Here is a 55,161-nt window from a genome sequence, read left to right on the forward strand (position 1 = left end):
AGCGCGATATCTTCAAGCTGTTGCTGTCCGGCTGCTCCAACAAGGAGATCGCGCGGCAGCTGGGCGTGCTGGAAGGCACCGTGAAGGTGCATGTGCGCGCCATGATGCAGAAGCTGGGCGCCCGCAACCGCACCCAGATCGCCATTCTGGCGGCCCGTACAGGCGTTCGCGCCGACTGATCACGCCTGCATGCCGCCGGTTGCGCCGGTATTGACATGGAAAAGGCCCGGCAGCCGTGCCGGGCCTTTTCCATTTGGGGCGGTTGTGGCCGTCAGGTCCCCGCAACCGTCATCCCGTCGATGCGCACGGTGGGCGCGTCGATGCCATAGCGCAGTTCCAGGTCACTGGCGGGCAGCATCCGGGGGAACATGTCCTTCAGATTGCCGGCAATGGTGATCTCGCTGACGGGATAGGCGATCTGCCCATTCTCGATCCAGAAGCCGGCAGCCCCGCGGGAATAATCGCCGGTGACGCCATTGACCCCCTGTCCCATCAGGGAAGTGACATAGAGACCCTGGCCGATATCGGCCATCAGTTCCTGCGCCGTCAGCGTGCCGGGGGCCAGGAAGACATTGGTCGGGCTGGGCATGGGCGGGCTGCCCGTGCCGCGCGCCGCATGGCCCGTCGGTGTCAGGCCCAGCTGGCGGCTGGACCTCAGATCCAGCAGCCAGGTGGTCAATACGCCATCATCGATCAGGTTGCGGCGCTGGTTCGGCAGCCCTTCCGCGTCGAACGGCTTCGACCGCAGGCCGCGGCGGATATGCGGGTCGTCCACGATTTGGATGCCGGACGCGAACACGGCCTGACCCAGGCGGTCCTTCAGAAAGCTGGTGCCGCGGGCAATGGCCGCCCCGGAGATGGCCCCCAGCAGGCTGCCGACCAGACCGCCGGAAACGCGCGGATCGAAGATCACGGGCACGGTCTGGCTTTTCACCTTGCGCGGGTTCAGCTTGGCCACCACCTTCTCGCCGGCGCTGCGGCCGATCTGTTCGGGGCTGCGCAGGTCGCTGCCATAGACGGTGGCGTGATAATCATAATCGCGTTCCATGCCCGTACCTTCCCCGGCGAGGACGGAGACGGACAGGGACCGGCGGGAGACGGCATAGCCGCCGGAGAAACCGTTGCTGGCCACCAAGGTGATGGCGCTGCGGCTCCAGCTGGCATCGGCACCGTCGGAATTGGTGACGCCAGCAACGGCGCGGGCTGCATCCTCCGTCGCGCGCGCGGCGTCGATCAGGTCATCCGCGGCGGGTTCGGCCGGGTCGCACAGGTCCAGATCGGCCCAGTTGTGGGTGATGGCGGCCGACTCCGCGATGCCACAGAACGGGTCTTCCGGTACGGCGCGCGCCATGGCGACGGCGCGCTCGGCCAGTTCGGCCAACATGCGTGGGCTGCGATCGGTGGAGGAGACGACGGCCATCCGCTTGCCGACAAAGACGCGCAGGCCCAGATCGCCCCCTTCGGACCGCTCCAGCCCTTCCGGCTTGCCCAGGCGGGTCGACAGCGACAGCGACGCCGCATCCACCAGCAGGGCGTCGGCCGCATCGGCGCCGGCACGCCGGGCGCGTTGGATCAGATCGTCCAGCAGATCGGCGGCGGCTTGGTCGAAAGGCGGCTTGCTCATTCCATGTCCCGGCTTCAGGGCCCGAACCGGGCCGACCCCTGACATCTAGCACCCGGCCATCGGTCGGGAAAAGGGCCAAAGCGCCCGGCGATGGTGGAGACCTGTGTTGTACGTGCAACAGGTACAAGGTCGTTACGGTTTGTCACCGTCGGCTTACAACTTAAATGTTTGGATGTTAAAGAGTTGCTTATATAGTCGCGCCATCGGGTATCGGGGCGATGCCCAGGGTCCATCCAGCCTGAGAGGAGGCCGAAAATGCGTAACGCAACGATTTCCAAGCACCGGGCCGCGGCGGTCCTGCAAGCCCTGGTCCTGGCCGGTCTGTTCCTGGTGGCGGCCCTGTCGGCCGGCGAGCAGGCGCATGCCGGTGGCGGTACCATGGCGCAGACCGTGGCGACCGCAGCTCCGAAGGGCTGATCCGCCATCAGGGCAGGGGCTGGAAAGGTGACGTATCGGTGTGGCTGGTGCTAGTCTGTCTCCAGACCATTCTACCGATTGTTGGGAACCGTTCCGCCCATGCCTTCCTTCGACATTGTTTCCAAGACCGATCTCGCCGAAGTGAACAACGCCGTGCAGGGTGTTGTTCGCGAGCTGCAGACGCGCTTCGACTTCAAAGGTTCCAAGTCCACGCTGGAACTGAAGGAGAAGGAAAACGAGATCCATATCCATACCGAAGACGCGACCAAGCTGGCGCAGCTTCAGGAAATGCTGAAGGCCTATTTTGTGCGCCGCAAGCTGGACCCCGGTTGCCTGGACTGGGGCAAGGAAGAGAATGCGGCCGGCGGTACCCTGCGCCAGACCATCAAGGTCAAGCAGGGGATCGAACAGGCGCTGTCCAAGCAGATCGTCAAGGCCCTGAAGGACAGCAAGATGAAGGTCCAGGCCGCCATCCAGGGCGATGAACTGCGTGTCAGCGGCAAGAAGCTGGACGATCTGCAGGCGGCGATCGCCCTGGTGAAGGGGCTGAAGATCGAACAGCCTTTGCAGTATAACAATTTCCGCGACTGATGCTCACGCCTTCCCGCCTGTCCGGTCCGGCACCTTGCCGCGCCGGCAGGCGTCGGAACAATGGCGCACCTCTTCCCATGCCCGCGCCTATTTGCGGCGCCAGACAAAAGGTCGGCCGCACTGGACACAGGTCTTTGTGGGCAGATCGGCCTTTTTCATCATCTTGGGCATGATCACAGGGTCCCCGGGGCGTACGGTCCGGTGATATGGCGCGGCCGCGTCAGACGGCCAGCCCCGCCCGTCGCCGACCCGCCAGGCCCGCCGCCAGCGTGCCCAGGCCCAATGCCGCCGCCAAGGTCAGGATGATCGGGCCGGCCACGGGCAGCAGCGACAAAAGTGCCGCCACCAGTGCGACCAGGGCGTAGCGGCGCAACAGTCCCGCCGCGTCGAACGGCACCGACGGGGGCCCCCGGCGCAGCCAGTCGGCCAGGACCAGCCCCGTGAAGGCCAGCCCCATGGGTGCTGCCAGCAGGTAAAGCCCCAGCAGCAACATGCCGACGGGAATGCCGACAAGGCTGATCATCAGCAGCAGGATGGCCGGCGGTGCCAGGATCAGCAAGGCCAGCCCGGCCGCCAGATGCAAGCCTGCCCGCCGGCCCATTTCCTGTCGGGCGCGCATCAGCTGGGCCGGCCACAGCCAGAGCACGGCCAGTCCCGGCAGGAACAGGGCCAAGGCGCGACCCAAGGTGCCGGGCACTGTCGGCCCCGCCGCTGTTTCGGCCCGGTGGTGGAAGCGCATGGTGCCGGACACCGAAACGCCGGCCGGCACTTCCATGGCGGTCGGGCCGGTGTGCCGGACATCCCCCAGGATGCGCGCACCGGGCAGCAGTTCCAGATTTTCGCTGTCCACTTCCAGATCACCGGCGATGGTGCCCGTCACCACCACATGGTCGCCCGACAGCTGGACGTCGCCGGCAACGTTGCCATCCAGCTGAATTTCCCCGCCGCTGATGACCAGATCACCTCCGACACGGGAGGTTCGGGCCAACCGCACCTCCGACCCGCTCAGCCGGGCGTCACCCGCCACCGTGCCCGCCAGATTGATGTCATAGCCAACCGCCAGCAGATCGCCGGCGACGGGTGCAGTCACATCCAGTTCCAGCGCGGCCAGGACCGCATCACCGGTCGCGGGGCCGTCAATGCGCATATTCAGGGCGGCGGCGATGATGTCGCCGTCGATGGCAGCCGACACGGTCAGGCCGTGGCCGGCGGCGATCAGGTCGTCGTCCAGCGGCTTGTCCACCCGGACATCGTTGCCCGACTGGAAGATCGCACCGGCCTGCGCTGGCGCCGACAGCGCCAGCAGAAGGGGAACGATCAGGAAATGCCGGGTCAACATCGTCAGGGAATCCTGTGAAACGGGCGACCCACCCATGCTCGCGCCATCCAGGCCGGGGGCCAAGGGCCACCGCCATGGCCGCGACACGGGGCCACCGTGATACATTTCGGTTACATATACGCATATGGGCTTGATCTGCCGCCGCTTCCACCGCACCTTGGCCGCCTATTGCAATGCAGCATGATGGTGGCTTCCATGGGATTGTTTGATCTGACCGGCAAGCGGGGGCTGATCATCGGCGTCGCCAACAGCGACAGCATCGCTTATGGCTGCGCCCAGGCCTTCCGGGAGCAGGGGGCCGATCTGGCCATCACCTATCTGAATGCCAAGGCTGAACCGTATGTGCGGCCGCTTGCCGAAGGACTGTCGGCGCCGCTGATCCTGCCCTGCGACGTTCGGGAGCCGGGGCAACTGGAGTCCGTGTTCGAGAAGGTCCAGGCCGAATGGGGCAAGCTGGACTTCCTGCTGCATTCCATCGCCTTCGCGCCGCGCGACGATCTGCATGCCCGCGTTGTGGACAGCACGCGTGACGGGTTCCTGATGGCCATGGACGTGTCGGTCCATTCCTTCATCCGCATGGCCAAGCTGGCCGAGCCGCTGATGACGGATGGCGGCTGCCTGATGAATGTCAGCTTCTATGGCTCCGAAAAGGTGGTCGAGCATTACAACGTGATGGGCCCGGTGAAGGCGGCGCTGGAGGCGGTGACCCGCTATCTGGCGGCCGAACTGGGGCCACAGGGCATCCGCGTCCATTCCCTGTCGCCGGGGCCGCTGAAGACGCGGGCTGCCAGCGGCATCGACCGCTTCGATGAATTGCTGGCGCGGGCCGCCGAGCGCGCACCCATCCGTCATCAGGTGACGATCCAGGATGTCGGCGCCTATGCCGCCTTCCTGGCGTCCGATGCGGCGAAGTCATTGACCGGCGGCGTCGAATATATCGACGGCGGCTATTCCATCGTCGGGTGATCCGGCCGAACCGACGCCAACGGGTCCAACGGCCACCGGTTCGGTGGCCGAAGGGCCACTGCGGCCGCATGCCGGGTCAGGCGCGCGTGCGGGGTGCCAATTTGCGCCAAGATATGGTATCAAGCCGCAGTTTCAGCCCATATATCTGAACGATACCATCGGTAAGGCGTCCCATGGCCGGTCATAGCCAATTCAAAAACATCATGCATCGCAAAGGCGCACAGGACGCCAAGCGGTCGAAGATCTTCAACAAGCTGGCGCGTGAAATCACGGTGGCCGCGAAGTCGGGCCTGCCCGACCCTGCCATGAATCCGCGCCTGCGTGCCGCCATCCAGGCCGCCCGCGCCCAGAACCTGCCCAAGGACCGCATCGACCGGGCCATCAAGCAGGGCATTCCCGGCGGCGCGGACGACACCAATTATGATGAAGTCCGCTACGAGGGTTACGGCCCCGGCGGCGTCGCCCTGATCGTCGAGGCGCTGACCGACAATCGCAACCGCACCGCGTCGGAAGTGCGCTCCGCTTTCACCAAGCATGGCGGGTCGCTGGGCGAGACGAACTCCGTCTCCTTCATGTTCAACCGCATCGGCCAGGTGACCTATCCGGCGGCCGTCGCGACCGCTGACGCCATGCTGGAAGCCGCCATCGAGGCGGGGGCGGAGGATGTGCAGTCCGACGAGCATGGTCACGCCATCATCACCGGCACCGATACGCTGGGCGAGGTGCGCGATGCGCTGGAAGCCAGGTTCGGCGCCCCGGAAAGTGCCAAGCTGACCTGGACGCCGCTGAATCTGGTGCCGGTGACGGCGGAGGATGCGGCCCAGACGCTGCTGAAGCTGCTGGACGTGCTGGAAGACAATGACGATGTCCAGACGGTCCTGGGCAATTTCGACATTCCGGCCGACCTGCTGGAAAAGCTGGGCTAAGCGGTGTAGCTGGGGCCGTGATGAATGGCCCCAGCAGGCCGGCGACTGCCGGCCCGGCACCCCATGGTGCCGTAAGCCAAGCCGCCGAATGGCGGCGCCCGGCGTTTGAGGGGGCGGTGTAGCGATGGCGGGTCCGGCACCTGTGCGCATCCTGGGGCTCGACCCCGGTCTTCGGCATCTGGGCTGGGGCGTCATCGATGCCGCCGGCAACCGGCTCAGCCATGTGGCCGATGGCACCATCCATACCGACAGCGGCGATGATCTGGCCCAGCGGCTGCTGGAACTGCATGAGGGCATCGCCGCGGTCATCGAACAATGGCAACCGGACGAGGCGGCGGTGGAAGAGACGCTGTCCAACGTCAACCCTGCCTCGACCCTGAAGCTGGGCATGGCGCGCGGCATCGCCCTGTTCAGCGCCGCCAAGGCCGGCCTGCCGGTGGAACAATATCTCCCCATGTTGGTGAAGAAATCGGTGGTCGGTACGGGCCATGCCGACAAGGTGCAGGTACAGCATATGGTCAAGATGCTGCTGCCGGGCTTTCAACGCTCCACCGCCGACGCGGCCGATGCCCTGGCCGTCGCCATCTGCCATGCCCATCACGCCCAGACGCGGCGCAAGGTGGACAACGCCATTCTGGGGATCCGGCGATAGAAGTTGCCGTTTTGTTCATGTGGTGTAGAATTCTTCCCCAGTAGGAAGAAAGGAGCCCGCCATGGCGCTCAACATCAAATCCCCGGAGGCGGAAAAGGATGTCCGCCGGCTGGCCGAACTGACGGGTGAGAGCCTGACGGAGGCCATGCACAAGGCTGTACGTGAGCGGCTGGAGCGGCTGTCGTCGGAAGAGGCGGCGCTGAAGGCGGCGCGTTGGGCCAGGGCCGACGAAATCATCCGCCGCATCCAGGCGATGCCCGTGCTGGACCCGCGCAGTCCCGATGAGATCATCGGCTTTAACGACCATGGCACGTTCGATTGAAATGCGGATCGTCCTGGATACTTCCGCCCTGGCTGCCTTCCTTTTCCGGGAGCCCGACGCCAACCATTATCTGGAGGCGATGCGTCGATCAGCCGGCATGGTGCTGTCGGCGCTGACCCTGTTCGAGGCACGAACCGTGTTGCAGGCCCGGAACCCCGCCGCCGTACGGGAATTGGACCAGTTGATGAATGTGCTGGGCATCGGCGTTTCGCCGTTTGACGAGCAGCAGGCGGAAACGGCCTTCAATGCCTATGGCCGCTTCGGCAAGGGGCAAGGTCATCCGGCCCAGTTGAACCTGTGCGACTGCGCGGCCTACGCGCTGGCCCGGACGTTGAACGCGCCCCTGCTGTTCAAGGGCCAGGATTTCATCCATACCGACATCATCGCGGCCCTGCCTTTGCTGGTGCCGGAAGCGGAGTTGCGCCAATGATCGCCAAATTGTCCGGGTTGCTGGACAGCACGGGCCTGGACTGGGCCATCATCGATGTCGGCGGCGTCGGCTATCTGATCTCCGCCTCCACCCGCACCCTGCGCCGGCTTGGCAGTCCTGGTGCCGCCGTCTCCGTCCATACCGACATGTGGGTGTCGGAGGACAAGATGGCCCTTTATGGCTTTGCCGATATCGGGGAGCGTGACTGGTTCCGCCTGCTGACCACGGTGCAGGGGGTGGGCGCGCGCGTGGCGCTGAACCTGCTGTCCGCCCTGTCGCCAGACCGGCTGACGGCCGCCATCGCCGCGCAGGACAAGACCAGCCTGTGCGAAGCCGATGGCGTGGGGCCCAAACTCGCCGCCCGAATTTTGAACGAATTGAAGGATAAGGTGGCGACGCTTGCCACCACGCCCGTGGCGGCAAGCCAAATCCAAAGCCCGGCGGCAGCGTCCGCCGGCGGCAATTCTGCGGTTGGTGATGCGGTGTCGGCCCTGGTCAATCTGGGATATAAGCGGATCGAGGCGTTCACGGCAGTGAACAAAGCCGCCCATGCCCTGGGTGAGGGGGCTGATGTGTCCGCCCTGATCCGGGCCGGGCTGAAGGAACTGAGCCAGTGAGCCGCGCGCCCAAGCCCAAGCCGGAGGCACCGACGCGACCCGAACGCATGGTCGAACAGGACCGGATCGGCGGTGACGCGTCGGCGGAAAATTCCATCCGCCCCCTGTCGCTGGCCGAATTCATCGGCCAGAAACAGGTGCGGGAGAATCTGGCCCTGTTCATCCAGGCCGCCAAGGGACGCGGCGAGGCGCTGGACCATGTGCTGCTGTTCGGGCCGCCGGGTCTGGGCAAGACGACACTGGCCCAGATCGTGGCCAAGGAGCTGAATGTCGGGTTTCGCGCCACCTCCGGCCCTGTCATTGCCCGGGCGGGCGATCTGGCGGCGCTGCTGACCAATTTGCAGCCCCATGACGTGCTGTTCATCGACGAAATCCACCGCCTGTCCCCGGCGGTGGAGGAAATCCTTTATCCCGCCATGGAGGATTTCCAGCTTGACCTGATTATCGGCGAAGGGCCGGCGGCGCGCAGCGTGCGCATCGACCTGCCGCCCTTCACCCTAGTGGGGGCCACGACGCGATCCGGTCTGATCACCCGCCCCTTGCGCGAACGGTTCGGCATTCCGCTGCGCATGCAGTTTTACGAACCGGAGGAATTGCAGCTCATCGTCAGCCGTGGGGCCCGCATCCTGGGCCTGGACCTGACGGACGAAGGGGCGCTGGAAGTGGCCCGCCGGTCGCGTGGCACGCCGCGCGTCGCCGGCCGCCTGCTGCGCCGGGTTCGCGACATCTGCGGCGTGCAGGGGCTGGATGTGGTGGATGCCACGGCCGCCGACCGGGCGCTGACCAGGCTGGAGGTTGACCGGCTGGGCTTCGACGCCATGGACCGCCGCTATCTCTCCTGCATCGCCGACCATTATGGCGGTGGGCCGGTGGGGGTGGAAACGTTGGGCGCGGCCCTGGGCGAACAGCGCGACGTGCTGGAAGAGACCATCGAGCCCTACCTGATCCAACAAGGATTGTTGCAGCGCACACCGCGCGGGCGCATGTTGACGGACACGGGCTATCGCTATCTGGGTCTGCCCGTGCCGGCCACGCCGGCGCGGCAACTGGACCTGCTGGGGGCGGCGGCGATAGCGGGGAAGGGAAGTGCGGTCGTGGCCGACCTGTTCGATGGGGATGCGGATGCCTGACAACACCATGCCGTCGGCGGGATGGTGGGAAGGGGACACCCACATATTCCCCTGCCGTGTCTATTACGAAGATACGGACGCCGGCGGCATCGTCTATCACGCCAATTACCTGCGGTTTGCCGAACGCGCGCGCAACGAGATGCTGCGTCTGGCGGGCTTTGCGCATGCCAGCATGGTGGCTGAAACCGGGGTCGCCTTCACCGTCCGCCGCTGCGGCATCGATTTTCGGCAACCCGCCCGTCTGGACGACGCGCTTGCAGTCGCGACGCGGATTGTCGATATCGGCGCCGCGACATTGGATATCGAACAGGATATACGCCGCAGCGCAGGGCTTCCCTGGGGCGGTGTGCCGGCTGTCACGGGGCCGCAGCCGCTGGTCAGCATCACGCTGCGACTGGCGGCCATCAACGCGCAAGGGCGCGCCGTGCGCGTACCGTCCGCCCTGCGGACGATCGTGGCAAATGGTTTCTCAAGGCAAGGTCAGGACTGAACCCGATGTTTCCCACCCTTCTGCAAGCGACCGCCCTGGGCGGTGCCGCCCCGGCGCATGAACTGACGGCGCTGGGCCTGTTCCTGCAGGCCGACTTCGTCGTGAAGCTGGTGATGCTGGGTCTGCTTGGCGCCTCGGTCTGGACCTGGGCCATCATCTTCAGCAAGGCGACGCGCCTGCGCCGGCTGAAGGCCGCCGCCGCCGGCTTCGAGGAGCAATTCTGGTCGGGCGGATCGCTGGACCAACTCTATGACCAGGTCGCCGCCGCCCCGGCCGATCCGTTTTCCGCCGTGTTCGCCGCCGGCATGCGCGAATGGCGCCATGCCAATGAACGCGGTCTGGCGACCACGGGCGCCATGCGCGCCAATCTGGCCCAGCGCATGGAACGCGTCATGTCGGTGACCGTGGGGCGTGAGATGGCGGAGACGGAACGCTATATGACCGTGCTGGCCTCGGTCGGTTCGGCCGGACCCTTCGTCGGGCTGTTCGGCACCGTGTGGGGCATCATGGGAGCGTTTACCAACATCGCCGCCCAGCAAAATACCTCGCTGGCGGTTGTGGCACCGGGTATCGCCGAAGCGCTGTTCGCCACGGCCATCGGTCTGGTCGCCGCCATTCCGGCCGTGCTGGCCTACAACTACTTCTCCTCGGAGATCGGCCGCTTCGGCGACCGGCTCGACTCATTTGTGACAGAATTCTCCGCGATCCTTCAGCGGCATCTTGAGGAGCGCGGCTGAAATGGGGGCAAGCCTTCCCGGCAAGCAGGGTGGACGCGGCCGGCGGCGGGGACGCCGCGCGGCCATGTCCGACATCAACGTGACGCCCTTTGTCGACGTCATGCTGGTGCTGCTGATCGTGTTCATGGTGGCCGCACCCCTGCTGACCGCCGGTATTCCCGTCAATCTGCCCAAGGGGGCCGCCCAGGCCCTGCAGTCGGAAGAGGACCCGCTGTGGGTCACCGTCACCGCTGACGGCCGCATCTCCTTCAAGGACAAGAAGGTCTTCGACAACGAGATGTTCACGCTGGCCGAATTGGGCCCGCGTCTGGCCGTGATCGCCGAACAGACGCCGGAGCGCAAGGTGCTGGTCCGCGGTGACCGCGAAGCGACATATGCCAGCATCGTCGACGTGCTGAGCGAGGCCCGCCGCGCCGGCCTGACGGAGGCCAAGCTGGTCATCGAATCCGACGGCCGCCGGTAAGGGGTGGGTACCACGCATCATGCGGACACCCCTGATCCTTTCCGGCATCCTGCATCTGGCGCTGATCATCCTGGCGCTGATCGGCCTTCCGCACCTGATCCGGGAGCGGGAGATCGTGCAGCTGCAGGAGGTCCCGGTCGATGTGGTGGAAATCGGGCCGATGACCATCGCCAAGCTGGCCGAGCCCAATCCCAAGCCGCAGCCCCCGCCGCCCAAGCCCACCCCGCCCAAGCCGCAGCCGCCCGAGCCGCCCAAGCAGGCGAAGGAAGAGCCGCCGCCCCCGCCGGAGGTGAAGTTGCCGGAACCGCCCAAGCAGGTGGCCGAGAAGCCGCCCGAGCCGAAGCCCGAGCCACCCAAGCCGGAACCCAAACCCGAACCGAAGCCGGAGCCGCCGAAGAAGGAGGAGCCGAAGCTTGAGCCCCTCAAGAAGGAGGAGCCCAAGCCGAAGCCGCCGGAGCCGAAGAAGGAAGAGCCCAAGCCGAAGCCGCCCGAGCCCAAGAAGGAGGAGCCGAAGAAGAGCTTCGACAGCGTCCTCAAGAATGTGGCCAAGCTGAAGCCGGATACGCCGCCCGCCAAGGACGCACCGAAGGATTCCACGCAACCTCCCTCGCCATCGCCGTCACCCGCGCCACTGGCCGCCCAGACGGGCGATCACCTGTCAATCAGCGAGGAGGACGCGCTGCGCCGCCAGATCCGCAATTGCTGGAACGTGCCGGTGGGGGCGAAAGGCGTGGAAAATATGCAGGCCGAGATCCGGGTCTTGTTCGATGCCAATCTGCGCGTCACAAATGTGCAGTATGTGTCGGGTACGGGTAATCCCAATACCGATCCGCATTTCCGGGCCTTCGTGGAATCCGCCTTACGGGCGCCGCTTTTGCCCGGCTGTAATACGTTGAACATCCCCCGCGAAAAATATGCGGACAAAGGGTCCATCCTGATGAAGTTCAGCCCGAAGGATATGTTCTGATGCAAGCCAACGCTCTTTTCTCCACGGGCGGCTGGCGGGTTGTCGGTCGCTTCGTCGCCATGGTGGCGGTGGTGCTGGCCGCCGGCTTTGCCGCACCGGCCCGCGCCGAGCTGGAGATCGACATCACGTCAGGCAATCCACAGCCGATTCCCATCGCGGTGACGAATTTCGCCGGCGATAATCCCAATGCCCAGCAGCTGGGCCAGAATATCGCCGGCGTCATTTCCGCCAACCTGGAACGGTCGGGTCTGTTCCGTCCGCTGGAACCCGCCAAGTTCGTGCAGACCCCCGACAGCCTGAAGGCCGGTGTGCGTTTTGCCGACTGGCGACTGATCCAGGCCCAGGGCCTGGTGACCGGTACCGTGACCCAGTCGCCCGACGGTCGCACCCGTATCGAATTCCGCCTTTTCGACGTGACGGCGGGCCAGCAGGTGACCGGTCTGGCCTATACGGTGCAGGCCGATGGCTGGCGGCGAGTCGCCCACATCATTTCCGACGCGATCTATAAGCGCGTGACGGGTGAGGAGGGCTATTTCGATACCCGCATCGTCTACATTGCCGAGTCCGGGCCTGCATTGCAGCGCGTTAAGCAGCTGGCGATCATGGACCAGGACGGGGAGAACCACCGGTTTCTGACCGATGGCCGCGTTCTGGTGCTGACCCCGCGTTTCTCGCCCAGCACCCAGGAAATTACATATCTGAGCTACTTCAACAACAAGCCTCGGGTTTACCTGTTCAATATCGATACGGGGCGCCAGGAAGTATTGGGTGACTTCCCGGGCATGACTTTCGCTCCCCGCTTCTCCCCCGACGGCAACAAGGTGATCATGTCGCTGGCCATGAATGGTAACAGCGATATCTATACTTTGGACCTGCGCACCCGTCGTCAGACGCAGTTGACCAACCATCCCGGCATCGATACCTCACCCAGTTTCGCGCCGGACGGAAGTAAAGTGGTGTTCGAAAGTGACCGTGGCGGCTCCCAGCAGCTGTATACGATGAATGCCGATGGCAGCGACGTTAAGCGGATTACTTTCGGGCAGGGCCGTTACGGCACGCCCGTCTGGTCTCCGCGCGGCGACCTTATCGCATTCACGCGTATTTACGGCGACAAGTTTTACATTGGTGTCATCCGACCGGATGGTACGGGGGAGCGCCTTTTGACAGAGGCGTACCATGTCGAAGGGCCTACCTGGGCACCAAATGGACGTGTCCTTATGTTCTTCAAGGAACGTCCTTCCGGACAGGGTGGGAAGCAGCGTCAGGCCAAGCTATACTCAATTGACTTGACAGGGTTCAATGAACGGCAGGTCTTGACGCCTACCGATGCTTCGGACCCCGCATGGTCACCCTTGATTCCGTGAGTGCGTCACACTAATTTCGCATCGCAAGAACAGCGCTCAAATCAGCCCGTCAGTAAGATCGTTTAAATGCGGCGGCTGCCGTGGTTCGCGCTGCTCGTGGGGCAAACCGTAATCCTATCCAAATCCAAGCTGAGTTCCACCTAGGGGGTCTCTCAAATGCGCTTCAAGATGTTCAGCCTCGTCGCGGTCGCCCTGCTGGCCACCGCCTGCTCCAGCAAGCCGGAACAGACCGCTACGGCCACCACCGGCGGCACCACCGCTCCGGTCGCCCAGCCGGCCAAGCCGACCGGCCCCGTCCCGGGTTCGGCTGAAGACTTCATCAAGAATGTTGGCGACCGCGTGTTCTTCGGCTTCGACAAGTCCGATCTGACGCCGGAAGCCACCGCCACGCTGGATCGCCAGGCCGCTTGGCTGAAGCAGTATCCGGCCGTGACGATCACCGTCGAAGGCCACGCTGACGAGCGCGGCACGCGCGAGTACAACCTGGCCCTGGGCGAGCGTCGCGCCGCTTCGGTCAAGAAGTACCTGACCGCTCTGGGCGTTGACGTCGCCCGCGTCCAGACCATCTCCTACGGCAAGGAGCGTCCGGCCGTCGTTGGTTCCAACGAAGCCGCCTGGACCCAGAACCGCCGTGGCGTGACCGTGATCAACTGATCACTGTCATCGACGGTTTCGGACTGAAGGTCTGATGGAAACGCCGCCCGGGCAACCGGGCGGCGTTTTCTTTTTCAGTCCCCGCGGCGCATGGGTCCGGCCGTGATTTCTTGATCCACAATCATGCGGGACCTGCTTGGACTCTTCCGCCTGCGATGCCGACGCGGTAGGGTCGCCTGCAAAGCCCCGAACCGTTCCAACCGCTGGTCCGCGATGAACCGTCTTTCTAGCCTTCGTACGCCGATCCCGCGCCGCCGCCTCGCCGCGGTCGCCACCATTGCCCTGCTGGCGCTCACCGGAGCCGCGCCCGCTTTGGGGCAGTCCGACACGCGCGAGCTGGTCAACCGCCTGCAAAGGCTGGAAAACGATGTGCAGACCTTGAACCGGGAAGTGTTCCGGGGCGGGGCCGGCAATGCCGGGCGGCCGTCGTCGGGATCGCCGCCGGCCATGTCCGGCAACATCGCCGCCGATTTCGAGGTGCGCCTGCAGCGGCTGGAAGCCGACATGCAGGCACTCACGGGCCGTTACGAGGAGGCGGCCTATCAGGTGACGCAACTGCGCGAGCAGCTGGCCAAGAGTCAGGCCGACCTGGAATTCCGCCTGAACCGGCTGGAACAGGGTCAGGCCGGCGGCCTGTCGGCGACGCCAGCATCCGCCGCACCTGCCACTGCGGAAGCGGGCAAGGCGGCCGCCCCGGCCCCCGGCCAGCCGGCCCCGCACACGGCGGAGCCTGCGGCCCCCGCGCCGACGGCCAATTCCCTGCCGTCTGGAAATGACCAGACGCAGTATGAATATGCCTTCAACCTGCTGCGTCAGGCCGATTATGCGGCCGCGGAGAAGGCCTTCAGCCAGTTCCTGAGCGTCAATCCGACCAGCACCCTGGCCGGCAACGCCCAATATTGGCTGGGCGAGACCCTGTATGTGCGTGGCAAGTACAAGGAGGCGGCCGTCGCCTTTGCCGAGGGCTATCAGAAATATCCCAAGAGCAACAAGGCGCCCGACAGCCTGCTGAAGCTGGCCCTGGCCCTGTCGGCCATGAAGGCCAATGAAGATTCCTGCGCGGCGTTGGGTGAACTGGGCAAGCGTTACAAGGATACGGCCTCGCCCGCCATTATGCGCCGCGCCGACGCCGAGAAGAACCGGCTGAAGTGCAAGTGACGGGCCCCGTCGGGCCGGTCGGCTTCGACCGGCTGATGGCGGCGGTAGGGCCGTTCGAGTCGGTCCCCCATATCGCCCTGGGCGTGTCCGGCGGGGCCGACAGCATGGCGCTGGCCGTGCTGTTGGCCGATTGGCGGGGCCGTCGCGGGGGCCGTCTGCTGGCGCTGACCGTCGATCATGGCCTGCGTGCCGAAAGTGGCGCGGAGGCGGCGCGGGTCGCCGGCTGGATGGCGGCGCGGCGGATCGAACACCGCATCCTGCCCTGGCTGGGGCCGAAGCCCGCAACCGGCATCCAGACCGGGGCTCGGCACGCGCGCCTGCGCCTGCTGGCCGATGCCGCGGCCAGTGAGGGCATTCTGCATCTGGCCCTGGCCCATCATGCCGACGACCAGGCGGAAACCCACCGCCTGCGCGCAGAACGGTCCAGCGGCGCCGAGGGATTGGCCGGCATGCCCGCCATCCGCGAGATGGAGTGGGGCCGTCTGATCCGTCCGCTGCTGCCCGTGGGCAAGGATCGGCTGATGGCCACCTGCCGCGCTGCGGGTCAGGAATGGATCGAGGACCCATCCAACCGCAATCCTGCCTTTGCCCGGGCCCGACTGCGCCTGGACGATGGCGTGGGGCCGGGCGACGCGACGGCGGCGCTGACGGCGGCCCGGGCCCGCGCAGACGCCGATGACGCCGCGGCCGACATTATCGCCCGGCATGTCCGTTTCCAGGCCGAGGGCTGGGCGCTGATCGACCTCGCCCTGCTGGATCGCCCGCTGCCGGTCGCGGCCCGGCTGGTTGCAACCCTGCTGCGCGCCGTCGGCGGTGCTGCCTATCCGCCGTCGCCGGGTGCGGTTGCCGATCTGACATCGGGGTTGCAGGCCCGGCCTGATCAGGGGCGTACCTTGGGCGGCTGTCGGTTCACGCCCGTGGCGGGTGGCTGGCAGCTGCTGCGGGAAGCGCGCAACCTGCAAGGACCGGTGACGGTGACCGGCGGTGGCGCGCCGGCCATCTGGGATGGGCGATTCCGTGTGGCGGTGGAACGGGCTGGCCGCTTCACAGTTGCGGCGCTGGATGATCGGCGCTGGCGGCAGGCTCTGGCGGATCGGCCCGATCTGGCACGGCGGCCATTGCCGGCTTCCGTGCGGCACGGTCTGCCGGTCCTGCTTTGCGACGACCGTCTTATATCCATCCCGCATCTGGACTATCGCGCGTCGGGAACCGATGATCCGGGCGTGCATATGGTGCCATTGGTATCGGTTCCGGCAGTTCCCGCACGGTTCGCTGTTGTCAGCGCCGCGGATGACATTATCTAATGGAGGAAGTCCCCTTCCGTTCGATGCGCCATCCCCCCGGGATCGGCAGCCCAGACGGCGGGGTGCGGTCGATGAAAGGTCAGGGCTGTGAATAATTTCGGTAAGAATCTGGCGCTGTGGCTGGTGATTGGGGTGCTGTTGATCGCCCTTTTCAACCTGTTCCAGACCTCCTCCACCCGCTCCAACCAGTCCGGCATGGCCTATAGCGACCTGCTGGCCGAGGTGGATCGCGGTGCCGTGTCGGCTGTGACCATCAAGGGCGACCAGATCTCCGGCACCACCAATGATGGCCGCGCCTTCACGACGACGGCGCCGCCGGGTTCCAACGTCGCCGACCGTCTGGTCGACAAGAATGTGCGCGTGGCCGTGGTGGCGGAAGATAACAGCCCCACCCTGTTCAGCATCCTGCTGAGCTGGTTCCCCATGCTGCTGCTGATCGGCGTCTGGGTCTTCTTCATGCGCCAGATGCAGTCGGGCGGCGGCAAGGCCATGGGCTTTGGCAAGTCCCGGGCTCGGCTGCTGACCGAAAAGGTGGGCCGCGTCACCTTCGATGATGTGGCCGGCATCGACGAGGCCAAGCAGGAGTTGGAGGAGGTCGTCGACTTCCTGAAGGACCCGCAGAAGTTCCAGCGCCTGGGCGGCAAGATCCCCAAGGGCGTGCTGCTGGTGGGGCCGCCGGGTACCGGCAAGACCCTGACGGCCCGCGCCGTGGCCGGTGAGGCCAACGTGCCCTTCTTCACCATCTCCGGTTCCGACTTTGTGGAGATGTTCGTCGGCGTGGGCGCGTCCCGCGTCCGCGACATGTTCGAACAGGGCAAGAAGAACGCGCCCTGCATCATCTTCATCGATGAAATCGATGCCGTCGGCCGTCATCGCGGTGCCGGCCTGGGCGGTGGCAATGATGAACGTGAGCAGACGCTGAACCAGCTTCTGGTCGAAATGGACGGGTTCGAGGCGAATGAGGGCGTGATCCTGATCGCCGCCACCAACCGCCCCGACGTTCTGGACCCCGCCCTGCTGCGTCCCGGCCGCTTCGACCGCCAGGTCGTGGTGCCCAACCCCGACGTGCTGGGTCGCGAGAAGATTCTGAAGGTCCATATGCGCAAAGTGCCGCTGGCCCCCGATGTGGACCCCAAGGTGATTGCGCGCGGTACACCCGGCTTCTCCGGTGCCGATCTGGCCAATCTGGTGAACGAGGCGGCGCTGCTGGCCGCCCGTGGCGGCAAACGAGTCGTTGGCATGGCCGATTTCGAGAACGCCAAGGACAAGGTCATGATGGGTGCCGAGCGCCGGTCCATGGTCATGTCGGAGCGGGAGAAGAAGCTGACCGCCTATCACGAGGCCGGCCATGCGCTGGTGTCGCTGTGGGTGCCGGAATATGACCCGCTGCACAAGGTCACCATCATCCCGCGCGGCCGCGCCCTGGGTGTGACCATGAATCTGCCGGAACGCGACCGCACCAACTATACCAAGCGCGAGATGGAATCGCGTCTGGCCGTGCTGTTCGGTGGTCGCGTGGCCGAGGAGATCATCTTCGGGCCGGAGAACGTAACCACCGGTGCCGCCAGCGACATCCAGCAGGCCACCCGCTGGGCCCGCGCCATGGTGGCCGAGTATGGCATGTCCGATAAGTTGGGCCGTGTCCGCTACAACGCCAACGAACAGGAGGTGTTCCTGGGCCATTCGGTGGCGCAGCAGCAGAACATTTCCGAAGCGACGGCGCAGTTGATCGATGAGGAGATCCGCCGTCTGATCGAAGAGGGCGAGAGCATGGCCCGCAAGCTGCTGACCGAAAATCTGGACGATCTGCACAAGGTGTCGGAAGCGCTGCTGGAATTCGAAACCCTGTCGGGTGACGAGGTGAAGGCCATCCTGCGCGGTGAGCAGGTGGTGCGCAGCGATCCGCCGGCCCCGCGCCCGCAATCGCCCGCCGAACCGCCGAAATCCACGGGCCGCCGGTCGTCGGTTCCCACCTCCGGCAAGGATGGGATCGAGCCCGAGCCGCAGCCGGGGCTGTAAGCCGCGCCATGCCGCGTTGAGTATCAGGCCCCCGGTGCGAAAGTACCGGGGGTTTGTCATTCATGCCCATCCACCAAGACAGGCACCGGCCCCCAAATGCTTCGTCCTCTCGCGCTTCTTTCCGGCCCTGCCGCCCGCACCGCCATTGCCAACGGTGCAGCGCGTCCTTTGGCCGGTGGCCCCCTGGCCTTCGCCCTGGTTGAAAGCGGGGAGGGCGTTCGGCCGGCATCGTCGCTTCCCCATGCCCACCCGCTGATCGCGCCCCGCGCGCCGTGGGCCGGGTTCGACCTGTCGCGGCCGGTGATCATGGGCATTGTCAATGTCACGCCCGACAGTTTTTCCGACGGGGGCGACCATGATCATGCGGAGGCGGCCATTGCCCATGGACGGCGCCTGCTGGCCGAAGGGGCCGACATTCTGGATATCGGCGGCGAGTCGACGCGGCCGGGGGCGGACCCGGTGCCGGAGGAGATCGAGATCGCCCGCGTCGTGCCGGTCATCCGTGCGCTGGCGGCCGAAGGGGCCGTGATCTCCATCGATACCCGCCATGCCGCCGTGATGAGGGCGGCCGCGGTGGCGGGGGCGAGCATCATCAATGACGTCACCGCCCTGACCGGCGATCCGGACAGCTTGGCTGTTGCGGCCGCCACGGGCCTTCCCGTCGTGCTGATGCATATCAAGGGGGAGCCGCAGACCATGCAGGATGCTCCCCGCTATGATGACGTGACGGTGGAGGTTTTTGACTGGCTGGCGGCGCGGATCGATGCGGCTGTCGCGGCCGGTATCGCGCGGGAAAAGATCGCCATTGATCCGGGCATCGGATTCGGCAAGGACCTGGACCATAATGTCGATCTGCTGGCCCGCACGGGGGTGCTGCATGGGCTGGGCTGTCCGCTGCTGATCGGGGTCAGCCGCAAGCGCTTTATTGCCGGCCTGTCGAAGGGGGAGGCGCCCAGGGATCGGGTGCCGGGTTCCCTGGCGACGGCGCTGCATACGCTGGGGCAGGGGGCGCAGATCCTGCGGGTCCATGATGTGGCGGCCACGGCGCAGGCGGTGGCCGTGTGGCAGGCCCTGCAATCGGCCTGAGAAGGGGGCCCGCCGCGGGATTGTTGCATTGCCGGCCGGGCCGTACCCCATGCTATAAAAGCGGCAGAGAACAGTCCCCAAAGCACGGAATCCCAGATCAATGTCGCGTAAATTGTTCGGCACGGATGGCATCCGCGGCACCGCCAATACCGAGCCGATGACGGCCGAAACCGCGTTGAAGGCCGCGATGGCGGCCGCTTTGCATTTCCGGCGCGGGGATCACCGCCATACCGTCGTCATCGCCAAGGATACGCGCCTGTCCGGCTATATGCTGGAACCGGCGCTGACGGCGGGCTTCATCTCCATGGGTCTGGATGTGATCCTGGTCGGGCCGCTGCCGACACCGGCTGTCGCGATGCTGACCCGGTCCATGCGCGCCGACCTGGGCGTCATGCTGTCGGCCAGCCATAATCCGTTCCAGGATAACGGCATCAAGCTGTTCGGCCCCGACGGCTACAAGCTGTCGGATGAGTTCGAGGCGGAGATCGAGGCGCGCATGGCGCTGCCCTTTGCCCCCGATCTGGCCGCCCCCCGCGATCTGGGCCGGGCCCAGCGGATGGAGGACGCGTCCGGCCGTTATATCGAGGTGGTGAAAAGCAGCTTCCCGCGCGCCCTGCGCCTGGACGGCATGAAGATCGTTGTCGATTGCGCCCATGGGGCCGCCTACAAGGTGGCGCCGCGCGTGCTGTATGAACTGGGCGCGGAGGTCGTCACCCTGTTCAACCAGCCCAACGGCTTCAACATCAACGACAAGTGCGGGGCTACGTCGCCGGCCGCCATGCGTGCCGCCGTGGTGGAACACAAGGCCGACCTGGGCATTGCGCTTGACGGGGATGCCGACCGCCTGATCCTGGCCGACGAGACGGGGACGCAGATCGACGGCGACCAGATCATGGCCCTGATCGGGCAGAGCTGGGCCGAAAGCGGCCGGCTGCGCGGGGGTGGGGTGGTCGCCACCGTCATGTCCAACATGGGCATGGAACTGCACCTGAAGAAGCTGGGCCTGACGCTGGCCCGCACGTCGGTGGGCGACCGCTATGTGGTCGAACATATGCGCGAGCATGGGTTCAATGTCGGCGGCGAACAGTCGGGCCATGTCGTGCTGTCGGATTTTGCCACCACGGGCGACGGGCTGCTGGCCGCGTTGCAGGTGCTGGCCTGCATCCGCCAGTCCGGCCGGCCGGCATCGGAAGTGCTGCGCGTGTTCAAGCCGCTGCCGCAGCTTCTGAAGAATGTCCGCTACGATGCCGGCGGCGGCGTCCGTCCCCTGGAGGTGGACAGCGTCAAGGCCGCCATCAAGGCGGGAGAGGCGAAGTTGGCCGAGGCCGGCCGCGTGCTGATTCGCAAATCGGGCACGGAACCGCTGATCCGCGTCATGGCGGAGGGGGAGGATGAGTCCCTGGTGGCCCATGTCGTGGACGATATCTGCGAGGCCGTGCGTGTGGCCACCCGCGCCATGGCCGCGGAATAAGGGGGGGACCAGCCATGCAGGGACGCGTCCTCATTATTGCCGGATCGGATTCGGGCGGCGGGGCCGGCATCCAGGCCGATATCAAGGCGGTGACGGCCCTGAAGGGCTATGCCATGACCGCCATCACGGCCCTGACGGCCCAGGATACCAACGGGGTGCATGGCGTGCTGCCCGTGCCCATCCCGTTCCTGGTGCAGCAGATGCAACTGGTGCTGGCCGATATCGGGGCCGATGCCGTGAAGATCGGCATGCTGGCCACCGCCGACATCATCAATGCCGTGGCCGACACGCTGGTCGCCAGCGCGCCTGACGTGGCCCTGGTCGTCGATCCCGTCATGGTGGCCAAGGGCGGGCACCGGCTGCTGGATGAAAGCTCCATCGGGGCGCTGATCCGCCGCCTGCTGCCGCTGGCCGCCATCGTCACGCCCAACGTGCCGGAGGCCGAGGCGATGACGGGGATCGAGATCGTCACGGTCGACGACATGCGCCGTGCCGCCCGCGTGCTGCTGGGCTATGGTGCCCAGGCCGTGCTGATGAAGGGCGGGCATATGGAAGGGCCCGTGCTGACCGATCTGCTGGTCACGCCGCAGGGCGAGCATGCCTTCAACGGCGAGCGGGTGATGACGCGCCATACGCACGGCACGGGCTGCACCCTGTCATCCGCCATCGCTACCGGTCTGGCCCAGGGGCTGGACGTGGTGGCGGCGGTGGCGCGCGCCCGCCGCTATGTCGAAATCGCCATCCGCACAGCCCCCGGCTATGGCCACGGCCATGGCCCCCTGAACCACGCCCACACTGTCGAGGATTTTCGATGAGCGGCTTTGATCCCAAGCTTCTGGCCGCCTATCAGCAGACCAGCTACGTCGCGCTGGACGGCAAGCGCACGGCCACGGCCCGCATCATGGTCGACGGCAAGGAAATGGATGCCCTGCTGGAGAATCGGGGTGCTGCCGAGGTGGTGTTCGTCACCGCCTGGAACCCGCGAAGCAAGCCGGCCAGTGCTGCCGCCAACGATGCCGCCCATGCCCGCCTGACCGACATCCTGGAGGATGAGGATCTGGACTATGTGCCGGCCGAGCTGCGCCCGGCGACCAAGGACTGGCCGGTGGAGAAGGGGGTCGCCATCTTCGATCTGGCCCCGTTCGACGCGCTGCAACTGGCGGAGATGCTGGGACAGTTTGCCATTGTCTGGCAGGGGCACGGGCAGCCGGCGCAATTGCTGTTCACCCGGTTGGCCGTCGGCTGATCCCATGCCCTACACGGCGCAGGAGATGCGCGAGCGGGTGCTGTACGAGGATGATCGCGTCATCATCATCGACAAGCCATACGGATTGCCGGTTCATTTCGGAACCAGAACGACGGATCACCTTGAGCTTTATCTGCCCCTGATCCAGGGCGACCGGCCGGAGCCGCCGCGTCTGGCCCACCGCCTGGACAAGGATACGGCCGGTTGCCTGGTCCTGGCCCGCGATGTGGAAGCCGCCGCCCGGCTGGGCGCCATGTTCCTGGATGGGCGGGTGCGCAAGACCTATTGGGCCGTGGTTCTGGGCAGGCCGAAGGCGGAGACAGGTGTGATTGATCTGCCTCTGGAGAAGGTCTGGGTGCCCGGCACGTCGAAAATGGTGCTGGATGTGGCGGCCAAGCCGGCTTTGACCCGCTGGAGAAGGCTGGGTTCAGCCCATGGGCTGTCGCTGCTGGATCTGTACCCGCGTACGGGCCGCATGCACCAGCTGCGGGCGCATTGCGCCTATATGGCCATGCCCATCCTGGGCGACCCGATCTATGGCGCGGAGATGCCGCCGCCCGCGCCGCTGCACCTGCTGGCGCGGACCATCCGCTTTCCCAGCCTAGATGGTTCCGGGTCCGAAATAACTGCCACCGCCCCGCCGCCACCGCACATGGCGGTGACGTTGCGGGCATGCGGCCTCGATCCTCACTCGTAATTCGGGATTTCTTCCATCTGTTCCACGTCGGGCTTGCCGTCGCGGATCCAGCCGTCGCGGCGCTGGCGGTAGAGCGAGCGCATGGAGGCGTAATAGTCGAAGCTGTTGCGCTTGATATCGTCGATCGCCTCAATGTACTCCGCCCGCGTATCCAGAGCCGTCAGGCCGGCACGGGTGTAGTTGAACCAGTCGCGATCGGTGTTGGAGGCGTAGTTCGACACCGGATCGGCCATGAACTCACCTGCCAACCCGGTCGCATCGCGCAGCGACGACGAGCCCAGCAGCGGCAGCACCAGATACGGCCCTTCCGGCACGCCCCAGACGGCCAGCGTCTGATCCAGGCTTTCATATTCGTAGGGCATGCCCTTGTCGGCAGCCACGTCGATCAGACCGCCCAGGCCAATGGTGCTGTTGATCAGGAACCGCCGGAACACATTGCCGGCCCCGTGCCAGTCGCCCTGAAGCAACTGGTTCGTCAAGTCCAGGGGCGAACGCAGGTTGCGCAGCACATTGCGCACGCCCTTTTGCGCCGGGGTGGGCAGCACGGTTCGATAGACCTTGGCTGCCGGCTTGATCAGGACGATGTCCACGCCTTCATTGAACCAGAAGATGCCGCGGTTGATGGGCTCCAGCGGGTCGTTCACATCCTCCGCCGGGCCGGCGGCGACCTGCGCTTCCGCCTGGTCCTGCTGGGCCGCAGCCGGCATTACCACCAGGGCGGTTCCCAGCAGGGCGGCAAAAGCCGTGTGGCGCAGCAGTTGATCGACGGGCAGGCGGGACATGGCAAGGGCCTCGGCGGGTGCATCGGACGGAATACGGGCGAACCCTGTTCATGTAGGGCGCAACCCGCTGCGGCAAAGTGATAACAGTCACAGCAGATGATGCCATTGCCAACGATGCATTTCGTCTATCCCCAGATGGATGGGCAAGGCTGACAAGGGCTTATCACCTTGGGTCGTCCGGTCGGGCGCGTCCTTGGAATGTCTGTCCCGCGCCGTTCGGGCATCGGCAAGGGTGCCCCTCACTCGGTGCGGATTGCCCGCTCATTCCCGCTCTGGTATGAGCGCGAAGGAGCGGGCCCCTGTCCACCGGGGGCACGAAGCTGTTGCACGTCTCTTGAACAGCCTTCATTTTGGTCGCGGGCTTCGGGCCCCTTCATCGCTGGAACAGTACGCCATGGTCAGTCCCACCCCTTCGAAGCATGCGCTTGCCTCCCGCCTGGCGGATTTCGCCACGGTGCCGGAAGCGATCGAATACGCCGCCCGTGGGGAGACCGGCCTGAATTTCTATTCCGGCAAGGGGGAACTGACCGAAGCGCTGTCCTACAGCCGCCTTTACGAACAGGCGCAGGCCCTGGCCCGCCGCATGCTGGCCAAAGGGCTGGTGAAGGGGGACCGCGTCGCCATCATCGCGGAGAGCGATGGCGATTTCATGCGTGCCTTCGCCGCCTGCCAGTTCGCGGGCCTGGTGCCGGCCCCCATGCCGCTGCCGGCTGCCTTTGGGGGCAAGGACGCCTATATTGAGCATGTGCGCCGCATGATCCAGGTGGCCGATGCCGCCGCGGCCCTGTCCCCCGTGTCCCTGGCCGACTGGCTGGCGCTGGCGGCCGACGGGCTGGGCCTGAAGGCTGTCGGCACGCTGGCCGTGTTCGATGATGTGGATGGCGAAGGTATTGCCCTGCCGGCGGTCACGCCGGACGATCTCTGCTATCTGCAATTCTCCTCGGGCAGCACGCGCTTTCCCATGGGGGTGGCCGTCACCCAGCGCGCGCTGATGGCCAATGCCTATGCCATCACCCATTACGGGCTGAAGATCACGGGCGACGACCGCTGCATCTCCTGGCTGCCGCTGTACCATGACATGGGGCTGGTCGGGTTCCTGCTGACCCCGCTGGTCTGTCAGGTGTCGATCGACTATCTGCCGACGCGGGAATTCGCCCGCCGTCCGCTGCTGTGGCTGAACATCATTTCCCGCAATGGCGGCACCCTGTCCTACAGCCCCAGCTTCGGCTATGAGCTGGCGGCGCGCCGGGCGGAGACGGCGTCGACGGACGGTATCGACCTGTCCACCTGGCGCGGGGCCGGCATCGGCGGCGACATGGTGCGTCCGCGCGTCCTGCGCAAGTTCGCGGAGACCTTTGCCGGGCGCGGGTTCCGCGCCGAGGCGCTGGTGCCGTCCTATGGCATGGCGGAGGCGTCGCTGGCCCTGTCCTTCGCCCCGCTGGACACGGGCCTGATCACCGATCTGGTCGACCTGGACAAGCTGGAAGAAGAGGCCGTGGCTGTGCCGCCGGGCCCGGACACGCAGCGGTCGCGCGAATTCGTGCTGAATGGCCCCGTGCTGCCCGGCCATGCGCTGGAAGTGCGCGACCCGGAAGGCAAGGTGCTGGCCGAAAAGCAGGTCGGCCGCATTTTCGCGCGCGGTCCCTCCCTGATGCGGGAATATTTCAACCGGCCGGAGGAGACGGACGCGGTTCTGTCCGCCGATGGCTGGCTGGACACGGGCGACCTGGGCTATCTCTGCGGTGGTCAGATCGTCATTACCGGCCGCGCCAAGGACCTGATCCTGGTCAATGGCCGAAATATCTGGCCGCAGGACCTGGAATGGTCGGCCGAACATGCGGTGGAATCCCTGCGCAGCGGTGACGTCGTTGCCTTCTCCGTCGATGGCGACGGGGGAGAGCAGGTGGTGGTACTGGTCCAGTGCCGCCCGACGCAGGAAGACGCGCGTACCGCGCTGGCCCAGCAGGTGCAGGGCGTGCTGCGTGCGGCCCACGGGCTGGAGGTGAAGGTGGTGCTGGTGCCGACCCATTCGCTGCCCCAGACCTCGTCCGGCAAGCTGAGCCGGACCAAGGCCCGGCAGATGTACCTGGCCGGCGAATTCGGCGTTACGGCCTGACATGGCGCTGGCCGCCATCACCGGTGGCACGGGCTTCCTGGGTCGCTACATCGTGGCCGCCCTGCATCGCGCCGGCTATGCCGTGCGTATGCTGGTCCGTCAGGACCCGGTGCATCCGCTCTTGTCCGATGTGCGGCCGGAACTGGTGCTGGGCGACCTGCGGGACGACGCGGCGCTGGTCCGGCTGGTGACGGGGGCTGATGTCGTTATCCATGTCGCCGGCCTGATCAAGGCCGCCCGTCGCGACGACTTTTTCCGCGTGAACGAGGGCGGGTCGGCGGCATTGGGCCGGGCCGTGGCGGCGCATGCGCCGGGCGCCCGGCTGCTGATCGTGTCCAGCCAGGCGGCGACCCAGCCGCATCTGTCCCATTATGCCGCCAGCAAGCAGGCCGGGGAGGAAGCGGCGCTGGCCGCTTATGGCGGGGATGACTGGGTCATCGTGCGCCCGCCCGCCATCTATGGCCCCTGGGACCGGGAGACCCTGTCGCTGTTCCAGGCGGCGGCGGGGCCGGTCGTGCCGGTATTGGGTGGCGCCGACGCGCGACTGGCCATGATCCACGCCTTGGATGCCGCCGAGGCCATTGCGGCGCTGGCGGCACCTGGCGGCCCGCGCGGACAGCGCTATGGGCTGTGTGACGGTCTGGTTGGTGGATACGATTGGGAAACCCTGCTGGACGTGGCATCGCAGGCTGTCGGCCACCGCGCCCTCCGCCTGCCTGTGCCGGCGGCGCTGATCCGTCTGGTCGGCCTGTGCGGCAGCGCCTATGCCGGCGTTACCGGCAAGCCTGTCATGCTGACCCTGCCCAAAACGCGGGAGATTACCCACGCCGACTGGTCTGTCGCGTCGCAGCAATTGCCGCCTGAATCGCTGTGGAAGCCGCGAATTCCGCTCCGCGTCGGGTTCGAGGAGACGGCGAACTGGTACCGGAACCAGGGCTGGATATAGCGATCAGCCCACCAAATCGCTTCAAACTGTTGCGAAATTGCCCGTGGCTGTGTCATCTGTCACAGGTGTTCCATGCGTTTTGTGGTTTGTTCTTGCATCCTTGGGCGTTGCAATTACCTTACCGGAACGTGACGCTTTTTTGGTCGATGCCGGGGGGCACCGGCATCGCATGGCAACAACGACCTACAACACCTGTAGACTGATCCCTGGGGCACTTTTATGACCACCGACGTCAACGCAATCGTCGAAGTAATTATTGCTGCCCTTGGGCCTACCCTGCCGACGCCGGTCACCATCACGACGGAGACCAGCATTACGCGCGATCTTGGCCTGGACAGCTTGGCCGTTATGGATTTCGTGATGGTGCTGGAAGACAAATTCGACATCTCGATCCCGCTGGAGCGGATTGCTGAGGTCGAAACCATCGGCGACCTGGCCAGGACCATACTGGAACTCCGGGGGCGCGCCTAAAACATGACGATACTTGCGAAATACACCCAGCTCCGCGAGCACTACCACAAGATCGCCGGCGCTGGCCGCGACCCGTTCACGGTCCGCTTCGACCAGATCCTGTCGCCGACGGAAGGTGTGCTGAAGGGGCGGCGAACCGTCCTTCTGGGCACCAACAACTATCTGGGCCTGACCTTCGACAAAAGCTGCATCGACAAGGGTGTCGAAGCGCTGATCGAACAGGGCACGGGCACCACCGGCTCGCGCATTGCGAATGGCAGCTACAGCGGCCATGCCGATCTGGAAGTGGAACTGGCAAAGTTCTACGGCCGTGAGAACTGCATGGTTTTCACGACCGGCTATCAAGCGAACCTGGGCATCATCTCCACGCTGGTCGGCAAGGATGACATCCTGGTCATCGACAGCGACAGCCATGCCAGCATCTATGACGCCGCCAAGATGACGGCCGGCCAGGTTGTGCGCTTCCGCCACAACGACCCGGACGATCTGAACAAGCGTCTGCGCCGTCTGGCCGACCATCCCGGCAACAAGCTGGTGGTGGTGGAGGGCGTCTATTCCATGCTGGGCGACATTGCCCCGCTGAAGGAATTCGCCCAGGTCAAGCGCGAGAACGGCGTCTATCTGCTGGTCGATGAAGCCCATTCCATGGGCGTGCTGGGCGAGACCGGTCGCGGTCTGGCGCAGGAAGTCGGCGTGGAAGAGGATGTGGACTTCATCGTCGGCACCTTCTCCAAGAGCCTGGGCGCTGTCGGTGGCTTCTGCGTGTCTGATCTGCCCGACTTTGACGTGCTGCGGGTGGCCTGCCGCCCCTACATGTTCACGGCTTCGCTGCCGCCGTCGGTCATCGCCACGTCCCTGCAGGCGCTGAAGCGCATGCAGGAGGAGCCGGGCCTGCGCAACAAGCTGAACGCCAATTCCCGCCGCCTGTATGAAGGGCTGCGCAACCTGGGCTTCCAGGTCGGTCCCGATGTGAACCCCATCGTGGCTGTGTCGCTGCCGTCCAAGGAACTGGCCATCACCTTCTGGAACCTGCTGCTGGAAGCCGGCCTGTACCTGAACCTGGCGCTGCCGCCGGCCACGCCGAACAGCCTGTCGCTGCTGCGCACCAGCGTCAGCGCCGCGCACACGACGCAGCAGATCGATTTTGCCGTCGAACAGTTCGCCAAGGTCGGTCGTCAGCTGGGTGTGCTGCCGGCGCTGGTTCAGGCAGCCGAGTAATTACGCCCCCGGGCATGAATGAAGCCCCGCGGATGCCGGAAGGTGTCCGCGGGGTTTTTCATTTTCCGGCTCGCCACAGGGTCGCCAGCCAGTTCTGCCGGTGGCGCGGCAGCCCTTCCGGCCGGCGCCATTCTTCAACCAGGGTGAAACCCGCGGCCCGCATGCTCGCCTTCCAGACCTGCGGGCGGCGGAAGGCCAGGTGGCGGCCATCATCGGCCAGCCCTTCCATCCCGTCCCCCGTCGGATCGCAGGCATAAAAACAGCCCCCGGGCCGCAGCCAGGATCGCACCCGGCTCAGGATGACGGGCAGGGCGGGACTGGGCAGGTGGAAGAACAGATGATGTGCCCAGATGCCGTCGAAGCTGGCCGCCGGCCAGGGGACGGGGGCTGGCGACAGCAAGTCGATGACATGCACGGGAAAGCCGGTGGCCTGCCGGGCCAGGGCCGCCAGAGGGGCCGCGCCATCGACACCGGTGACCGTACAGCCGGCATCGCGGAACCCGACCATGTCCCGCCCCACCCCACAGCCCAGGTCCAGGATAGCGGCATCGTCACGGCCGACAGCCGTCAGGAAACGATGACGCGCCGCGGCGCTGTCATGGTCGGCCAGAAGATCGGCATAAAGCGACGCGTGAGCGACATAATGGGCCAGCGTCGGGTTCGCAGGCCCGCGCGTCACCGGATGGCCCCCATCTGCCTCAGCTTCCACAGGATGCCGGGGGCGGCCAGGATGGGGTGACGCCGCTGCCAGGGCGACAGGTCAAGCCGTACGCCCGAATGCCGATGCAGCTTCCATAGCAGGTAGTCGACCCCGCCCTGGAAGGTGAATGCCGCCTTCACCAGCCGGGCGATGTTCAAAACCTTGCCCAGCCGCCGACGCAGGTCCCAGCCATGCAGGGCGTTCTGACGTTCATCGGCCGTCAGCAGCGGTCGGACCTGCCCATCCGCCAGATCCTGGAACGGGACGCGGCCGGCGGCCCAGGCGGGCGACAGCAGCCCCGCATAGCGATCGGCGGCATGGTCGACCAGACTGACCCCGCGTGATGCCTTCTCCACCCGCAGTTCGGCGGCATAGGTGGCCTTGAACAGGGCTTCCCAGAAATCCCGCGGCGCCCCTGCACCCGGGCCCAGCAGGGCGGCCCAGCGGGCAGCGCTGGTCACGGCCTTGGCCACGGCATGCAGGGTGGCGTCGCGGGCGGCATCGTCACGGGCGAAGGCCAGCATCACGGGCTGGGTAAAGCGCGCCCAGATCGTGGTGTCCAGACTGTCGAAACGGGTGGCGTGCGCGAACTGGTCCAGGCCCATCACTGCGACCTTGCCGCGCAGCGTGTGGCCCTGCCAGGGCACTTCCCAATATTCCACGCTGGGCGGCAGCAGGCGGGTGGCGGCTGCCAGCGGCCGGCTGTTCCGCCAGGGCAGCAACCGGTCCAGCAGGACATAGAAATCCAGCACCCCTTCGGTATCGCCCGACCGCAGGTTGGAGCCGTAGAACAGCACGGAAGCGACGTTGGCGCCGCCATGGTCCACCAGGGCCTGCACCAAAGCCGCCGCCGGGCCCGGCAGGTCGGCATCCCATTCGGCACGGATCAGGTCGAGAAGCAGAGGAGGGGTCACGGCTGGACGAATTCGATATGGTCGCGGGCCGACAGGATGACACGACCGGCCGGGTACGTCTCCCCGTCCATGATCAGCGGCCGCGTCAGGCGCAGTTCGATCCGGTCGGCCCCGCCGGAATTGTAGCTGTCACCCCGCCGCATGGCGTTGCTGGGCCGGCCCGTCATCAGCCGGGGCAGGGCGCAGAGCAGACCGGGTGGGCGGGCGGCCACATCCAGATAGCGCAAGGGCCTGTCACCATGGTCCCAGAAGGGCCACAGGCCCATGATCAGCTTGTCCAGCGTCGTCGCCAGGAACAGGAAGCGGTTGCCGTCACGCATGGGGGCGGCATCGCAGGCGGCGCCGAAATCCTCCCCCGCCAGCCACCCATGCTGGTCATTGCCGACCAGGGCCCGGCCCAGCACGCCGGCCATGGTCAGGGCCACTGCGATTTCCTGCGTGAAGCCGGCCTTGTGGATGGCGGCATTGGCCAGGTCGGTGCCGCGCGTGAAGGCACCAGCCCCCATGAACATGCCGCGCACATCGGTGTGTTCGCCATCGGGCCAATGCAGGTTCAGCACGGGGCGCACCGTCGTGCGCTGGCCCAGCGTGCCGGTTTTCACAGCCTGCACCAGCAGGTTCAACCCCTTGCGGCCATAGCCGGTGGTGCCGACATCGGCCGCGATCAGGTTGGTCTTGCCGGCCGCCAGGATGGCCAGCTTGGGCGGTGTGTCACCATAGGCGGCGGGCAGGGCCGTCAGCACGTCGCGCACGGTGCCGTCGCCACCATCGACGCAGAGGATATCAACCCCGCCTTCGCGGAAATCGGCCAGGGTCTCGGCCAGTTCCTGCGGCGTGGCCGGTTCGGCGAAATAGAAGCCCAGCATGGCCGCGGCCTGTGCCGCCTTGTCGCCGCCACCGCCCTTGTTACGCTGGCTGTAGGGATTACGGATGAGACCGAGACGCGCCATTCGGATCAGACCGCCGCACATGAGAAAACAAGGTCGCGCCCCTTCGGCGCGACCGCGACGGTCAATGCCACAGCCGCGCGGGTAGCGGCTGTGATCCAGCACAAATTGCGGCCCTGTCGCCGCACGGGGACGAGTCGTGGCTGCTTTGCGGTAACGGGAAGGCGGCAGGACAAGATGGGAACCGTAACGGACAGGATTTCTGGCCCGACTACATACAGGAGAGACGTCCCCTTTGCCTATGGCCTGTGCCGCATTGTAGCGTGGCGCCCATGCGACCCTTCCGCTTTGCCCATCTGTCTGATCCGCACCTGCCGCTGGAGCCCGACCGTCCGCATGGGATGGAATGGCTGTCCAAGCGCACGCTCAGCTATCTGTCCTGGCGGCGCAAGCGCCGCCACGCCCATCAGCCGGTCATGCTGGACGCCATCATCGCCGATATAAGGGCGCAAGGGGTGGACCATTGGGCCGTGACGGGGGATATCGCCAATATTTCCCTGCCGGGGGAGTTCCGGCGGGGCGCGGTCTGGCTGGACAGCCTGGGGCCGGCAGCCGATGTCAGCCTGGTGCCCGGCAACCATGACGCCATGGTCGACATGAAGGCGACAGACGGGCTGGATCACTGGGCGGCGCAGATGCGGGGCGACGGGCGGGATACCGTGGCCTTCCCCTATCTGCGCCTGCGCGGACCCGTCGCCTTCATCGGGGCCAACAGTGGTGTGCCGACGCCGATCGGGCTGGCCCAGGGACGCCTGGGGGCCGAACAGCTGGAAAGGCTGGGTGACCTGCTGGCGGATGCCGGCCGGTCTGGCCTGTTCCGCGTGCTGATGGTGCATCACCCGGTGGCCGACGGGGTGGTGCGGGCGCGCAAGGGCCTGACCGACCGGGCGGCGCTGCGCGCCTTGCTGGCCCGGACGGGGGCGGAAATGCTGCTGCACGGCCACGCCCATGTCGCCAACCTGTCGATGGTGAAGGGCCCCCTGGGGCCGATCCCCAGCCTGACCGTGCCGTCTGCATCAGCCATTGGGCGCGGCCATGACATGCCCGCGCGCTGGCACCTTGTGACGGTGGACACAGACGCCGCCGGCTGGCAGGTGCAGGTGGAGGTGCGGGGCGCTGCTTGCCGCGGCGCTCCCGTCACGGCGCTGGGGGGCTGGTCGCTGCATCTACCCCGCACCGGTGGCTGAGGCCGCGTTGCCACCGGTGTGCTTTCTCTCTACAGTGCGCGCTTCGCCGATTGATATATGCCCGCCATGACCATCCACGCCGACAGCGCCATCTTGCCGAATTTCGCGTGCGCGGCCGTCGCCGCGTTGGAGTCCGATGGATATTGCCCCATGGCGGTTTCAATGCGCAGCCTTTGGGTGGCCCTGTCGTGACCGGTTCGCCCCTGCCGGCCGAACGCCGGGAAAAACTGAACAGCACGCGACTGATCGACCGCTACATCCTGGCAGAGACGACGAAGCCGCTGGTGGCCTCCGTCATCGTGGTGCTGATCGCGCTGCTGATGGAACGGCTGCTGCGCCTGTTTGATCTGCTGGCCAACCATGGCGGGCCGTTCGACATGGTGGTCCGGCTGATCGCCAATCTGGTGCCGCATTATCTGGGGCTGGCGCTGCCGGCGGCCTTCTTCATCTCCATGTTCATCGTTGTCGCCCGCATGGGAGAGGATAATGAACTGGATGCGCTGCAGACGGCGGGATTGTCGGTGCCGCGCATCGCCCGGTCGTTCCTGGTGCTGGGTTTCGGGCTGATGGTGTTTTCCATCATCCTGTTCGGCTATTTGCAGCCCTTCGGCCGCTACGGCTACAGCGCCATCTATCATATGGTGGTCAATGCCGCCTGGGATGCGACGGTGCCGGAGGGCACTTTCGTCGATGCCGGTGACGGCATCACCATCAGCGCCGATTTCGTGGATTTCACCGGCCGCCGCCTGTCGAAAGTGTTTGTGCAGCAGGATCGCGACAATGGCGAGAAATGGGTGACCACGGCGGTCGCCGGCACGCTGGCGGCCACCGACGACCGGGCGCGCGTGCTGCTGACCCTGCACCAGGGCATTCAGGTGCGCATGATCCCCGATGGCCGCCGGCAGGTGGTGGAGTTCACCGAGCTGAAGCTGGACAAGCCGTTCAACATGGTCACGGAGCCGTTCCGCGACCGCGGTGGCAGCGAGCGGGAACTGACCATCACCGAACTGTGGTCGGAAATGCACGACCCGCAATCGATCCTGCCGCACGGCAAGCTGGAATCGGAGTTCCATGCGCGGCTGGCCCGCGCCGTGTCGCTGCCGCTGCTGCCGCTGCTGGCGGTCCCCATGGGCATGGCGGCCAAGCGGGCGCGGCGCGGGCAGGGCATCGCCTTGGCCACCTTCATCCTGATCGTCTATCACCATCTGATCCAGATGGGCGAAAGCCTGGGCGATGTCGGCCGCGTTCCGCCCGTCATCGGCATATGGGTGCCCTTTGCCCTGTTCTGCGCGCTGTGCGCCTGGTTGTTCCACCGTGCCGATGTGCGGCCGGGCGAGAACCCGTTCGCCGCCATGTTTGACGCCATCGACAGCGCCACCAGCCAATTGGTGCGGCTGTTGCCCAGGCGCCGCAAGTCGGGGGGGAAGCAGCCATGAATCGCGGCACCATCACCGGCTATCTGACCCGAACCTTTCTGACCCGCGTGCTGTCGGTTCTGCTGGCGCTGTCGGCGCTGCTGCAATTGCTGGATCTGCTGGACGCGGCCAGCACGGTGCTGGAACGCGGGCTGGGTGCTGGCGGTCTGCTGGAATATACGGCCCTGCGCCTGCCGCTGGTGGTGGAACGGGTCGTGCCGCTGGCGGTCCTGATCGGGTCCCTGTCGACCTTGTGGAGTTTCGCGTCCACCAACGAGATCGTCGCCATGCGATCTGTCGGCATGACGCCCTACCAGATCATGGGCGGGCTGTTGCCCGCGGCGCTGGCCGTGGCGCTGGGGCACTTCATCCTGGGCGACCAGATCGCACCACGGGCAGAGCGCACCTTCCTCTCCTGGTGGGCGGCGACCACCCCGCCGGCCGACAAGGCCGGCGATGACGATGACAAGCCCAAGCCCGTCTGGTTCCGTCTGGGCGATCATGTCGTCCGCATCGGCACCATCGCCGAAGACGGCAAAAGCTTTCAGTCGCTGGAGATGGTGGCCCGCGATCAGCGCGGATTGGCGACCGACCTGGTTTCCGCTACACGCGGTGACCATGGTCCCGATGGCTGGCGCATCTATGACGTGTCGCGCACCCATCTGGGCGATCCGGTCCGGATGAGCCATGACGACGTTCTGAACTGGGACATGGACCTGTCGCCCAACAACATGATCGAACTGCGCAAGCCGACGGAGAACATCTCCTTCCAGCGGCTGCTGCGGATCGTGCGCGGTACCTGGGCCGGCGGCGAAAGCCCCGCCTTCTACGCCACGCGGCTGCATTCCACCTATGCGGCCCCGCTGGCGTCGCTGGTCATGCTGCTGCTGGCGGCGCCAGTGGCCCATGGCATGCGCCGCCGCGGCGGGGCCATGGGCAGCCTAGCGCTGGGCACGGCTGTCGGCCTGTGCTTTCTGCTGATTTCCGGTATCCTGGGGGCCATGGGACAGGCGGGGACGCTGCCGCCGCTGATCGCGGTCTGGGGTCCGCTGGTGTTCTTCGCTGCCGTTGGCGGGGCCATCATGATCCATATCGAGGAATAGGGACCGCCCGGCGGGGCGGACCGGGGCGATACGATGTCGCAAAGCCGGTAATGCCCTTGAAGGCGGACCGGACGGGTTCTAATTTGACGTCACGATGACGCGCGGCGACAAGGCCGCCCGCATCGGCTTTCGGAATGGGAAAGGATTGGGGCATGTGGGGCGATGCCTGGCGCGGTCGCAGCTATGACCTCGGCAAGATGAATTTGCGGGAACTGGCCTTTGCCTATTCCACGTACCCGGCCATCCAGGTCTATGCGCTGCTGGCGTTGCTGTCGGCCGTGCTGGCGGCTGCATGGGTGGAAAGCTGGGGGCGGCTGGCCGTTGTGGTGCTGCTGACCTCGGTTATCTATCCGTTCGCCTGGTATGGCATCCACCGCTATATCCTGCACGGGCGCTGGCTCTATCGCATGAAATGGTCGGCCACGCTGTGGAAGCGCATCCATTTCGACCATCACCAGGACCCGCACAAGCTGGAAGTACTGTTCGGCAGCCTGGTCAACACCCTGCCCACGATAGCACTGGTCAGCGTTCCCGTGGGCTGGCTGGTCGACGGTCCGGCCGGTGGTGCCGCCGCCCTGGCAGCCGGGCTGGTCAATACCTGCATCTATGAATTCTTCCACTGCATTCAGCACCTGAACTACAAGCCCCGCTGGGCTTGGGTGGCGCGGATCAAGCAGCTGCACCTCTATCACCATTTCCATAATGAGGATGGGAACTACGGCATCATCGCCTACGGCCCCGACATGCTGTTCAACAGCTATTACGCGGAAGCCCGGCAGAAGCCGCGCAGCCCGACCGTGTTCAACCTGGGCTATGACCTGGAAGAGGCCGAGCGCTATCCCTGGGTCATGCAGGCCACCGGCGCGCCGCCGCGCGACAGGCCGCCGCGCCCGCCCGCCCAGAATGGTGGTGATGGCGTGAAGGCTGCGTCTTGACCGCGCGCCAGGGCGGGGACGCCAGCATCCGCATCGAACAGGTCGTGCCCGGTACCAAGGGTGTGGACCGTTTCATCGCCTTGCAATACCGGCTGCATCAGGGCGATCCCAATTGGGTTCCGCCGCTCTATCTGGAGCGGCAGGAGACCCTGTCGCCCAAGCTGAACCCCTATTTCCAGCATGCCGATGTCATGTTCTTCCTGGCCCTGCGCGGGGAGAAGGTGGTCGGGCGCATTTCGGCGCAGATCGATCGCGCCGGCCTGGCCATCCGCAACGATGCCGTGGGTCATTTTGGCCTGCTGGCGGCGGAGGATGACCAGGAGGTTATCGATGCCCTGTTCGCCGCCGCCGCCGACTGGCTGCGCGAGCGTGGCATGGTGCGCATGGTTGGCCCCTTCAACCTGTCCATCAATGAGGAGACGGGCCTGCTGGTCGATGGCTGGGACCGGCCGCCCATGCTGTTGATGGGCCATGACCGCGCCTATCTGGGGCCGCGGATCGAAGGGGCGGGCCTGACCAAGGCCAAGGATGTCTTCGCCTATCTCATCGATATCGACCGCGACCTGCCCAAGTCCGTGCGCCAGATGATCGAACGGCCCCTGCCGGCGACGCTGACCCTGCGCATGCTGGACATGAAGCGTTACGACGCGGATCTGGCGAATATCACCTCCATCTTCAACAACGCCTGGGCCGGCAACTGGGGCTTCGTCCCCTTGTCGGAAGCCGAAACCAAGCAGATGGCGAAGTCCCTGAAGCCGCTGATCAATCCGCGGCTGGTCTGGATCGCGGAGGTGGAAGGGCGGCCCGTGGCCTTCGGCGTCTGCCTGCCTAACCTGAACGAAGCCATCCGGGATCTGGGGGGCAAGCTGCTGCCCTTTGGCCTGTTCAAGATGCTGTGGCGGTTGAAGGTGAAGGGCGTGAAGACGGCGCGGGTGCCCCTGATGGGGGTGCGCCGCGATGTCGGCGGCTGGCAGCAGGCCATCCTGCCCTTCCTGATCGTGGACAGCATGCGCCGGGAGGCGAAGGCGCTGGGCTACGAATGGATCGAACTGTCCTGGATTCTGGAAGATAATCTGCCGATGCGCCGCATTATCGAGAGCATCGGTTCCTCGCGCTACAAGACCTACCGGCTGTACGAAAAGGCGATCTGACCATGGCGGCGGCGGGGCAGGGGATGGCGGTGCTGGTCCTGGCCGGCTCCCGCGGGCCGGACGACCCGGTGGCGAAGCTGGCCGGCGTCAGCCACAAGGCCTTTGCCCCCATGGCCGGGGTGCCCATGCTGGTCCGTGTGGTCAGGGCCCTGACGGCGTCGCCAACGGTCGGGACCATCCATATCGCCATCGAACGGCCTGAACTGGTGGAACAGCATCCAGAACTGGGGCTGCTGCTGGCGGGCGGACGGCTGGCCCTGCTGCCGGCGGAGGGCAGCCCCAGCCGTACCGTGTCGGCGGCATTGGAAAGGCTGGGTACGCCGCTGTTCGTAACAACGGCCGACCATGCCCTGCTGCGCCCGGAATGGGTGGAATATTTCCTGTCGCATCTGCCCGATGGCAGCGATGTCTGTGTCGCCCTGGCGCGTGACCATGTTGTGCAGGCCGCGGTCCCGGAAACGCAGCGCACCTATCTGCGCTTTGCCGACGGGGCCTTTTCCGGATGCAACATGTTTGCCTTCCGCACAGCCGCATCGGCCAGTGTGGCGCAGACCTGGCGGCAGGTGGAGGCACAGCGCAAGCATCCGTTGCGCATGATCCGCCTGCTGGGCCCCCTGTCCATTCTGCGTTTTCTGCTGGGTCGGCTGACCCTTGCTGCCGCATTGGATCGGCTGGGCCGGTTGACCGGCGCCCGGGCGGCCGTCGTGGAGATGCCGTTCGGTCTGGCGGCCGTCGATGTGGACAAGGCTGCGGATATGGAACTGGTGGAACGGCTGCTGTCCGACGTTTGACCGCCGTCGCGTGAGGGTGGATCAAACGAAGGCGGCACTGCTGGCAACGGGGTTGGTGATCAGCCCTTCGACCACCTGCAGGCCCTGTTCCAGCTGGCTGACCCGGTCCACGCCCATCAGGCAGATGCGGATGGCATTCTGCACCTCTCCCCGCCCCACGCCGAAGGCATCGGCTGGCGTGACCTTCACCCCGCGTTCCAGGGCGCCACGCACCAGTTCATCCCGGCGCACATGGTCGGGCAAGGGCAGCCACATATGGGTGACGGCCGGGTCGGACAGGGAAAGATCCATGCCGCACAGGGCGCGCCGTGCTGCCGCCTGCCGCTCGGCCACCATCTGCCGGCGACGCTGGGCGATGCGTCCGGCTTCGCCGCTGTCGATCAGTTCGGCCGCCACGACCGTGCCCAGATGGGCCGGTGTCAGCACGGTGGCGCGCAAGACCGTGGCCATGCGATCGAACAGCGGGCGCGGCCCCACGACATAACCCGTACGCAGGCCTGGAAACAGGGATTTGGACAGGCTGCTGACATAGATCGTCACGTCGGGCGCCAGGCTGTACAGCGTGGCGGGGGTCGGCTGTTTCAGGAAGCCATAGACATCATCTTCGATGATCATCACGCCCATGCGATGCGCCACATCCACCAGGGCGCGGCGGCGTTCCGGCGACAGGGTGATGGTGGTGGGGTTCTGCAAGGTCGGCATGCAGTAGAGCGCATGCGCGCCGTGGGCGCGGGCTGCCTGTTCCACGGCGTCCGGCAGCAGACCTTCGGCGTCCATGGCCACGGGGATCAGGCGCAAACCCAGATGCAGCGCCAGGGCGCGCAGCCCGGGATATGTGAGCTGTTCGACCAGCAGCGTGTCACCCGGCCGCGTTACGGCCGCCAGCGCCACCTGCATCGCACCCTGACCGCCGGCGGCCAGCAGCACCTGATCGGCCGTGACATGCATGTTGGCGCTGTCGCCCAGCCAGTCGGCGATGGCGCCGCGCAGGCGAGGATGGCCCAGCGGCGTCTGGTAGGACATCAGGTTGGGCAGGTCCGGCCATTGCGCCACAGCCATGGTGGCGGTCGACAGGGCGCTCGCGTCCTGCCACAGGGCGGTCGCGTTGACCGACAGGTCGATCAGGCCCTGGGGCGCGCCCGACAGGCTGCCCCCTGCTTCCACCGCGGGGTCGGTCAGGCGCCGCGGATCGCGCACGAAGGTGCCGCGCCCCACCTCTCCGCCGATTAGCCCCTGGCGCTCGGCTTCCTGATAGGCACGGGTGATGGTGCCCACGGTCACCTTCAGGTCCCAGGCCAGGTCGCGATGGGTGGGCAGGCGCGTGCCGGGTGGCAGCGTGCCATTGCCGATATCCTCGGCCAGAGCCGTGGCGATGGCCCGGTAGAGCGGACCCGGCCGCCCGTCAATGCGAGGGCGCCAGCGGGTGATGGCGGGCTCATTCATGCGACTTGTCCCTGCAAGGGTCAGGATTGTCATCAATGCAATGCTGACAATCCTGACCCTGACGCTTAATTGTCTCGATCCTATTCCGCCTGCACGTCCGGCGCAAGACTTCTAACGGACGTAATGGGGACAATTCCGGACATGGCTGGTGACAATCGCGATTGTCACCCTGGCAAGAGGGGGTGTGATGGATACTGGTCTTCTGGAACCCTTGGCAGCACTGGCGGCCTATTGCATCGCCACGTCCGTCACGCCCGGCCCCAACAACATGATCCTGGCAGCCAGCGGGGCGACCTTCGGCTTCCGCCGCACCCTGCCCAACATGGGCGGGATCGTCGCCGGCTTCGGCACGCTGGTGCTGCTGGCCGGTGTCGGCGGCGAGGCCGTGATGAGGGCGGTTCCCCTGCTGGAACAGGGGCTGAAATATGCTGGCATGGCCTATATGCTTTATCTGGCTTGGAAAATCGCCACCGCTGGCCGACCCGAAGCGGGATCGCGGGCCAGGCCCTTGAGCTTCTGGCAGGCCGTTGCCTTCCAGTTCATCAACCCCAAAGGGCTGGCCATGGCCATTTCCGTCCATGCCATTTTCCGCATGCCGCAACTGGGCGAATGGGGCAGCATCCTGACCATCACCGCCATGTTCATCTTTGTCGGCATGCCCTGTACCCTGGTCTGGGTGCTGTTCGGCCAGGCCATGGGGCGTTGGCTGCGCGATGATCTGCATCTGCGCCTGTTCAACGGTGCGCTGGGGCTGGCGACGGCGGCATCGGCCCTGCTTCTGCTGTAACTTGTCATCGGTACAAGTTGGCGTATTGACCCTATATTGTGTCGATTGTACCCGTACTTGTCTCGCATCGCCACAGGGTGCGACAGCAGGAGGGGCCGATGCCCGACATGGAAGTTACCTACGCCGTAGAAGCGCGGCTGCGCACAGCAGAATTCATCGACGTGCTGAAGCGCTCCGGTCTGGCTGAACGCCGCCCTGTCGATGATCCCGCCCGCATCGAGTCCATGCTGCGCCATGCCAATCTGATGGTGACGGCGCGGGCGGGCCGCCTGCTGGTCGGTGTCGCCCGCTCGGTCACCGATTTCGCCTTCTGCTGCTATCTGTCCGACCTGGCCGTGGACAAGGCGTTTCAGGGACGGGGCATCGGCAAGCGGCTGATGGTGGAAACCCGCGATGCCGCGTCACGCGACGTTACGCCGGGCCGCTGGCCCGTGCGCTGCCTGTTGCTGTCGGCGCCGGGGGCCATGACCTACTACCCGCAGGCCGGGCTGGCCCCGCTGGACAACGCCTTCGACTTTACGGCGCTGTGATCGCCCCCGCGCCGTCCATTGCGATCTGGAACCCTGGAGATCCTTATGCGCCTGCCGCTTTATCAGGTCGACGCCTTCACCGATACGCTGTTCGGCGGCAATCCGGCAGCCATTGTTCCGCTGGAACAATGGCTGCCGGATGCGGTGATGCAGTCGATCGCCGCCGAGAATAATCTGGCGGAGACCGCCTTCTTTGTCCGTGACGGGGAGGCCTGGTTCATCCGCTGGTTCACACCGGTCAACGAGATCGATCTCTGCGGCCATGCCACCCTGGCTTCAGCCTTCATCATCCGCAATTTCATCGACCGGGACGCCAACCGGATCGTGTTTCGGACCAAGGTGGCCGGGGAATTGCGCGTCGACCATGCCGACGGTCTGTACACCCTGGATTTTCCGACGCGCGCGCCGCAGCCGGCGGAGGTCCACCCCGATCTGCTGAAGGCCCTGGGCGGCCCGACGCCCGAGCGGGTGCTGGCGGCCAGGGACTGGTTCGTCGTCTACAAGGATGCCGCCACGGTGCAAGCCCTGGCGCCCGACATGTCGCTGCTGTCCGGTGTGGGCCGCATGGTCATCGTCACGGGACCGGGAGAAGGGGGTGTCGATTTCGTCTCCCGATTCTTCGCGCCCATGGACGGCATTCCGGAAGACCCCGTGACGGGTTCCGCCCATTGTACCCTGATCCCCTATTGGGCGGATCGGTTGGGCCGGACGGCGCTGGAGGCGCGGCAGGTGTCGGCGCGCGGCGGTACCTTGCACTGCCGGCTGCTGGGCGACCGCGTGCATATCGCCGGCCGCGCTGTCCTGTATCTGGAAGGCACCATCCAGGTTCCCGTCGCCTGACCGACAGGGGGAGTCCCATGCCCACCATCGCCATCATCGCTTTTGACGGTTTCACCGACATCGACCTGTTCATGCCCTGGGATCTGTTGAACCGGCCGCTTCAGGCCGGGCGGCTGCCCCCTGATCAATGGCGCGTGCGCCTTCTGGGCACGGCGGATCAGCATGTCTCCCGCACTGGCCTGCCGGTCGCCATGCATGGCCCGGTGGAGGAGGCCGCGGCCGCCGACGCGGTGATGTTCACCAGTGGCAGCGTCACCCGCGCCCTGCATCGTGATACCGCCTATCTGGCCCGTCTGGCGGGGCTGGACCCCGACCGGCAATTGCTGGCCGCGCAATGTTCCGGATCGCTGATCCTGGCAGCACTGGGGCATTTGCGCGGGCGCCGGGCAACGACCTATGCCTGGCCCGACGCCATCGGTCGTCTGCGCGATCTGGGGGCCATCCATGTCGATGACGGATTGGTGGTGGACGGCAATATCGGCACGGCCGCCGGGTGCATGGCCAACCTGGACCTGGTCCGCTGGATGGTCGACAGGTTGGCCGGACCGGAACTGGCCGCCATGGTTGCAGAGGAAGTGGCCGTGAACGGGCGGGAGGGGGCTGCGTGATGGATGCCGGTCTTTTTCATCTGCCCGTGCCCCCGGCGGTCGTCGCGGGCTTTGCGGCCCTGTGTCTGGGCATGGCGCTGACGCCCGGACCCAACATGGCCTATCTGGTCTCCCGTTCCATCTGCCAGGGACGGATGGCCGGGTTGATGTCGTTGGCCGGGGTCGGGGTCGGCTTCTGTATCTTCCTGATGCTGACCGTGCTGGGTCTGACGGCCGTGCTGGCCGCCCTGCCGCTGGCCTTCACGGCCATCCGCTGGGCCGGTGCGGCCTATCTGGGCTGGCTGGCCTGGAACGCGCTGCGCCCCGGCGGCCAGTCCCCTTTCCAGGTGCGCGACCTGCCGCCGGATGGACGCTTGCGCCTGTTCACCATGGGTCTGGTCACCAACCTGCTGAACCCCAAGGCCGTGCTTTTGTACCTGTCGCTGCTGCCGCAGTTCATCGACCCCGCGCGCGGGTCGGTCCTGGTGCAGGGGCTGTTGCTGGGCACCCTGCAGATCGGCATCAGCATGACGGTGAACGGCACCTTCATCCTGATTGCCGGCACCTTTGCCCGCTTCCTTGCCACCCGACCCTTCTGGGCGCGGGCGCAGAGGCTGGTGATGGGGTCGGTTCTGGCGGGGCTGGCCGCCCACATGGCCGTGAGCCGCTGATCAAGGAGCAGGAAAATGCATCAGGCCCATTGGGAAGTGCGGCGGGAGGACGGGTATCTGATCTCCTCCGATCCGTCGCGGCTGGATTTCGATGTGATCCATCCAGCCCTGGCTGCCAGCTACTGGTCGCCGGGAATCGCTCGCGAGAAAGTGGAGCGCGCCGCGCGTCATTCCGTTGCCATCGGGCTCTATGATTTCAATTGTTTCCAAATCGGCTATTGCCGGGTGGTTACCGATCACACCAGCTTCGGTTATTTGGCTGATGTCTGGGTGGACGAGGGACGGCGCGGAAAAGGGCTCGGCAAGTTCCTGGTCAGCACGGTCGTTGAACGGCCGGAATGGGCCGGTTTGCGCCGATTCCTGCTGTTCACGGCTGATGCGCACGGCCTGTACCAGCAATATGGCTTCCGGGCTCTTGATCAACCAGAGCGTGCCATGTGGCGGCCCCCTATTGCCTGATTTGTCCAGTGTTTGTGCGCGTGGGGATTGTATTTTTGGCCTATGCCTTTCGTAATAACATCCTCAGCCGTTATTACACTGTTTACCCCGGATGGAGAATTGAGCAAGATGGCCGTGCTTGCAGATCACCCGGCCCTTGGCGTCGGCCGCCACCCGGTGACTGGCACGTCGGACGGTTATTTCCTGAGCCTTGGCCTGTGGACAAACAGAAACTCATCGGCACCGTCCAGACGGTCTACGAACTCCATAGTTTTCACGGCGACATCTGGCTCGTCGTAAGGGAGTCGCCTGACCTGCGTCAACTGGAGCCGTCGGCGGCGATGCTGGTCCAGCGCGCCGAGGTGGACGGCATCCGGCTTGTCCGCCGTTCCGACTATAGGGACCATGAATTCAGCACGACGGTGACCATGGTCAAGCGCCTGCGCAGCGGTGTGCAGGAGGCGGACCCGCTGGCACGCGCCAATCCCGGTCGCGATGCCTCCTGGTGCGACAAGCCGGAAGACCTGATGGGGGACGTGCAGCGCCAGATCTTCCGCACCTTCTTTGCCAAATATCTGGATGAAAAGCGGCTGACCCCGCTGGAACTCCTGACCTACGAGGTGCATGCCCGCGCCCTGGATGGCGCCGGGACCACGGTGCAGGGAGCGCTGCAGCGCGTGGCCTCGGTGCAGGTGCGCGGCACCAAGCAGACGGCCGTCGCCCGCATGAAGGAACTGATGTCGATTGCCGATAACGGCCTGTCCGCGCTGGTCAAGGCTGCGAAGGGCAATCCGCCGGCCCGCATCGGGGATGGCGGCCTGCTGGCCGTGGCGGACGGCTACAAGGGACCGGCGGACGGGCTGGCCGGCTATCTCTACCGGGCCGTGGCGGCCCATCTGGCCGATGCCAAGGGCTGGGTGGAAAAGCTGGATCGGCTGTTCCTGCTCTACACGCCCGAACTGTCCGTGCGGGAAATGCGCATCCTGGACAGTCTGGCCGCAGAGCTTCTGGCCTCGCCCCTGGCGCTGAAGGAATTGGCCGGCAAGGAGCGCCTGCGTCTGGAACTGGTGTTGAACGCCATCGACCTTTATGTCGGCAATCTGGCCGGGGACGGGGGCGAGGAGCAGCCAGCGGGCGTGAAGGCCCTGTCCATGCTGTTGTCCGAAGGCGTGCTGCCGCGCACCATGGCGGAACTGCGCATGGGCCTGCTGCGGCATCTGCATTCCCGCCTGCCGTTGCGCAGCGACCGGGGCATCCGGGATGAGATGGAAGCGACCGTGGAGGTCATCACCTATCTGCGCAAGCATGCCCCCCTGCTGGCCCGGGACGAGGAGGTGCTGGAAGCATTGGCGCAGCGCGCCGACCGGTTGATCCAGCCCGAGTCCATGTCGGAACTGATCGGCCCCATCCGCAGCGCCGTGGCGAAGGCCGAAACCGTGCTGTCGCTTGCCGAAACGGCGCCGGGCGACGCGCCCAAGGCCAAGATCGCGACATATCTGCGCAGCCTGATCGTGCCGGAGGATTTCATCCGCGAGGTCGGTAACCGCATGGAAGCCATCAAGACGCTGGGCACCATGTCCCGGCGCATCGTCATGTCCGGCATGCCGGCCGCGCCGAAGCGGGAGATGGCTGAGATCCTCGACAGCGCTATCTTCGACAGCATCCGTACGGAAATCCTGGCCAACCAGGCCATGAACTATACCGACCGTATCCTGGCCATCGTGCGCCTGTGTGGCGGGCTGCCGGAGGGCAGGGCACGGCAATTGGCGGCCGACCAGTTGGCCCAGGCGTTGAAGCGCCCGGAATTCATCCTGAATTATCTGGAACGCTTTGTCGGCGCCAATGAACGGCGCGACGCCTATTTCAAGCTGTGCAATGCCATGCTGGAGTCGGGCCTGGTGGATAAGTCGCTGCTGCCGATGGGGTAAAGGCATGGCCGAGGCCGCCCGGCACCTGAGGGAACCGTAGCCCAGCCGCCGGATGACGGCGCCCGGCGTCTGAGTGCACAGCACGCAGCGAAACAATATTTCCCCTGCGCGCTTCGCAGAGCAGAAATCTGATCCGCGCACAGCGATGCCCCATTGACGGGCATCTGCCCAATCAATAGCTTCGGCGGCGGGTCACACCCCCCCAACGGGGTGCTACTATTCTGGAAGGAATAGCCATAATGGCTGCGCCGAAGCCGGGCAATCGCCCCGCCAATCCGCAATTCTCGTCCGGTCCCTGCGCCAAGCGCCCCGGATGGACGATCGAAGCCCTGAAGGGCGCCCTGACGGGCCGTTCGCACCGCTCCAAGCCCGGCAAGGCCAAGCTGGAGCAGGTGATTACCCTCTCCAAGGAAATTCTGGGCATCCCCGCCGATTACCGGCTGGGCATTGTTCCCGCCTCTGACACGGGCGCCGTTGAAATGGCGCTGTGGTCGTTGCTGGGTGCCCGTGGCGTCGACATGCTGGCCTGGGAATCTTTTGGCAAGGATTGGGTCACCGACGTCGTCAAACAGTTGAAGCTGACCGATGTCCGTCAGATGGTTGCCGGTTACGGCGCGCTGCCCGACCTCACCACCGTCGATTTCTCCCGCGATGTCGTCTTCACCTGGAACGGCACCACGTCGGGCGTCCGCGTTGCCAATGGTGACTGGATCGCTGCCGACCGCGAAGGCCTGACCATCTGCGACGCGACGTCCGCCGCGTTCGCCATGGACCTGCCCTGGGACAAGCTGGATGTCGTCACCTGGTCCTGGCAGAAGGTGCTGGGCGGTGAAGCGGCGCACGGCATGATCGCCCTGAGCCCCCGCGCCGTAGACCGGCTGCTGAACTACAAGCCGGCCTGGCCGCTGCCGAAGATTTTCCGCATGGCCAGCAATGGCAAGCTGTCGGAAGGCATCTTCAAGGGCGAGACGATCAACACCCCCTCGATGATCGCCGTGGAAGACGCGCTGGACGGCCTGAACTGGGCCAAGTCCGTGGGCGGTCTGGAAGGGCTGATCGGCCGGTCGGAAGCCAACCTGAAGGCCGTGGCCGACTGGGTTGCCAAGACCGACTGGGTCGATTTCCTGGCCGACAATGTGGAAAGCCGTTCCTGCACCTCCATCTGCCTGAAGATCGTCGACCCCTGGGCGACGGCGCAGCCGGCGGAAGCGCAGGCGGAAATCGCCAAGAAGCTGACCAGCCTGCTGGAAAAGGAAGGCGTGGCGCTGGACGCCGGGTCCTACCGCGATGCCCCGCCGGGCATCCGCATCTGGGGCGGCGCCACGGTCGAAAATGCCGACATCGTGGCCCTGCTGCCTTGGCTCGACTGGGCCTATGAAACGGTCAAGGCCGGCTGATTTCCTGATTGCCATTCCGGTTACGCGCTCTGTAAGCCGCCATCCTTATTGCCTTCCCCGCGAAAGCGGGGATCCAGGGGCCGCTTGAACCCAAGCGTCAGGGCTTTGGCCCCTGGACCCCCGCTTTCGCGGGGGAAGCAGGAAGGAGCAACGGGCGATGTTGAGTGCGCGCCGGAACGCCCCCCCCATGACATCCCGCATCTTCATGCGAAGGACACTTCCATGCCCAAGGTTCTGATTTCCGATAGCCTGAGCCCCCGCGCCGTTGAGATTTTCAAGGAGCGCGGCGTCGAGGTCGACGTCAAGGTCGGCCTGAAGCCCGACGAGCTGAAGGCCATCATCGGCGAGTATGATGGTCTGGCCATCCGGTCCAACACCAAGGTGACCAAGGATATCCTGGCCGCCGCCACCAACCTGAAGGTTGTCGGCCGCGCCGGCATCGGTGTCGACAATGTCGACATCCCGGCCGCCACGGCCCGTGGCGTCGTGGTCATGAACACGCCGTTCGGCAATTCGATCACGACGGCCGAACATGCCATCGCCATGATGTTCGCGCTGGCCCGTGAAATCCCGGCCGCCAACGCCTCCACCCATGCCGGCAAGTGGGAAAAGAACCGCTTCATGGGCGTGGAACTGTTCGGCAAGGTGCTGGGCGTCATCGGCTGCGGCAATATTGGCGGCATCGTTGCCGACCGCGCCATCGGCCTGAAGATGAAGGTCATCGCCTTCGACCCGTTCCTGTCGCCCGAACGCGCCACGGAGATCGGGGTGGAAAAGGTGGAGCTGGAAGACCTGCTGAAGCGGTCGGACTTCATCACCCTGCACACGCCGCTGACCGAAGCCACCAAGGGCGTCCTGGACGCCAAGGCCCTGGCCAAGACCAAGAAGGGCGTGCGCATCATCAACTGCGCCCGCGGTGGCCTGATCGTGGAAGAGGCTTTGCAGGCCGCCATTGAGGCCGGCCATGTCGCCGGTGCCGCGCTGGACGTGTTCGCGGAGGAGCCGGCCAAGGCCCACCCGCTGTTCGGCAATGAAAAGGTCGTCGCCACCCCGCACCTTGGCGCCTCCACCACGGAAGCGCAGGAGAATGTGGCGTTGCAGGTGGCTGAGCAGCTGGCCGACTATCTGGTCAGCGGTGCTGTGGTCAATGCGCTGAACATGCCGTCGGTGACCGCGGAAGAAGCACCGCGCCTGCGCCCCTATATGAAGCTGGCCGAACAGCTGGGCGGCTTCGTGGGCCAGTTGAACGAGGGCAGCCTGAAGGGCGTGACCATCGAGTATGAGGGCCAGGCCGCCGCCCTGAATACCCGTCCGCTGACCGCCATCGTGCTGAAGGGCCTGCTGGGCCCGCTGATGGAGTCGGTGAACATGGTCAACGCCCCCGTCATCGCCAAGGAACGCGACATCAAGGTGTCGGAGACCAAGCGCGTGGTGGATGGCGATTACCACACCCTGGTCCGTATCATCGTTACCACCGACAAGGGCACCAGCAGCGTGACCGGCACCCTGTTCGGCGGCGACAAGCCGCGCTTGGTCGAGATCGACGAGGTGCCGATCGAGGCCGAGGTGACGAACCACATGCTGTTCGTCCGCAACGAGGACAAGCCGGGCTTCATCGGCAAGCTGGGCAGCGCGCTGGGCGATGCCGGCGTCAATATCGCCACCTTCCACCTGGGCCGTACGTCCCCGGGCGCCAACGCCATCTGTCTGGTGTCGGTCGATCAGGAAGTGGGCGAGGGACTGCTGTCCACCATCCGCGGGCTGCCGAGCGTGGTGCGCGCCATCGAGCTGACCTTCGCCTGATCCTTGCGGATCGGGTTGCCATGAGAGGGGAGGGCTTCGGCTCTCCCCTTTTTCCTGTGAAGGGGCGACGGCCTATCCAAAAGTGATGGCGTCGATGGAAAATCGTAACCTTTCCGGTCCGCGGTTTATGCTATGTAATCTGTCAGACCCGGCGGGGACTGGGTCTGATATCGGACAACCCATAGACGCAAGGCCTTTGCAGATGAAGTACGGCAGCGAATCGAGCAATATCTCCGGCGCCGGCAAGAGCGAGGTTTCCTCCGCCCTGCAGGAAATCAGCCGTGAACTGGAAGGCCTGCGGACCGAAATCGAAAAGGTTGGCACCGTCGCCCAGCAGATTGATGCCATCGCCAAGCAGACGAACCTGCTGGCCCTGAACGCCACCATCGAAGCCGCCCGCGCGGGCGAGGCTGGCAAGGGCTTCGCGGTCGTCGCCGGCGAGGTGAAGAACCTGTCTGGCCAGACCGCTGCCGCCACGGCCGAAATCTCCGCCGTGCTGCAGAGCCTGACCAAGCGCACCCAGCATCTGGGTCAGCTGGTCGAGCGCGCCATCACCCACGCCTGATCTGCGTGTCGTATGCTGCAAGGGCGGTGCCGGTGACGGCGCCGCCTTTTGCGTTTTGACCTTCACCAAAGCGGCCCTGCCTTTGTCCTTGCGCCCGCGTCAGCGGGTGGCAGGGGGAGGGCAGCACCATCTCTGACCCCAAGGATTGCCCCATGACCCGCCCCATCCTGATTATCGGTGCCGGCCCGGCCGGTCTGATGGCGGCGGAGACCTTGGCCCGCGCCGGGCATGCGGTGCAGATTCACGATTCGATGCCGTCGCCGGCGCGCAAATTCCTGATGGCCGGTCGCGGCGGGCTGAACATCACCCATTCCGAGCCGCTGGATCGGTTCATTTCCCGCTATGGGTCGGCCCGCCCGTTCATGGAACCGCTGGTGCGTGCCTTCACACCGGCGGACCTGCGCGACTGGTGCCATGGACTGGGAGTGGAGACGTTCGTCGGCTCCTCCGGCCGGGTGTTCCCGAAAAGCTTCAAGGCCAGCATCCTGCTGCGCGCCTGGCTGCGGCGGCTGGAGGGATTGGGCGTGACGCTGCACACGCGCCACCGCTGGGCCGGATTCGCCGCCGATGGTGACGTGGTCTTCGCGACTCCGGAGGGATCGCTGGCCGTGCCCGCGGCGGCCACATTGCTGGCGCTGGGCGGGGCCAGCTGGCCGCGGCTGGGGTCGGATGGGGGCTGGGCGACGGTGCTGGCGGCGCTGGGCGTGCCGCTGGCCCCGTTCCGCCCCTCCAACTCCGGATTCGATGTCGCGTGGTCGCCAGGCTTCCTGGAACGGGCGGAGGGGCAGCCCCTGAAGCGCATCACCATCGGTTACAATGGCCGTACGGTGCCCGGCGAACTGGTCATCACCCGCACGGGCCTGGAAGGGGGGGCGCTTTACGCCCTGTCCGCCCCCTTGCGTGAGGCTATTGACCGGGAGGGGCGCGCCGTGGTGACGGTCGATCTCAAGCCTGACCTGACGCTGGCACAGGTGCAGAACAAGCTGGCCCGGGTGCCGCCGGCCGACAGTCTGGCCAATCGGCTGCGCAAGGGGTTGAGCCTGACGCCACCGACGGGCGCGCTGATCCGGGAATTTACCGGTGACGCGGATCTTGGGCGGTCCATGGTACTGGCCGGGCTGGTCAAGGCGCTGCCGGTGCCGCTGACAGGGCAGCGCGGTCTGGACCGGGCCATCTCCACCGCGGGTGGTGTCAAGCTGTCGGCGCTGGATGCCAACCTGATGCTGCGCGACCTGCCGGGCGTTTTCGCCAGCGGGGAGATGCTGGACTGGGAGGCACCGACAGGCGGCTACCTGCTTCAGGGCTGTTACGCCACCGCCGTTGCGGCAGCGCGCGGCATCATGGCGTGGCTGGGGCGATAGGGATGGGCAGCGCTTAGCCGAATAGCCGGGCGAAGAAGCCCTTGGGCTTTGCCGCGACCTTTACCGGTTGCTTTGGCGCGGTATAGGACTTGCCCATGACATATTCGGTTCGGAACCGCTCAAAATCCTCTTTGCGGCCGAACTTGAACAGCACCTTCAGGACATTGGCCCGCAGTCCTGTTTCCACGCTCATCTCTTCCTGCATGCCCAGGAATTCCAGCGCCCACAGGCCCTTGATATTGGTGTTAATCCAATCCTCGGCCTTTTCCATATCGCCACGATTCTTGAACTTCATCGTGGTTTCAAAGCTGTAGCTGCTCATCGGTTTTTCCGTCCTTACCCGAACATATGGGATAGCAGCACGAGAACCACGACGCCGCCGATCAGGGACAGCACCGGGTTATTGCGCACAAATTCGGCTGCCTGGGCCATCCAGGCGGCGCCGACATCGCCGATGGGAGCGGTGGTCGGTCCCGGGGCGGATGGTGCCGGATCCGGCGGCGGGGGCAGGGCGGCACCGGCGCCTGCGATCCGATCCTCCAGCGCCGTCAGGCGCGCCTCAATCCGGTCCAGCCGGGATGTTTCGGCCGCGGGGTCGGGAAGGGCGGTCTTGTCCGTCTCGCTCATGGAAGCAACTGCCTGTATTTCTTGACGCTGTCATCCGTTCTGTCGGCAGAATAGACGTTTCGCGCCTGCGATAGGAAGCGGACAAGCGGACCCCACCCAACCGAGATAAGCCGACCGGCCCGGGTCCGGCCAAAAGGGAGTATGACGTCATGGCCCGTCTTTCCGCCGCTGCCATCGGCCTGTGTCTGGCTCTGGCGGTGGCTGCCGGCGGTTGTGCCACGGGTGCGGATGCGCCGGTGCCCAGCCGTCCTGTGACGCTGTCGGACGATGCCGGCGATTCTTCGCGCGTCGGTGTGCTGACCTGGAAAGGGACCCTGCATCTGCGATCGACGAACAAGGCGTTCGGTGGCCTGTCCAGTCTGCGTGTCAGCCCCGATGGCGACCAGTTCATCGCCATCAGTGACCGGGGGCAGCGTGTGGCCGGGCGGCTGGCCTATGACGGGCAGGGACGGCTGGCGGCGGCATCCGATTTCCAGATCGCCCCACTGCTTGGGACCGACGGACAGGCGCTACCGGGCTTTTTCAACGATACCGAAGGGCTGGCCATGATGGGTGTCTGGCCCGGCGATGGCTGGGCGGTGTCCATGGAACGGCGCCATTCGATCCTGCGCTATCCGCCCGCCCTGGCCGGGGTGCCGGCGGTCATGCTGGAGGGGCCGCCCGGGGTCGATCAACTGCCCTTCAATTCCGGACTGGAGACGTTGATCGAACTGGCTGACGGGCGGTTGCTGACCATCGCGGAGGATGAGGGGAGCGGAGGGCTTCACCGCGCCTGGGTGGGCCGGTCGGGCGACTGGACTGAGTTCGCCTATCAGGGAATGCCGCCGTTTCTGCCGGTCGATGCCGCGCGTCTGCCCGATGGCGGGCTGCTGGTCCTGGAACGCCGGGCCAACCTGCTGGGTGGCTGGGGCAGCCGCATCACCCATGTGGCGCCGGCCGACCTGGGCGCAGCGCTGGTCCCCGGCGGCATCCTGCGGGCGCAGGAACTGGCGCGCATCGATCCGCCGCTGACCACGGAGAATTATGAGGGAATCGACGTGCGACCGCTGCCCGATGGCAGCATCGCCATCTATATCATTGCCGATGATAATTTCGGCCGGTTCGGCCAGCGCACCCTGTTGACCCTGTTCACCTGGGGGCGGCCGGAAGCCGCCCCCAGGTGACGGGAAAGGTTACTCCACCACCCGGACCTTGACATAGGAACCGGGGGCCGCCTCGATCACCTTCAGCGCGCCATCGCCGGGGGTGCGGGCCGGCACCTTGGGACCCGCATATTTCTGCACCCACTTGCTGTATTCGGGCCACCAGCTTCCTTCCACTTGGCGGGCGCCCGCGATCCATTGCTCCGGGTCCTTGGGCAGCTTGGTGTTGGTGAAGTGACTGTATTTGTTGGCGGTCGGCGGGTTGACGACACCGGCGATATGCCCGGACGCGGCCAGCACGAACTTCACCGGCCCGCCATAGAGCTGGGTGGCGGCATAGGTGGATTTCCAGGGCGTGATATGGTCTTCACGCGTCGACAGCATGAAGGTCGGGGTCTTGATGGTGCTGAGGTCGATATCGACCCCCTTCAGGGAAATCCCGCCCGGCTGCACCAGCAGGTTTCGCTGATACATGTTGCGCAGATAGAAGCTGTGCATGGCCGCCGGCATGCGTGTGGCGTCGGAGTTCCAGTACAGCAGGTCGAACGGGAACGGATCCTTGCCCAACAGGTAGTTGTTGACCACGAAGGACCAGATCAGGTCGTTGGCGCGCAGCATGTTGAAGGTGACGGCCATGGACTGCCCGTTCAGGTAGCCTTGGCTGTTCATCTTTTCTTCCAGGGCGGCCAGTTGTTCCTCGTCGATGAAGACGGAAAGCTCGCCCGGTTCGGTGAAGTCGGTCAGCGTCACCAGATACATGACGCTTTTCACCCGGTCGTCGCCCTTGGCCTCCATATAGGCCAGGGTGGAGGAAGTCAGGGTGCCGCCGATGCAGTAGCCGACCATGTTCAGGTCATGCTCGCCCGTGGCCTGTTCGATGGCGTCGAAGGCGGCCAGCGGCCCCTGCGTCATGTAATCTTCCCAGGTCTTGGCGGCCAGCTTCTCGTCCGGATTGACCCAGGAAATGATGAAGACAGTGTGTCCCTGGTCGCACAGCCATTTCACCAGCGAGTTGGCTGGCCGCAGATCCAGGATATAGAACTTGTTGATCCAGGGCGGCACGATCAGCAGCGGGCGCTTATGCTGTTGTTCCGTCGTGGGATTGTACTGGATCAGCTGCATCAGGTCGTTCTGATAGATGACCTGCCCCGGAGTGGCGGCAATGTTCTTGCCGACTTCGAACTTCTTGTAATCGGTCATGGAGATGGCGAGCTGGCCCTTGCCGCGCTCCAGGTCGCCCAGCAGGTTCTCCAGCCCCTTCACCAGATTCTCGCCGCCCGACTCCATGGTGGCGCGCAGCACCTCCGGGTTGGTCAGCACGAAATTGCTGGGCGCCATCGCGTCCACGAACTGACGCGTATAGAAATCGACCTTCTTGGCCGTCTTGTCGTCCATGCCATCCACCTCGCGCACGGTGGATTGCAGCCAGCGGGCCGTCAGCAGGTAGGACTGCTTGATATAGTCGAACAGCGTATTCTCGTCCCAGGCACTGTCCTTGAAACGCTTGTCTTCCTTGGTGGGCGCCACCACCGGGGCGGCTTCCTGGCCCAGCAGGCGCTGGGTCGTGCGCTGCCACAGGGCCATATAGTCCTGCCACAGCGACATCTGCGCCTGCACCAGCTTGGCAGGATCGGCCATCAGCCGGGCCGTCATTTCCAGGAAGGCGGCGCCGATATGGAACATGTCCTTGGGCGACCCGCCGCCGCCGTTGCTCTCGCCATTCTGCCGTTGCAGGAAATCGCCCACCAGCCGTTGGCTCTGCTCGGCAATCCGGGCCATGTTGCGGGACATCTCAACCGGATCGGGGATCTTGATCTCGGGACCTTGCGGCTGGGCCATGTATGACTTCCCTGACGGCGTTACAAAGCGGGGCGGGTGCCGACATATACGCCGTTTTGATGGCGCTTCGGCTTCGTCCAGGCGCGGCTCCCGCATGCCACCTGTCCGCGAGCGGTATGGCGGATGGGTTGCCGTCCCGTTTTTTTTCATACACGATCCGCCCATGATTTTCACCGACGCATACGTATCGTTCCGACACTTAACCATTGTCGCCCTGGTTGCCATGGCGGGCCTTTCCGGCTGTGCCCAGCTGCCCGTGCCCGACATTGTGTTCGACGATGGCCCGGCCCCCGCCCGCAAGGACCAGATCACCGACGCGGACCCGACCCGGGCCCTGACGGGGCAGCGGCCGATCCGGCGCGCGGACCCCAATCTGAAGGGATCGGCCAACCTTGGCACCGTACCGCCCCGGCCGGAGGAATTCTCCAATCCGATCGAGCGGCAGACGATGATGGACCGGCTGCGTGCCGACCGCGACAGCGGCCAGGCGGCTGGCGACGACCTGCGGTCGCGCTCCACCGACCCGCGCGGCCGGCCAGAGGATGTGCCCGATGTGCCCGACGCACCGCCGGCCGCGCCCCAGCCTTTGCCCCGCCCGCCGGAAACGACGACGCCACCCGGCACATGACGTGTTGATGGCGCCCGCCATCCCTGCCGGTCATGGCAGAATGGCGAGGCGGGCGCGCAAATTCATGTCGCGGGTGGTGGTTGCGGTGCGCTACATATTTCGCCCCTTTCCTCTTCAACCCGGTGCCCAGGTCCATGAGCGACACTGAATTCCACCGCATCAAGCGGCTTCCGCCCTACGTCTTCGCTGAAGTGAATGCGATGAAGGCGCGAGCTAGGGCCGCCGCGGAGGACATCATCGACCTCGGCATGGGCAACCCGGACCAGCCGACGCCGCCGCACATCGTGGCGAAGATGATTGAGGCGGTCCAGAACCCCAAGACCCACCGCTATAGCCAGAGCCGCGGCATCCCCGGCCTGCGCAAGGCGATCAGCGCCTATTACAAGCGCCGCTTCGATGTCGATATCGATCCGGAGACGGAAGCGATCGTCACCATCGGGTCCAAGGAAGGCCTGGCCAATCTGGCCCAGGCCATCACCAGCCCCGGTGACGTGATCCTGGTGCCCAATCCCAGCTATCCGATCCATCCGTTCGGCTTCATGCTGGCCGGTGCGGCGCTGCGCCACATCCCCGTGAATAACGGCCTGGACGATTTCGTGCCGTCGCTGGAACGGGCCATCAAGCATTCCGTGCCCAAGCCTACGGCCCTGATCGTCAGCTTCCCGTCCAACCCCACGGGGCAGACGGTGACGTTGGACTGGTACCGGCCCATCGTCGATCTGTGCCTGAAGCACGGCATCTACATCCTGTCCGACATCGCCTATGCCGAGATTTATTTCGACGGCAATCCGCCGCCGTCGGTGTTGCAGATCCCGGAAGCGCGCGACATCACCGTTGAATTCAACAGCCTGTCCAAGACCTACAACATGCCCGGCTGGCGTGTGGGTTTTGGCGTGGGGTCGAAGAAGCTGGTGGGTGCGCTGGCCAAGTTCAAATCCTATGTGGATTACGGCGCCTTCACGCCCATCCAGGTGGCGGCGACGGCTGCGCTGAACGGCCCGCAGGATTGCGTGCTGGAAATCCGCGAAATGTACCGGCAGCGCCGCGACGTGCTGATCGAAGGGCTGCATCAGGCTGGCTGGATGGTTCCCAGCCCGAACGCATCCATGTTCGTCTGGGCGGAAATCCCGGAGCCCTTCAAGCATCTGGGCAGCCTGGAATTCGCCAAGTTGCTGATGCAGGAAGCCAAGGTGGCTGTCAGCCCCGGCATCGGCTTTGGCGAATATGGC

The 55,161-nt window shown here is 65.7% G+C and carries 58 protein-coding genes and 1 pseudogene (2 of these 59 running past the window's edge); 48 read left to right on the plus strand and 11 right to left on the minus strand.

The genetic code is table 11. From position 1 onward, the window contains the following. Positions 1–179, plus strand: partial view of a LuxR C-terminal-related transcriptional regulator gene (locus tag ACODTW_RS09910; protein ID WP_488945818.1) — the final stretch only. It extends 580 nt beyond the left edge of the window; the window shows 179 of its 759 coding nt (coding positions 581–759); its start codon lies off the left edge, out of view; it ends in the stop codon at positions 177–179. A gap of 92 nt (positions 180–271) precedes the next feature. Here ACODTW_RS09910 and ACODTW_RS09915 read toward each other — a convergent pair whose 3' ends face one another. Next, positions 272–1,624 carry a TldD/PmbA family protein gene (locus ACODTW_RS09915; protein ID WP_488945819.1) on the minus strand — a complete coding sequence of 451 codons (1,353 nt, stop codon included), beginning with the start codon at positions 1,622–1,624 and terminating at the stop codon, positions 272–274. Between the two features lie 255 nt (positions 1,625–1,879). On the opposite strand from ACODTW_RS09915, the gene ACODTW_RS09920 reads away from it, so the two are divergent. After that, positions 1,880–2,041 (plus strand): hypothetical protein, encoded by a 162-nt coding sequence (locus tag ACODTW_RS09920; protein WP_488945820.1) that lies wholly within the window; start codon positions 1,880–1,882, stop codon positions 2,039–2,041. 99 nt (positions 2,042–2,140) lie between these two features. After that, complete coding sequence (locus ACODTW_RS09925) at positions 2,141–2,632, plus strand: YajQ family cyclic di-GMP-binding protein (RefSeq protein ID WP_488945821.1); 492 nt, start codon at positions 2,141–2,143, stop codon at positions 2,630–2,632. A gap of 3 nt (positions 2,633–2,635) precedes the next feature. Here ACODTW_RS09925 and ACODTW_RS09930 read toward each other — a convergent pair. Then, a pseudogene (locus tag ACODTW_RS09930) lies at positions 2,636–2,803 on the minus strand (DUF2256 domain-containing protein). A 49-nt stretch (positions 2,804–2,852) separates the two neighbouring features. After that, positions 2,853–3,971 carry a bactofilin family protein gene (locus ACODTW_RS09935; protein WP_488945822.1) on the minus strand — a complete coding sequence of 373 codons (1,119 nt, stop codon included), beginning with the start codon at positions 3,969–3,971 and terminating at the stop codon, positions 2,853–2,855. Positions 3,972–4,166: 195 nt separating this feature from the next. Here ACODTW_RS09935 and fabI point away from each other — a divergent pair, with 195 nt between their 5' ends. The 21 genes from fabI to ACODTW_RS10040 all read left to right on the plus strand — a co-directional run bounded on the left by fabI (position 4,167) and on the right by ACODTW_RS10040 (position 22,670). Next, on the plus strand, positions 4,167–4,937 hold the full coding sequence (fabI, locus tag ACODTW_RS09940; protein ID WP_488945824.1) for an enoyl-ACP reductase FabI: 771 nt from the start codon (positions 4,167–4,169) through the stop codon (positions 4,935–4,937). Between the two features lie 173 nt (positions 4,938–5,110). Further along, entirely contained in the window at positions 5,111–5,863 is a 753-nt protein-coding gene (locus tag ACODTW_RS09945; RefSeq protein WP_488945825.1) for a YebC/PmpR family DNA-binding transcriptional regulator, read from the plus strand. Positions 5,864–5,987: 124 nt separating this feature from the next. Further along, positions 5,988–6,515, plus strand: a complete 528-nt coding sequence (gene ruvC / locus ACODTW_RS09950) for a crossover junction endodeoxyribonuclease RuvC (RefSeq protein ID WP_488945826.1) — start codon at positions 5,988–5,990, stop codon at positions 6,513–6,515. A 61-nt stretch (positions 6,516–6,576) separates the two neighbouring features. Next, a complete protein-coding gene (locus ACODTW_RS09955; protein WP_488945827.1) occupies positions 6,577–6,837 on the plus strand; it encodes a type II toxin-antitoxin system VapB family antitoxin in 261 nt (86 codons plus the stop codon). Further along, positions 6,821–7,267: a type II toxin-antitoxin system VapC family toxin gene (locus tag ACODTW_RS09960; RefSeq protein ID WP_488945828.1), complete on the plus strand. Its 447-nt coding sequence runs from the start codon at positions 6,821–6,823 to the stop codon at positions 7,265–7,267. The genes ACODTW_RS09955 and ACODTW_RS09960 overlap by 17 nt, the downstream gene beginning before the upstream one ends. Further along, a complete protein-coding gene (ruvA, locus tag ACODTW_RS09965) occupies positions 7,264–7,884 on the plus strand; it encodes a Holliday junction branch migration protein RuvA (RefSeq protein WP_488945829.1) in 621 nt (206 codons plus the stop codon). Before ACODTW_RS09960 ends, ruvA begins: the two co-directional genes overlap by 4 nt. 47 nt (positions 7,885–7,931) lie before the next feature. Beyond that, on the plus strand, positions 7,932–9,014 hold the full coding sequence (gene ruvB / locus ACODTW_RS09970; protein WP_488945988.1) for a Holliday junction branch migration DNA helicase RuvB: 1,083 nt from the start codon (positions 7,932–7,934) through the stop codon (positions 9,012–9,014). After that, entirely contained in the window at positions 9,007–9,504 is a 498-nt protein-coding gene (locus tag ACODTW_RS09975; protein WP_488945830.1) for a YbgC/FadM family acyl-CoA thioesterase, read from the plus strand. Before ruvB ends, ACODTW_RS09975 begins: the two co-directional genes overlap by 8 nt. A 5-nt stretch (positions 9,505–9,509) precedes the next feature. Then, positions 9,510–10,241, plus strand: coding sequence for a protein TolQ (gene tolQ / locus ACODTW_RS09980; RefSeq protein WP_488945831.1), 732 nt, complete (start codon positions 9,510–9,512; stop codon positions 10,239–10,241). Between the two features lie 64 nt (positions 10,242–10,305). Next, the gene (locus ACODTW_RS09985; RefSeq protein WP_488945832.1) at positions 10,306–10,704 is read left to right on the plus strand and encodes an ExbD/TolR family protein; all 399 of its coding nucleotides are present in this window, start codon (positions 10,306–10,308) and stop codon (positions 10,702–10,704) included. Between the two features lie 19 nt (positions 10,705–10,723). Continuing rightward, entirely contained in the window at positions 10,724–11,671 is a 948-nt protein-coding gene (locus ACODTW_RS09990) for an energy transducer TonB (RefSeq protein WP_488945833.1), read from the plus strand. Beyond that, positions 11,671–13,035, plus strand: a complete 1,365-nt coding sequence (tolB, locus tag ACODTW_RS09995) for a Tol-Pal system beta propeller repeat protein TolB (protein WP_488945834.1) — start codon at positions 11,671–11,673, stop codon at positions 13,033–13,035. The genes ACODTW_RS09990 and tolB overlap by 1 nt, the downstream gene beginning before the upstream one ends. A gap of 156 nt (positions 13,036–13,191) precedes the next feature. After that, entirely contained in the window at positions 13,192–13,689 is a 498-nt protein-coding gene (pal, locus tag ACODTW_RS10000) for a peptidoglycan-associated lipoprotein Pal (protein WP_488945835.1), read from the plus strand. A gap of 213 nt (positions 13,690–13,902) precedes the next feature. After that, positions 13,903–14,847, plus strand: a complete 945-nt coding sequence (ybgF, locus tag ACODTW_RS10005) for a tol-pal system protein YbgF (RefSeq protein WP_488945836.1) — start codon at positions 13,903–13,905, stop codon at positions 14,845–14,847. Then, complete coding sequence (tilS, locus tag ACODTW_RS10010) at positions 14,844–16,151, plus strand: tRNA lysidine(34) synthetase TilS (RefSeq protein ID WP_488945837.1); 1,308 nt, start codon at positions 14,844–14,846, stop codon at positions 16,149–16,151. The genes ybgF and tilS overlap by 4 nt, the downstream gene beginning before the upstream one ends. 87 nt (positions 16,152–16,238) lie before the next feature. Continuing rightward, positions 16,239–18,170, plus strand: a complete 1,932-nt coding sequence (gene ftsH, locus ACODTW_RS10015) for an ATP-dependent zinc metalloprotease FtsH (RefSeq protein ID WP_488945838.1) — start codon at positions 16,239–16,241, stop codon at positions 18,168–18,170. 96 nt (positions 18,171–18,266) lie between these two features. Further along, on the plus strand, positions 18,267–19,256 hold the full coding sequence (folP, locus tag ACODTW_RS10020) for a dihydropteroate synthase (RefSeq protein ID WP_488945839.1): 990 nt from the start codon (positions 18,267–18,269) through the stop codon (positions 19,254–19,256). 100 nt (positions 19,257–19,356) lie between these two features. After that, on the plus strand, positions 19,357–20,727 hold the full coding sequence (gene glmM / locus ACODTW_RS10025; RefSeq protein WP_488945840.1) for a phosphoglucosamine mutase: 1,371 nt from the start codon (positions 19,357–19,359) through the stop codon (positions 20,725–20,727). Between the two features lie 14 nt (positions 20,728–20,741). Continuing rightward, a complete protein-coding gene (thiD, locus tag ACODTW_RS10030; RefSeq protein ID WP_488945841.1) occupies positions 20,742–21,542 on the plus strand; it encodes a bifunctional hydroxymethylpyrimidine kinase/phosphomethylpyrimidine kinase in 801 nt (266 codons plus the stop codon). Then, positions 21,539–21,973: a DUF3293 domain-containing protein gene (locus tag ACODTW_RS10035; protein ID WP_488945842.1), complete on the plus strand. Its 435-nt coding sequence runs from the start codon at positions 21,539–21,541 to the stop codon at positions 21,971–21,973. Before thiD ends, ACODTW_RS10035 begins: the two co-directional genes overlap by 4 nt. Before the next feature lie 4 nt (positions 21,974–21,977). Next, positions 21,978–22,670: an RluA family pseudouridine synthase gene (locus tag ACODTW_RS10040; protein WP_488945843.1), complete on the plus strand. Its 693-nt coding sequence runs from the start codon at positions 21,978–21,980 to the stop codon at positions 22,668–22,670. Here ACODTW_RS10040 and ACODTW_RS10045 read toward each other — a convergent pair. Beyond that, positions 22,661–23,452 (minus strand): MlaA family lipoprotein, encoded by a 792-nt coding sequence (locus ACODTW_RS10045; RefSeq protein WP_488945844.1) that lies wholly within the window; start codon positions 23,450–23,452, stop codon positions 22,661–22,663. The genes ACODTW_RS10040 and ACODTW_RS10045 overlap by 10 nt on opposite strands. A 394-nt stretch (positions 23,453–23,846) precedes the next feature. On the opposite strand from ACODTW_RS10045, the gene ACODTW_RS10050 reads away from it, so the two are divergent. The 4 genes from ACODTW_RS10050 to spt all read left to right on the plus strand — a co-directional run bounded on the left by ACODTW_RS10050 (position 23,847) and on the right by spt (position 28,203). Then, positions 23,847–25,568 (plus strand): fatty acyl-AMP ligase, encoded by a 1,722-nt coding sequence (locus tag ACODTW_RS10050; protein WP_488945845.1) that lies wholly within the window; start codon positions 23,847–23,849, stop codon positions 25,566–25,568. 1 nt (position 25,569) lies between these two features. After that, positions 25,570–26,514 (plus strand): NAD-dependent epimerase/dehydratase family protein, encoded by a 945-nt coding sequence (locus tag ACODTW_RS10055; RefSeq protein WP_488945846.1) that lies wholly within the window; start codon positions 25,570–25,572, stop codon positions 26,512–26,514. A gap of 219 nt (positions 26,515–26,733) precedes the next feature. Further along, entirely contained in the window at positions 26,734–26,985 is a 252-nt protein-coding gene (locus tag ACODTW_RS10060; RefSeq protein ID WP_488945847.1) for an acyl carrier protein, read from the plus strand. A 3-nt stretch (positions 26,986–26,988) separates the two neighbouring features. Beyond that, positions 26,989–28,203, plus strand: coding sequence for a serine palmitoyltransferase (spt, locus tag ACODTW_RS10065; protein WP_488945848.1), 1,215 nt, complete (start codon positions 26,989–26,991; stop codon positions 28,201–28,203). A gap of 58 nt (positions 28,204–28,261) precedes the next feature. On the opposite strand, the gene ACODTW_RS10070 is transcribed toward spt, so the two are convergent. Genes ACODTW_RS10070 through ACODTW_RS10080 form a run of 3 tightly spaced genes read right to left on the minus strand, consistent with a single transcriptional unit; the run spans position 28,262 to position 30,767 of the window. After that, a complete protein-coding gene (locus ACODTW_RS10070; RefSeq protein WP_488945849.1) occupies positions 28,262–28,882 on the minus strand; it encodes a class I SAM-dependent methyltransferase in 621 nt (206 codons plus the stop codon). Next, positions 28,879–29,817 carry a hypothetical protein gene (locus tag ACODTW_RS10075; RefSeq protein ID WP_488945850.1) on the minus strand — a complete coding sequence of 313 codons (939 nt, stop codon included), beginning with the start codon at positions 29,815–29,817 and terminating at the stop codon, positions 28,879–28,881. Before ACODTW_RS10075 ends, ACODTW_RS10070 begins: the two co-directional genes overlap by 4 nt. Further along, the gene (locus ACODTW_RS10080; RefSeq protein WP_488945851.1) at positions 29,814–30,767 is read right to left on the minus strand and encodes a diacylglycerol kinase family protein; all 954 of its coding nucleotides are present in this window, start codon (positions 30,765–30,767) and stop codon (positions 29,814–29,816) included. Before ACODTW_RS10080 ends, ACODTW_RS10075 begins: the two co-directional genes overlap by 4 nt. A gap of 269 nt (positions 30,768–31,036) precedes the next feature. Here ACODTW_RS10080 and ACODTW_RS10085 point away from each other — a divergent pair, with 269 nt between their 5' ends. The 6 genes from ACODTW_RS10085 to ACODTW_RS10110 all read left to right on the plus strand — a co-directional run bounded on the left by ACODTW_RS10085 (position 31,037) and on the right by ACODTW_RS10110 (position 37,346). Continuing rightward, complete coding sequence (locus ACODTW_RS10085) at positions 31,037–31,951, plus strand: metallophosphoesterase family protein (RefSeq protein ID WP_488945852.1); 915 nt, start codon at positions 31,037–31,039, stop codon at positions 31,949–31,951. A gap of 188 nt (positions 31,952–32,139) precedes the next feature. After that, positions 32,140–33,387, plus strand: a complete 1,248-nt coding sequence (locus tag ACODTW_RS10090; protein WP_488945853.1) for an LptF/LptG family permease — start codon at positions 32,140–32,142, stop codon at positions 33,385–33,387. After that, positions 33,384–34,469 carry an LPS export ABC transporter permease LptG gene (gene lptG, locus ACODTW_RS10095; protein ID WP_488945854.1) on the plus strand — a complete coding sequence of 362 codons (1,086 nt, stop codon included), beginning with the start codon at positions 33,384–33,386 and terminating at the stop codon, positions 34,467–34,469. The genes ACODTW_RS10090 and lptG overlap by 4 nt, the downstream gene beginning before the upstream one ends. 152 nt (positions 34,470–34,621) lie before the next feature. Next, entirely contained in the window at positions 34,622–35,404 is a 783-nt protein-coding gene (locus ACODTW_RS10100; RefSeq protein ID WP_488945855.1) for a sterol desaturase family protein, read from the plus strand. Then, positions 35,401–36,555 (plus strand): dATP pyrophosphohydrolase, encoded by a 1,155-nt coding sequence (locus tag ACODTW_RS10105; RefSeq protein ID WP_488945856.1) that lies wholly within the window; start codon positions 35,401–35,403, stop codon positions 36,553–36,555. The genes ACODTW_RS10100 and ACODTW_RS10105 overlap by 4 nt, the downstream gene beginning before the upstream one ends. Before the next feature lie 2 nt (positions 36,556–36,557). Further along, positions 36,558–37,346, plus strand: coding sequence for a nucleotidyltransferase family protein (locus ACODTW_RS10110; protein WP_488945857.1), 789 nt, complete (start codon positions 36,558–36,560; stop codon positions 37,344–37,346). Positions 37,347–37,367: 21 nt separating this feature from the next. Here the strand turns inward: ACODTW_RS10110 and ACODTW_RS10115 are convergent, their stop codons facing one another. After that, positions 37,368–38,789, minus strand: coding sequence for an aminotransferase-like domain-containing protein (locus ACODTW_RS10115; RefSeq protein ID WP_488945858.1), 1,422 nt, complete (start codon positions 38,787–38,789; stop codon positions 37,368–37,370). Positions 38,790–38,976: 187 nt separating this feature from the next. Here ACODTW_RS10115 and ACODTW_RS10120 point away from each other — a divergent pair, with 187 nt between their 5' ends. The 11 genes from ACODTW_RS10120 to ACODTW_RS10170 all read left to right on the plus strand — a co-directional run bounded on the left by ACODTW_RS10120 (position 38,977) and on the right by ACODTW_RS10170 (position 49,696). Further along, entirely contained in the window at positions 38,977–39,576 is a 600-nt protein-coding gene (locus ACODTW_RS10120; RefSeq protein WP_488945859.1) for a LysE family translocator, read from the plus strand. A 98-nt stretch (positions 39,577–39,674) separates the two neighbouring features. Further along, positions 39,675–40,106, plus strand: coding sequence for a GNAT family N-acetyltransferase (locus tag ACODTW_RS10125; protein WP_488945860.1), 432 nt, complete (start codon positions 39,675–39,677; stop codon positions 40,104–40,106). Between the two features lie 45 nt (positions 40,107–40,151). Further along, a complete protein-coding gene (locus ACODTW_RS10130) occupies positions 40,152–40,946 on the plus strand; it encodes a PhzF family phenazine biosynthesis protein (RefSeq protein WP_488945861.1) in 795 nt (264 codons plus the stop codon). 17 nt (positions 40,947–40,963) lie between these two features. Further along, positions 40,964–41,554 (plus strand): DJ-1/PfpI family protein, encoded by a 591-nt coding sequence (locus ACODTW_RS10135; protein WP_488945862.1) that lies wholly within the window; start codon positions 40,964–40,966, stop codon positions 41,552–41,554. Beyond that, positions 41,554–42,204, plus strand: coding sequence for a LysE family translocator (locus tag ACODTW_RS10140; RefSeq protein WP_488945863.1), 651 nt, complete (start codon positions 41,554–41,556; stop codon positions 42,202–42,204). Before ACODTW_RS10135 ends, ACODTW_RS10140 begins: the two co-directional genes overlap by 1 nt. Positions 42,205–42,219: 15 nt before the next feature. Then, the gene (locus ACODTW_RS10145; RefSeq protein ID WP_488945864.1) at positions 42,220–42,663 is read left to right on the plus strand and encodes a GNAT family N-acetyltransferase; all 444 of its coding nucleotides are present in this window, start codon (positions 42,220–42,222) and stop codon (positions 42,661–42,663) included. A 320-nt stretch (positions 42,664–42,983) separates the two neighbouring features. Then, positions 42,984–44,570 (plus strand): hypothetical protein, encoded by a 1,587-nt coding sequence (locus tag ACODTW_RS10150; RefSeq protein ID WP_488945866.1) that lies wholly within the window; start codon positions 42,984–42,986, stop codon positions 44,568–44,570. A 239-nt stretch (positions 44,571–44,809) separates the two neighbouring features. Then, positions 44,810–45,967, plus strand: coding sequence for a phosphoserine transaminase (locus tag ACODTW_RS10155; RefSeq protein ID WP_488945867.1), 1,158 nt, complete (start codon positions 44,810–44,812; stop codon positions 45,965–45,967). A 222-nt stretch (positions 45,968–46,189) separates the two neighbouring features. Further along, positions 46,190–47,770, plus strand: a complete 1,581-nt coding sequence (gene serA / locus ACODTW_RS10160) for a phosphoglycerate dehydrogenase (RefSeq protein WP_488945868.1) — start codon at positions 46,190–46,192, stop codon at positions 47,768–47,770. Between the two features lie 202 nt (positions 47,771–47,972). Beyond that, positions 47,973–48,335, plus strand: a complete 363-nt coding sequence (locus ACODTW_RS10165; RefSeq protein ID WP_488945870.1) for a methyl-accepting chemotaxis protein — start codon at positions 47,973–47,975, stop codon at positions 48,333–48,335. A gap of 152 nt (positions 48,336–48,487) precedes the next feature. Beyond that, on the plus strand, positions 48,488–49,696 hold the full coding sequence (locus ACODTW_RS10170) for a TIGR03862 family flavoprotein (RefSeq protein ID WP_488945871.1): 1,209 nt from the start codon (positions 48,488–48,490) through the stop codon (positions 49,694–49,696). A 13-nt stretch (positions 49,697–49,709) separates the two neighbouring features. On the opposite strand, the gene ACODTW_RS10175 is transcribed toward ACODTW_RS10170, so the two are convergent. Both ACODTW_RS10175 and ACODTW_RS10180 read right to left on the minus strand, forming a co-directional pair. Further along, positions 49,710–50,018, minus strand: coding sequence for a hypothetical protein (locus ACODTW_RS10175; RefSeq protein ID WP_488945872.1), 309 nt, complete (start codon positions 50,016–50,018; stop codon positions 49,710–49,712). Between the two features lie 14 nt (positions 50,019–50,032). Further along, positions 50,033–50,323, minus strand: a complete 291-nt coding sequence (locus ACODTW_RS10180) for a hypothetical protein (protein ID WP_488945873.1) — start codon at positions 50,321–50,323, stop codon at positions 50,033–50,035. Positions 50,324–50,472: 149 nt separating this feature from the next. Here ACODTW_RS10180 and ACODTW_RS10185 point away from each other — a divergent pair, with 149 nt between their 5' ends. Then, positions 50,473–51,486, plus strand: a complete 1,014-nt coding sequence (locus tag ACODTW_RS10185; RefSeq protein ID WP_488945874.1) for an esterase-like activity of phytase family protein — start codon at positions 50,473–50,475, stop codon at positions 51,484–51,486. Between the two features lie 9 nt (positions 51,487–51,495). On the opposite strand, the gene ACODTW_RS10190 is transcribed toward ACODTW_RS10185, so the two are convergent. Further along, on the minus strand, positions 51,496–53,304 hold the full coding sequence (locus tag ACODTW_RS10190) for a PHA/PHB synthase family protein (RefSeq protein ID WP_488945875.1): 1,809 nt from the start codon (positions 53,302–53,304) through the stop codon (positions 51,496–51,498). Between the two features lie 163 nt (positions 53,305–53,467). Between ACODTW_RS10190 and ACODTW_RS10195 the strand changes: the two genes are divergently transcribed. Continuing rightward, the gene (locus ACODTW_RS10195; RefSeq protein ID WP_488945876.1) at positions 53,468–53,932 is read left to right on the plus strand and encodes a hypothetical protein; all 465 of its coding nucleotides are present in this window, start codon (positions 53,468–53,470) and stop codon (positions 53,930–53,932) included. A 134-nt stretch (positions 53,933–54,066) separates the two neighbouring features. Continuing rightward, positions 54,067–55,161, plus strand: partial view of an LL-diaminopimelate aminotransferase gene (locus ACODTW_RS10200; protein ID WP_488945877.1) — the 5' portion only. The gene runs 135 nt beyond the window's last position; 1,095 of the gene's 1,230 nt are visible here — the first part of the coding sequence; the start codon lies at positions 54,067–54,069; its stop codon lies off the right edge, out of view.

This window comes from Niveispirillum sp. FG148, assembly GCF_057809655.1.

Coding starts and splice junctions, on each gene's coding strand:
- ACODTW_RS09915 (WP_488945819.1), bottom strand. CDS start 1,624: ATGAGCAAGCCGCCTTTCGACCAAGCCGCCGCCGATCTGCTGGACGAT.
- ACODTW_RS09920 (WP_488945820.1), top strand. CDS start 1,880: ATGCGTAACGCAACGATTTCCAAGCACCGGGCCGCGGCGGTCCTGCAA.
- ACODTW_RS09925 (WP_488945821.1), top strand. CDS start 2,141: ATGCCTTCCTTCGACATTGTTTCCAAGACCGATCTCGCCGAAGTGAAC.
- ACODTW_RS09935 (WP_488945822.1), bottom strand. CDS start 3,971: ATGTTGACCCGGCATTTCCTGATCGTTCCCCTTCTGCTGGCGCTGTCG.
- fabI (WP_488945824.1), top strand. CDS start 4,167: ATGGGATTGTTTGATCTGACCGGCAAGCGGGGGCTGATCATCGGCGTC.
- ACODTW_RS09945 (WP_488945825.1), top strand. CDS start 5,111: ATGGCCGGTCATAGCCAATTCAAAAACATCATGCATCGCAAAGGCGCA.
- ruvC (WP_488945826.1), top strand. CDS start 5,988: ATGGCGGGTCCGGCACCTGTGCGCATCCTGGGGCTCGACCCCGGTCTT.
- ACODTW_RS09955 (WP_488945827.1), top strand. CDS start 6,577: ATGGCGCTCAACATCAAATCCCCGGAGGCGGAAAAGGATGTCCGCCGG.
- ACODTW_RS09960 (WP_488945828.1), top strand. CDS start 6,821: ATGGCACGTTCGATTGAAATGCGGATCGTCCTGGATACTTCCGCCCTG.
- ruvA (WP_488945829.1), top strand. CDS start 7,264: ATGATCGCCAAATTGTCCGGGTTGCTGGACAGCACGGGCCTGGACTGG.
- ruvB (WP_488945988.1), top strand. CDS start 7,932: ATGGTCGAACAGGACCGGATCGGCGGTGACGCGTCGGCGGAAAATTCC.
- ACODTW_RS09975 (WP_488945830.1), top strand. CDS start 9,007: ATGCCTGACAACACCATGCCGTCGGCGGGATGGTGGGAAGGGGACACC.
- tolQ (WP_488945831.1), top strand. CDS start 9,510: ATGTTTCCCACCCTTCTGCAAGCGACCGCCCTGGGCGGTGCCGCCCCG.
- ACODTW_RS09985 (WP_488945832.1), top strand. CDS start 10,306: ATGTCCGACATCAACGTGACGCCCTTTGTCGACGTCATGCTGGTGCTG.
- ACODTW_RS09990 (WP_488945833.1), top strand. CDS start 10,724: ATGCGGACACCCCTGATCCTTTCCGGCATCCTGCATCTGGCGCTGATC.
- tolB (WP_488945834.1), top strand. CDS start 11,671: ATGCAAGCCAACGCTCTTTTCTCCACGGGCGGCTGGCGGGTTGTCGGT.
- pal (WP_488945835.1), top strand. CDS start 13,192: ATGCGCTTCAAGATGTTCAGCCTCGTCGCGGTCGCCCTGCTGGCCACC.
- ybgF (WP_488945836.1), top strand. CDS start 13,903: ATGAACCGTCTTTCTAGCCTTCGTACGCCGATCCCGCGCCGCCGCCTC.
- folP (WP_488945839.1), top strand. CDS start 18,267: ATGCTTCGTCCTCTCGCGCTTCTTTCCGGCCCTGCCGCCCGCACCGCC.
- glmM (WP_488945840.1), top strand. CDS start 19,357: ATGTCGCGTAAATTGTTCGGCACGGATGGCATCCGCGGCACCGCCAAT.
- thiD (WP_488945841.1), top strand. CDS start 20,742: ATGCAGGGACGCGTCCTCATTATTGCCGGATCGGATTCGGGCGGCGGG.
- ACODTW_RS10035 (WP_488945842.1), top strand. CDS start 21,539: ATGAGCGGCTTTGATCCCAAGCTTCTGGCCGCCTATCAGCAGACCAGC.
- ACODTW_RS10040 (WP_488945843.1), top strand. CDS start 21,978: ATGCCCTACACGGCGCAGGAGATGCGCGAGCGGGTGCTGTACGAGGAT.
- ACODTW_RS10045 (WP_488945844.1), bottom strand. CDS start 23,452: ATGTCCCGCCTGCCCGTCGATCAACTGCTGCGCCACACGGCTTTTGCC.
- ACODTW_RS10050 (WP_488945845.1), top strand. CDS start 23,847: ATGGTCAGTCCCACCCCTTCGAAGCATGCGCTTGCCTCCCGCCTGGCG.
- ACODTW_RS10055 (WP_488945846.1), top strand. CDS start 25,570: ATGGCGCTGGCCGCCATCACCGGTGGCACGGGCTTCCTGGGTCGCTAC.
- ACODTW_RS10060 (WP_488945847.1), top strand. CDS start 26,734: ATGACCACCGACGTCAACGCAATCGTCGAAGTAATTATTGCTGCCCTT.
- spt (WP_488945848.1), top strand. CDS start 26,989: ATGACGATACTTGCGAAATACACCCAGCTCCGCGAGCACTACCACAAG.
- ACODTW_RS10080 (WP_488945851.1), bottom strand. CDS start 30,767: ATGGCGCGTCTCGGTCTCATCCGTAATCCCTACAGCCAGCGTAACAAG.
- ACODTW_RS10085 (WP_488945852.1), top strand. CDS start 31,037: ATGCGACCCTTCCGCTTTGCCCATCTGTCTGATCCGCACCTGCCGCTG.
- lptG (WP_488945854.1), top strand. CDS start 33,384: ATGAATCGCGGCACCATCACCGGCTATCTGACCCGAACCTTTCTGACC.
- ACODTW_RS10100 (WP_488945855.1), top strand. CDS start 34,622: ATGTGGGGCGATGCCTGGCGCGGTCGCAGCTATGACCTCGGCAAGATG.
- ACODTW_RS10110 (WP_488945857.1), top strand. CDS start 36,558: ATGGCGGCGGCGGGGCAGGGGATGGCGGTGCTGGTCCTGGCCGGCTCC.
- ACODTW_RS10115 (WP_488945858.1), bottom strand. CDS start 38,789: ATGAATGAGCCCGCCATCACCCGCTGGCGCCCTCGCATTGACGGGCGG.
- ACODTW_RS10120 (WP_488945859.1), top strand. CDS start 38,977: ATGGATACTGGTCTTCTGGAACCCTTGGCAGCACTGGCGGCCTATTGC.
- ACODTW_RS10125 (WP_488945860.1), top strand. CDS start 39,675: ATGCCCGACATGGAAGTTACCTACGCCGTAGAAGCGCGGCTGCGCACA.
- ACODTW_RS10130 (WP_488945861.1), top strand. CDS start 40,152: ATGCGCCTGCCGCTTTATCAGGTCGACGCCTTCACCGATACGCTGTTC.
- ACODTW_RS10135 (WP_488945862.1), top strand. CDS start 40,964: ATGCCCACCATCGCCATCATCGCTTTTGACGGTTTCACCGACATCGAC.
- ACODTW_RS10140 (WP_488945863.1), top strand. CDS start 41,554: ATGGATGCCGGTCTTTTTCATCTGCCCGTGCCCCCGGCGGTCGTCGCG.
- ACODTW_RS10145 (WP_488945864.1), top strand. CDS start 42,220: ATGCATCAGGCCCATTGGGAAGTGCGGCGGGAGGACGGGTATCTGATC.
- ACODTW_RS10150 (WP_488945866.1), top strand. CDS start 42,984: ATGCTGGTCCAGCGCGCCGAGGTGGACGGCATCCGGCTTGTCCGCCGT.
- ACODTW_RS10155 (WP_488945867.1), top strand. CDS start 44,810: ATGGCTGCGCCGAAGCCGGGCAATCGCCCCGCCAATCCGCAATTCTCG.
- serA (WP_488945868.1), top strand. CDS start 46,190: ATGCCCAAGGTTCTGATTTCCGATAGCCTGAGCCCCCGCGCCGTTGAG.
- ACODTW_RS10165 (WP_488945870.1), top strand. CDS start 47,973: ATGAAGTACGGCAGCGAATCGAGCAATATCTCCGGCGCCGGCAAGAGC.
- ACODTW_RS10170 (WP_488945871.1), top strand. CDS start 48,488: ATGACCCGCCCCATCCTGATTATCGGTGCCGGCCCGGCCGGTCTGATG.
- ACODTW_RS10175 (WP_488945872.1), bottom strand. CDS start 50,018: ATGAGCAGCTACAGCTTTGAAACCACGATGAAGTTCAAGAATCGTGGC.
- ACODTW_RS10180 (WP_488945873.1), bottom strand. CDS start 50,323: ATGAGCGAGACGGACAAGACCGCCCTTCCCGACCCCGCGGCCGAAACA.
- ACODTW_RS10185 (WP_488945874.1), top strand. CDS start 50,473: ATGGCCCGTCTTTCCGCCGCTGCCATCGGCCTGTGTCTGGCTCTGGCG.
- ACODTW_RS10190 (WP_488945875.1), bottom strand. CDS start 53,304: ATGGCCCAGCCGCAAGGTCCCGAGATCAAGATCCCCGATCCGGTTGAG.
- ACODTW_RS10195 (WP_488945876.1), top strand. CDS start 53,468: ATGATTTTCACCGACGCATACGTATCGTTCCGACACTTAACCATTGTC.